Annotated in this window: 64 protein-coding genes, 1 pseudogene, 1 riboswitch and 1 other annotated feature (2 of these 67 cut by a window edge); of the genes and pseudogenes, 19 read left to right on the top strand and 46 right to left on the bottom strand. The window is 47.3% G+C overall.

The window, feature by feature from the left end; genetic code table 11:
• The 3 genes from galU to NSQ39_RS22495 all read left to right on the top strand — a co-directional run.
• Positions 1-466: the 3' portion of a UTP--glucose-1-phosphate uridylyltransferase GalU gene (gene galU, locus NSQ39_RS22505; RefSeq protein WP_302052214.1), read on the top strand. Its footprint begins 425 nt before the window's first position; the window shows 466 of its 891 coding nt (coding positions 426-891); its start codon lies off the left edge, out of view; it ends in the stop codon at positions 464-466.
• Positions 463-1,449: a UDP-glucose 4-epimerase GalE gene (galE, locus tag NSQ39_RS22500; protein WP_341017473.1), complete on the top strand. Its 987-nt coding sequence runs from the start codon at positions 463-465 to the stop codon at positions 1,447-1,449. The genes galU and galE overlap by 4 nt, the downstream gene beginning before the upstream one ends.
• A 94-nt stretch (positions 1,450-1,543) precedes the next feature.
• A complete protein-coding gene (locus NSQ39_RS22495; RefSeq protein WP_046131178.1) occupies positions 1,544-2,131 on the top strand; it encodes a DedA family protein in 588 nt (195 codons plus the stop codon).
• A gap of 49 nt (positions 2,132-2,180) precedes the next feature.
• Here the strand turns inward: NSQ39_RS22495 and NSQ39_RS22490 are convergent, their stop codons facing one another.
• Positions 2,181-2,438, bottom strand: a complete 258-nt coding sequence (locus tag NSQ39_RS22490) for a hypothetical protein (protein WP_046131179.1) — start codon at positions 2,436-2,438, stop codon at positions 2,181-2,183.
• Positions 2,439-2,555: 117 nt separating this feature from the next.
• Here NSQ39_RS22490 and NSQ39_RS22485 point away from each other — a divergent pair, with 117 nt between their 5' ends.
• Positions 2,556-4,835 carry an ATP-dependent helicase gene (locus NSQ39_RS22485; protein WP_341017470.1) on the top strand — a complete coding sequence of 760 codons (2,280 nt, stop codon included), beginning with the start codon at positions 2,556-2,558 and terminating at the stop codon, positions 4,833-4,835.
• A gap of 41 nt (positions 4,836-4,876) precedes the next feature.
• Here NSQ39_RS22485 and NSQ39_RS22480 read toward each other — a convergent pair whose 3' ends face one another.
• The 4 genes from NSQ39_RS22480 to NSQ39_RS22465 all read right to left on the bottom strand — a co-directional run bounded on the left by NSQ39_RS22480 (position 4,877) and on the right by NSQ39_RS22465 (position 6,352).
• Complete coding sequence (locus tag NSQ39_RS22480) at positions 4,877-5,134, bottom strand: stage VI sporulation protein F (RefSeq protein ID WP_046131181.1); 258 nt, start codon at positions 5,132-5,134, stop codon at positions 4,877-4,879.
• A gap of 130 nt (positions 5,135-5,264) precedes the next feature.
• Positions 5,265-5,414, bottom strand: a complete 150-nt coding sequence (locus tag NSQ39_RS22475; RefSeq protein WP_052948531.1) for a YjcZ family sporulation protein — start codon at positions 5,412-5,414, stop codon at positions 5,265-5,267.
• Positions 5,415-5,494: 80 nt separating this feature from the next.
• The gene (locus tag NSQ39_RS22470; protein WP_202049304.1) at positions 5,495-5,698 is read right to left on the bottom strand and encodes a hypothetical protein; all 204 of its coding nucleotides are present in this window, start codon (positions 5,696-5,698) and stop codon (positions 5,495-5,497) included.
• A 300-nt stretch (positions 5,699-5,998) separates the two neighbouring features.
• Positions 5,999-6,352 carry a DUF1360 domain-containing protein gene (locus tag NSQ39_RS22465; RefSeq protein WP_309245921.1) on the bottom strand — a complete coding sequence of 118 codons (354 nt, stop codon included), beginning with the start codon at positions 6,350-6,352 and terminating at the stop codon, positions 5,999-6,001.
• A gap of 174 nt (positions 6,353-6,526) precedes the next feature.
• Between NSQ39_RS22465 and NSQ39_RS22460 the strand changes: the two genes are divergently transcribed.
• From NSQ39_RS22460 to NSQ39_RS22440, 5 genes are all read left to right on the top strand, one after another.
• Positions 6,527-6,913, top strand: coding sequence for a spore coat protein (locus tag NSQ39_RS22460; RefSeq protein ID WP_046131184.1), 387 nt, complete (start codon positions 6,527-6,529; stop codon positions 6,911-6,913).
• Positions 6,914-6,960: 47 nt separating this feature from the next.
• Positions 6,961-7,317 carry a hypothetical protein gene (locus NSQ39_RS22455; protein WP_046131185.1) on the top strand — a complete coding sequence of 119 codons (357 nt, stop codon included), beginning with the start codon at positions 6,961-6,963 and terminating at the stop codon, positions 7,315-7,317.
• A gap of 67 nt (positions 7,318-7,384) precedes the next feature.
• The gene (locus NSQ39_RS22450; RefSeq protein ID WP_046131186.1) at positions 7,385-7,891 is read left to right on the top strand and encodes a spore coat protein; all 507 of its coding nucleotides are present in this window, start codon (positions 7,385-7,387) and stop codon (positions 7,889-7,891) included.
• 131 nt (positions 7,892-8,022) lie between these two features.
• Positions 8,023-8,505: a CotY/CotZ family spore coat protein gene (locus NSQ39_RS22445; RefSeq protein ID WP_046131187.1), complete on the top strand. Its 483-nt coding sequence runs from the start codon at positions 8,023-8,025 to the stop codon at positions 8,503-8,505.
• 161 nt (positions 8,506-8,666) lie between these two features.
• Positions 8,667-9,119 (top strand): CotY/CotZ family spore coat protein, encoded by a 453-nt coding sequence (locus tag NSQ39_RS22440; RefSeq protein ID WP_175076136.1) that lies wholly within the window; start codon positions 8,667-8,669, stop codon positions 9,117-9,119.
• 32 nt (positions 9,120-9,151) lie between these two features.
• Here the strand turns inward: NSQ39_RS22440 and NSQ39_RS22435 are convergent, their stop codons facing one another.
• The 10 genes from NSQ39_RS22435 to NSQ39_RS22390 form a co-directional block, all read right to left on the bottom strand.
• A complete protein-coding gene (locus NSQ39_RS22435; RefSeq protein WP_175076137.1) occupies positions 9,152-9,631 on the bottom strand; it encodes a CotO family spore coat protein in 480 nt (159 codons plus the stop codon).
• A gap of 106 nt (positions 9,632-9,737) precedes the next feature.
• On the bottom strand, positions 9,738-10,514 hold the full coding sequence (gene fabI, locus NSQ39_RS22430) for an enoyl-ACP reductase FabI (protein WP_175076138.1): 777 nt from the start codon (positions 10,512-10,514) through the stop codon (positions 9,738-9,740).
• A 157-nt stretch (positions 10,515-10,671) separates the two neighbouring features.
• On the bottom strand, positions 10,672-11,484 hold the full coding sequence (thiD, locus tag NSQ39_RS22425; RefSeq protein WP_175076139.1) for a bifunctional hydroxymethylpyrimidine kinase/phosphomethylpyrimidine kinase: 813 nt from the start codon (positions 11,482-11,484) through the stop codon (positions 10,672-10,674).
• Between the two features lie 26 nt (positions 11,485-11,510).
• Positions 11,511-12,521, bottom strand: a complete 1,011-nt coding sequence (locus NSQ39_RS22420; RefSeq protein ID WP_175076140.1) for a thiazole biosynthesis adenylyltransferase ThiF — start codon at positions 12,519-12,521, stop codon at positions 11,511-11,513.
• Positions 12,518-13,285, bottom strand: coding sequence for a thiazole synthase (locus NSQ39_RS22415; protein WP_006636858.1), 768 nt, complete (start codon positions 13,283-13,285; stop codon positions 12,518-12,520). The genes NSQ39_RS22420 and NSQ39_RS22415 overlap by 4 nt, the downstream gene beginning before the upstream one ends.
• Positions 13,286-13,288: 3 nt before the next feature.
• A complete protein-coding gene (gene thiS / locus NSQ39_RS22410) occupies positions 13,289-13,492 on the bottom strand; it encodes a sulfur carrier protein ThiS (protein WP_046131193.1) in 204 nt (67 codons plus the stop codon).
• Complete coding sequence (thiO, locus tag NSQ39_RS22405; RefSeq protein ID WP_175076141.1) at positions 13,489-14,601, bottom strand: glycine oxidase ThiO; 1,113 nt, start codon at positions 14,599-14,601, stop codon at positions 13,489-13,491. The genes thiS and thiO overlap by 4 nt, the downstream gene beginning before the upstream one ends.
• The gene (tenI, locus tag NSQ39_RS22400; protein WP_175076142.1) at positions 14,585-15,202 is read right to left on the bottom strand and encodes a thiazole tautomerase TenI; all 618 of its coding nucleotides are present in this window, start codon (positions 15,200-15,202) and stop codon (positions 14,585-14,587) included. The genes thiO and tenI overlap by 17 nt, the downstream gene beginning before the upstream one ends.
• Positions 15,180-15,878 (bottom strand): thiaminase II, encoded by a 699-nt coding sequence (gene tenA, locus NSQ39_RS22395; protein WP_175076143.1) that lies wholly within the window; start codon positions 15,876-15,878, stop codon positions 15,180-15,182. Before tenA ends, tenI begins: the two co-directional genes overlap by 23 nt.
• Positions 15,879-15,967: 89 nt before the next feature.
• A riboswitch (TPP riboswitch) is annotated at positions 15,968-16,076 on the bottom strand.
• A gap of 56 nt (positions 16,077-16,132) precedes the next feature.
• Positions 16,133-17,974, bottom strand: coding sequence for a monovalent cation:proton antiporter family protein (locus tag NSQ39_RS22390; protein WP_175076144.1), 1,842 nt, complete (start codon positions 17,972-17,974; stop codon positions 16,133-16,135).
• 298 nt (positions 17,975-18,272) lie between these two features.
• On the opposite strand from NSQ39_RS22390, the gene prpE reads away from it, so the two are divergent.
• Positions 18,273-19,013 carry a bis(5'-nucleosyl)-tetraphosphatase PrpE gene (gene prpE, locus NSQ39_RS22385; RefSeq protein WP_175076145.1) on the top strand — a complete coding sequence of 247 codons (741 nt, stop codon included), beginning with the start codon at positions 18,273-18,275 and terminating at the stop codon, positions 19,011-19,013.
• A gap of 16 nt (positions 19,014-19,029) precedes the next feature.
• On the opposite strand, the gene NSQ39_RS22380 is transcribed toward prpE, so the two are convergent.
• From NSQ39_RS22380 to NSQ39_RS22365, 4 genes are read right to left on the bottom strand one after another with little or no spacing between them, the layout of a single operon-like run.
• Complete coding sequence (locus NSQ39_RS22380; RefSeq protein ID WP_202049305.1) at positions 19,030-19,872, bottom strand: RluA family pseudouridine synthase; 843 nt, start codon at positions 19,870-19,872, stop codon at positions 19,030-19,032.
• Positions 19,873-19,932: 60 nt separating this feature from the next.
• Positions 19,933-20,733, bottom strand: a complete 801-nt coding sequence (locus tag NSQ39_RS22375) for an NAD kinase (RefSeq protein ID WP_175076147.1) — start codon at positions 20,731-20,733, stop codon at positions 19,933-19,935.
• A gap of 17 nt (positions 20,734-20,750) precedes the next feature.
• Complete coding sequence (locus NSQ39_RS22370) at positions 20,751-21,386, bottom strand: GTP pyrophosphokinase (RefSeq protein WP_175076148.1); 636 nt, start codon at positions 21,384-21,386, stop codon at positions 20,751-20,753.
• 31 nt (positions 21,387-21,417) lie between these two features.
• Positions 21,418-21,783 (bottom strand): UPF0738 family protein, encoded by a 366-nt coding sequence (locus NSQ39_RS22365; protein WP_175076149.1) that lies wholly within the window; start codon positions 21,781-21,783, stop codon positions 21,418-21,420.
• Positions 21,784-21,912: 129 nt separating this feature from the next.
• Here NSQ39_RS22365 and NSQ39_RS22360 point away from each other — a divergent pair, with 129 nt between their 5' ends.
• The 5 genes from NSQ39_RS22360 to NSQ39_RS22340 all read left to right on the top strand — a co-directional run bounded on the left by NSQ39_RS22360 (position 21,913) and on the right by NSQ39_RS22340 (position 25,310).
• Positions 21,913-22,485 carry a CYTH domain-containing protein gene (locus NSQ39_RS22360; protein WP_175076194.1) on the top strand — a complete coding sequence of 191 codons (573 nt, stop codon included), beginning with the start codon at positions 21,913-21,915 and terminating at the stop codon, positions 22,483-22,485.
• Between the two features lie 12 nt (positions 22,486-22,497).
• Positions 22,498-23,163 (top strand): lytic transglycosylase domain-containing protein, encoded by a 666-nt coding sequence (locus NSQ39_RS22355; RefSeq protein WP_175076150.1) that lies wholly within the window; start codon positions 22,498-22,500, stop codon positions 23,161-23,163.
• A gap of 283 nt (positions 23,164-23,446) precedes the next feature.
• Positions 23,447-23,845: a globin domain-containing protein gene (locus NSQ39_RS22350; RefSeq protein ID WP_046131205.1), complete on the top strand. Its 399-nt coding sequence runs from the start codon at positions 23,447-23,449 to the stop codon at positions 23,843-23,845.
• Positions 23,846-23,901: 56 nt separating this feature from the next.
• Positions 23,902-24,735 carry a ClpXP adapter SpxH family protein gene (locus tag NSQ39_RS22345; RefSeq protein ID WP_373688028.1) on the top strand — a complete coding sequence of 278 codons (834 nt, stop codon included), beginning with the start codon at positions 23,902-23,904 and terminating at the stop codon, positions 24,733-24,735.
• A gap of 407 nt (positions 24,736-25,142) precedes the next feature.
• A complete protein-coding gene (locus NSQ39_RS22340; protein WP_175076152.1) occupies positions 25,143-25,310 on the top strand; it encodes a hypothetical protein in 168 nt (55 codons plus the stop codon).
• 51 nt (positions 25,311-25,361) lie between these two features.
• On the opposite strand, the gene pepF is transcribed toward NSQ39_RS22340, so the two are convergent.
• The 4 genes and pseudogenes from pepF to NSQ39_RS22320 all read right to left on the bottom strand — a co-directional run bounded on the left by pepF (position 25,362) and on the right by NSQ39_RS22320 (position 29,406).
• Complete coding sequence (gene pepF, locus NSQ39_RS22335) at positions 25,362-27,179, bottom strand: oligoendopeptidase F (RefSeq protein WP_335496332.1); 1,818 nt, start codon at positions 27,177-27,179, stop codon at positions 25,362-25,364.
• 212 nt (positions 27,180-27,391) lie between these two features.
• Positions 27,392-28,540: a competence protein CoiA gene (locus tag NSQ39_RS22330; protein WP_175076154.1), complete on the bottom strand. Its 1,149-nt coding sequence runs from the start codon at positions 28,538-28,540 to the stop codon at positions 27,392-27,394.
• A 120-nt stretch (positions 28,541-28,660) separates the two neighbouring features.
• Positions 28,661-29,299: an adaptor protein MecA gene (mecA, locus tag NSQ39_RS22325; RefSeq protein WP_175076155.1), complete on the bottom strand. Its 639-nt coding sequence runs from the start codon at positions 29,297-29,299 to the stop codon at positions 28,661-28,663.
• Positions 29,281-29,406 (bottom strand): annotated as a pseudogene (locus NSQ39_RS22320) (hypothetical protein). The gene mecA and the pseudogene NSQ39_RS22320 overlap by 19 nt, the downstream one beginning before the upstream one ends.
• A gap of 151 nt (positions 29,407-29,557) precedes the next feature.
• On the opposite strand from NSQ39_RS22320, the gene NSQ39_RS22315 reads away from it, so the two are divergent.
• Positions 29,558-30,220: a TerC family protein gene (locus NSQ39_RS22315; protein ID WP_175076156.1), complete on the top strand. Its 663-nt coding sequence runs from the start codon at positions 29,558-29,560 to the stop codon at positions 30,218-30,220.
• 49 nt (positions 30,221-30,269) lie between these two features.
• Here NSQ39_RS22315 and spxA read toward each other — a convergent pair whose 3' ends face one another.
• The 7 genes from spxA to NSQ39_RS22280 form a co-directional block, all read right to left on the bottom strand.
• A complete protein-coding gene (gene spxA, locus NSQ39_RS22310; protein ID WP_046131212.1) occupies positions 30,270-30,665 on the bottom strand; it encodes a transcriptional regulator SpxA in 396 nt (131 codons plus the stop codon).
• Positions 30,666-30,841: 176 nt separating this feature from the next.
• Entirely contained in the window at positions 30,842-31,420 is a 579-nt protein-coding gene (locus tag NSQ39_RS22305) for a GNAT family N-acetyltransferase (RefSeq protein ID WP_175076157.1), read from the bottom strand.
• 192 nt (positions 31,421-31,612) lie between these two features.
• The gene (locus NSQ39_RS22300) at positions 31,613-32,536 is read right to left on the bottom strand and encodes an ABC transporter ATP-binding protein (protein ID WP_341017443.1); all 924 of its coding nucleotides are present in this window, start codon (positions 32,534-32,536) and stop codon (positions 31,613-31,615) included.
• Between the two features lies 1 nt (position 32,537).
• On the bottom strand, positions 32,538-33,605 hold the full coding sequence (locus NSQ39_RS22295) for an ABC transporter ATP-binding protein (RefSeq protein ID WP_202049302.1): 1,068 nt from the start codon (positions 33,603-33,605) through the stop codon (positions 32,538-32,540).
• A gap of 13 nt (positions 33,606-33,618) precedes the next feature.
• Positions 33,619-34,536 carry an ABC transporter permease gene (locus NSQ39_RS22290; RefSeq protein ID WP_046131216.1) on the bottom strand — a complete coding sequence of 306 codons (918 nt, stop codon included), beginning with the start codon at positions 34,534-34,536 and terminating at the stop codon, positions 33,619-33,621.
• A gap of 4 nt (positions 34,537-34,540) precedes the next feature.
• Complete coding sequence (locus NSQ39_RS22285) at positions 34,541-35,476, bottom strand: ABC transporter permease (protein ID WP_048355061.1); 936 nt, start codon at positions 35,474-35,476, stop codon at positions 34,541-34,543.
• Positions 35,477-35,578: 102 nt separating this feature from the next.
• Entirely contained in the window at positions 35,579-37,207 is a 1,629-nt protein-coding gene (locus NSQ39_RS22280; protein WP_175076160.1) for a peptide ABC transporter substrate-binding protein, read from the bottom strand.
• A gap of 459 nt (positions 37,208-37,666) precedes the next feature.
• Positions 37,667-37,889 (top strand) — a binding site (T-box leader).
• 49 nt (positions 37,890-37,938) lie between these two features.
• On the opposite strand from NSQ39_RS22280, the gene trpS reads away from it, so the two are divergent.
• Positions 37,939-38,928, top strand: a complete 990-nt coding sequence (trpS, locus tag NSQ39_RS22275; protein ID WP_046131219.1) for a tryptophan--tRNA ligase — start codon at positions 37,939-37,941, stop codon at positions 38,926-38,928.
• A 132-nt stretch (positions 38,929-39,060) separates the two neighbouring features.
• Here the strand turns inward: trpS and NSQ39_RS22270 are convergent, their stop codons facing one another.
• The 9 genes from NSQ39_RS22270 to NSQ39_RS22230 form a co-directional block, all read right to left on the bottom strand.
• Positions 39,061-39,813, bottom strand: coding sequence for a YjbA family protein (locus NSQ39_RS22270; RefSeq protein WP_046131220.1), 753 nt, complete (start codon positions 39,811-39,813; stop codon positions 39,061-39,063).
• 128 nt (positions 39,814-39,941) lie between these two features.
• Entirely contained in the window at positions 39,942-40,856 is a 915-nt protein-coding gene (opp4C, locus tag NSQ39_RS22265; RefSeq protein WP_175076161.1) for an oligopeptide ABC transporter permease, read from the bottom strand.
• Between the two features lie 19 nt (positions 40,857-40,875).
• Positions 40,876-41,826, bottom strand: a complete 951-nt coding sequence (locus NSQ39_RS22260) for an ABC transporter permease (protein WP_046131222.1) — start codon at positions 41,824-41,826, stop codon at positions 40,876-40,878.
• Positions 41,827-41,910: 84 nt separating this feature from the next.
• Positions 41,911-43,557, bottom strand: coding sequence for a peptide-binding protein (locus NSQ39_RS22255; protein WP_046131223.1), 1,647 nt, complete (start codon positions 43,555-43,557; stop codon positions 41,911-41,913).
• A 109-nt stretch (positions 43,558-43,666) separates the two neighbouring features.
• Positions 43,667-44,689: an ABC transporter ATP-binding protein gene (locus NSQ39_RS22250; protein ID WP_046131224.1), complete on the bottom strand. Its 1,023-nt coding sequence runs from the start codon at positions 44,687-44,689 to the stop codon at positions 43,667-43,669.
• A gap of 4 nt (positions 44,690-44,693) precedes the next feature.
• Positions 44,694-45,668 carry an ABC transporter ATP-binding protein gene (locus NSQ39_RS22245; protein WP_046131225.1) on the bottom strand — a complete coding sequence of 325 codons (975 nt, stop codon included), beginning with the start codon at positions 45,666-45,668 and terminating at the stop codon, positions 44,694-44,696.
• A gap of 180 nt (positions 45,669-45,848) precedes the next feature.
• Entirely contained in the window at positions 45,849-46,637 is a 789-nt protein-coding gene (locus NSQ39_RS22240; protein WP_046131226.1) for a DUF2268 domain-containing protein, read from the bottom strand.
• An 85-nt stretch (positions 46,638-46,722) separates the two neighbouring features.
• Entirely contained in the window at positions 46,723-47,961 is a 1,239-nt protein-coding gene (fabF, locus tag NSQ39_RS22235) for a beta-ketoacyl-ACP synthase II (RefSeq protein WP_046131227.1), read from the bottom strand.
• Positions 47,962-47,982: 21 nt separating this feature from the next.
• Complete coding sequence (locus NSQ39_RS22230) at positions 47,983-48,921, bottom strand: beta-ketoacyl-ACP synthase III (RefSeq protein WP_046131228.1); 939 nt, start codon at positions 48,919-48,921, stop codon at positions 47,983-47,985.
• 167 nt (positions 48,922-49,088) lie between these two features.
• Here NSQ39_RS22230 and NSQ39_RS22225 point away from each other — a divergent pair, with 167 nt between their 5' ends.
• Positions 49,089-49,346: a hypothetical protein gene (locus NSQ39_RS22225; RefSeq protein WP_046131229.1), complete on the top strand. Its 258-nt coding sequence runs from the start codon at positions 49,089-49,091 to the stop codon at positions 49,344-49,346.
• A gap of 44 nt (positions 49,347-49,390) precedes the next feature.
• Here NSQ39_RS22225 and NSQ39_RS22220 read toward each other — a convergent pair whose 3' ends face one another.
• From NSQ39_RS22220 to NSQ39_RS22205, 4 genes are all read right to left on the bottom strand, one after another.
• Positions 49,391-49,579: a ComZ family protein gene (locus NSQ39_RS22220; RefSeq protein WP_046131321.1), complete on the bottom strand. Its 189-nt coding sequence runs from the start codon at positions 49,577-49,579 to the stop codon at positions 49,391-49,393.
• A gap of 5 nt (positions 49,580-49,584) precedes the next feature.
• Positions 49,585-50,544: a BMP family ABC transporter substrate-binding protein gene (locus NSQ39_RS22215; RefSeq protein WP_046131230.1), complete on the bottom strand. Its 960-nt coding sequence runs from the start codon at positions 50,542-50,544 to the stop codon at positions 49,585-49,587.
• A gap of 87 nt (positions 50,545-50,631) precedes the next feature.
• Positions 50,632-51,201, bottom strand: a complete 570-nt coding sequence (locus NSQ39_RS22210) for a hypothetical protein (protein WP_175076162.1) — start codon at positions 51,199-51,201, stop codon at positions 50,632-50,634.
• A gap of 93 nt (positions 51,202-51,294) precedes the next feature.
• Positions 51,295-52,029 carry a hypothetical protein gene (locus NSQ39_RS22205; protein ID WP_046131232.1) on the bottom strand — a complete coding sequence of 245 codons (735 nt, stop codon included), beginning with the start codon at positions 52,027-52,029 and terminating at the stop codon, positions 51,295-51,297.
• A 236-nt stretch (positions 52,030-52,265) separates the two neighbouring features.
• Here NSQ39_RS22205 and NSQ39_RS22200 point away from each other — a divergent pair, with 236 nt between their 5' ends.
• Positions 52,266-52,451, top strand: coding sequence for a YjzD family protein (locus NSQ39_RS22200; RefSeq protein ID WP_046131233.1), 186 nt, complete (start codon positions 52,266-52,268; stop codon positions 52,449-52,451).
• A 33-nt stretch (positions 52,452-52,484) separates the two neighbouring features.
• Here NSQ39_RS22200 and NSQ39_RS22195 read toward each other — a convergent pair whose 3' ends face one another.
• The 3 genes from NSQ39_RS22195 to NSQ39_RS22185 all read right to left on the bottom strand — a co-directional run.
• Complete coding sequence (locus NSQ39_RS22195) at positions 52,485-52,664, bottom strand: YjzC family protein (RefSeq protein ID WP_046131234.1); 180 nt, start codon at positions 52,662-52,664, stop codon at positions 52,485-52,487.
• 103 nt (positions 52,665-52,767) lie between these two features.
• Positions 52,768-53,706 carry an ornithine carbamoyltransferase gene (gene argF / locus NSQ39_RS22190; protein ID WP_175076163.1) on the bottom strand — a complete coding sequence of 313 codons (939 nt, stop codon included), beginning with the start codon at positions 53,704-53,706 and terminating at the stop codon, positions 52,768-52,770.
• Positions 53,694-54,583, bottom strand: partial view of a carbamoyl phosphate synthase large subunit gene (locus tag NSQ39_RS22185; RefSeq protein ID WP_175076164.1) — the 3' end only. 2,209 nt of this gene lie beyond the right edge of the window; the window shows 890 of its 3,099 coding nt (coding positions 2,210-3,099); the start codon falls outside the window, past its right edge — the gene reads right to left on this strand; it ends in the stop codon at positions 53,694-53,696. Before NSQ39_RS22185 ends, argF begins: the two co-directional genes overlap by 13 nt.

Here is a 54,583-nt window from a genome sequence, read left to right as displayed (position 1 = left end):
GCAGCTGATCGACGTCTATCAGGAATACAAAACAACTGTCATCGGCGTTCAGACTGTCGACGCGGCCGATGTCTCGAAATACGGGATCATTCAGACATCCACCCAAAAAAATAAAGTATATGACATTGAAGATTTGGTGGAAAAACCGGATGTCCGGCAGGCGCCTTCGAATATCGCCGTCATGGGCCGCTATGTTTTAGAGCCTTCCATCTTCCGGGTCCTTGAGCGGACCCCAAAAGGCGCGGGAAATGAAATACAGCTGACAGACGCATTAAGGACGATTTGCCGGGAGCGGAGCATTTATGCCCGTCAATTGGAAGGCAGCAGATTCGATATCGGCGACAAACTCGGATGTTTTAAAGCAAGCATGGAAATCGGGCTCATGCAAAACGAACTGCGGCCAAAACTGTTAACTTATCTCGAGAATGTCCTTATGAAAGAAACGCAGAAAGGAGCTTTACAATGAAATCAGTGCTCGTGACCGGAGGAGCCGGATATATCGGAAGCCATACCGTCCTTGAATTGAAAAATCGCAACATCACGGCTGTCGTCCTCGATAACCTGTCCACGGGGCATCGGGAAGCCGTCCATACTCCTCACTTTTACGAGGGCGATATCAGCGACTGCGGCCTGGTCAAATCGATCATCCGAAAGCACAACATCGATGCCGTTATCCATTTTGCGGCGAAAAGCCTCGTATCTGAATCGATCGAAAAACCCGAACTCTACTTCAGGGAAAACACGATCAAATCTTGTTCATTCTTTGAAACGATCATACAGGAAGGCGTTAAACACATCGTGTTTTCATCGACAGCAGCCGTCTACGGCATCACAGGGGACAAGCCGATTCGGGAAACCGCCCTGCTTGAACCGGTTAACCCTTACGGCGAATCGAAGCTGATGATCGAAAAATATTTGCACTGGGTCGGAAAAAGGCATAATGTCAAGTGGGCGGCTCTCCGCTATTTCAATGCGGCCGGTGCAGCTCTGGACGGATTCATCGGCGAAGACCACGATCCAGAAAGCCACCTCATTCCTCTCATCCTGCAGACGGCATTGGGCCATAGGGAAAAAATCTCAATCTTTGGAGACGATTATCCGACGCCTGACGGAACATGCATCAGGGATTATATACACGTTCTCGATCTGGCCGCGGCTCATTTGTCGGCATTAGGTGCCCTGTATGAAGACAGACTGGTGCAAAATGTTTATAATGTAGGGACAGGGGCCGGACATTCCGTGAAAGAAATGATTGAAACATCTGAAACGATCACGGAACGAAACATACCAAAGCAAACGGACAAGCGCAGAGCGGGCGATCCGCCTGTGCTTGTGGCGGACAGCCGGGCGCTTCAGGAGCATACCGGATGGAAGCCGAAATACAGCGATTTACAAACCATTATTCAAAGCGCGTGGGAGTGGCATACGACGCATCCAAGCGGGTTTTGACATTCGCTTGTTTCCCGTCGCAAACGGCAGGAGTCCCTGCCGTTATTTCCAAAGTTCGGCTGATGAATCGTAAAGGCAGGGTGAAAAAACGAAAATGGGAAGCATAGTGAACGACATTTTAATGTGGCTGACCGATCTCGGCTACCTCGGGATAGCGATTGGTTTAATGATTGAAATCATCCCGAGCGAAATCGTGCTGGCATACGGGGGGTATATGGTATCAAACGGCTCCATCACATTTACCGGAGCCATCATCGCAGGCGTCATCGGCGGAACGATCGCCCAGATGTTTCTGTACTGGATCGGTTATTACGGCGGACGTCCGTTTTTATATAAATACGGAAAATACTTATTGATCCAAAAACATCATATCGAAACGGCGGAAAAATGGTTCGAGAAATACGGAGCCGGAGTTGTGTTTTCTGCCCGCTTTATCCCGGTGGTCCGCCATGCCATCTCCATTCCGGCGGGCATCGCCAAAATGCCGCTTTTGAAATTCGTCGGCTTGACCGTAATCGCGATCATCCCGTGGTCGATTTTATTTGTTTATCTCGGGATACAGCTTGGAAGCCGTTGGGATCATGTCGAAAATGTGGCCAAAACGTATACGACTCCGATCATGTTTGGCGCAGCAGCATTAATCATTTTATATTTCGGATTCAAAAAGCTGCGTAAAAAATAATGAAAACCCCGGCGGCGGCCGGGGTTTTCAGCTTTAAATCGAACATACATTAAACCGATTCATTTACATAACGGCCCCTCTTTTTCTTGTCTGCGATTCGGCGGTTCAACCCTTTTTTCCGTTTCTTTTCCTGCATGCTTCTTTCTGCAGAGGCCTCGTTTTCGACTCTTTTTTCCACTTCGCGGTAAGCCCTCTCGCTCGGCACCCGAGCCGTTTTTTGAATAGATGCATAATCGGCTTTCCGGCTGACGCTGCGGTTGGCGTACTGTGTATACTGATCATGATAAACCGGCGGCAGATAACCCATCTTATCTCCTCCCTGCGCTCCGATTCCCAAAAATCTACTGTTTTAAATGGTTTTCATTTGATATGATAGACGTTGTCTCACAAGAAGACAACTACCTATTACCGGAGGGACTTCTTTTTGAAATGCGCCCGATTGAATAACAAAGACATTCATATACATACATATTCGAGAGAACACCTTCAATTCCTTTTTGAAGAGGCAAAAAAAGATCAGATCACATGTAAAAATTGCGGTCTGCCGCTGCGCTTGAAATTGACGATTCATGAAGAACCGCATTTTTTTCACAGGGACAGCGGAGACTTTTCCAAATGCGAAGCGGCGTGCGGTGAGGAGCAGCCGAAACAAGAAGCGGACTACACAGAAAGCGGCGTGTTCCGCCTGCCGAAAGGAAAATCGATTGCCGGGAAAGTACGGGAAACGGCCGATGCTTGGATGCCTCCGCAGGAAGCGGCGGTTCACAAGCGCTTTTCTCCGCAAACGGAAACCGAACCTGAGCCGATTTTTCCGAATGTCCCTTTAAACGAAAAACAGTCTGAGGCCGTTTCCATACAAGAAGGCCCCCTTCTCGTGCTGGCCGGCGCAGGAAGCGGGAAGACACGCGTATTAACGGCAAGGGCCGCTTATATGATGTCACATTTCGACGTACCGCCGTCAGCTATCCTGCTCGTTACGTTTACCACAAAAGCGGTGAAGGAAATGAAGGAGCGGATGGCCTCGCAATACGGCTTGGCGCGGCAGACCGTAAGCCGCCTGGTAACGGGGACATTCCACAGCCTTTTTTATAAAATTCTTTATCACCACGACCCGGCGAAATGGAACGGGGAACACCTGCTGAAATGGGACTGGCAAAAAGAGCAGTACCTCAAAATGGCGCTTGCCGAAGAAGGTCTTGATGAAAAGGATTTTCCAATCGACCAGGCGCTTCAGCAGATCGGCTACTGGAAAAACGCCTATCTGCCCGGAGAGCGCATCCCGCTTGAGGACGAATGGGAAAAGCGCGTGCACCGGCTGTACCTGCATTATGAGCAGCAAAAGAAATCCCGCAGCCAATTCGATTTTGACGATATGGCATCAGCATGCTATGAGCTGTTCAAGGACCGACCTGATGTGCTGCAAATGTATCAAGCGCGGTTTCACGCGATTTTAATCGATGAGTTTCAGGATATCAATCCTGTCCAATACGAGATCATCAAGCTGCTTGCCAGCCCGGAGAACAACATCACCTGCGTCGGTGATGATGATCAGTCGATTTATGCGTTCAGGGGCAGTAGTCCGTCTTTTATTCTTGATTTTGAAAAGGATTTTACGGATGCTAAAACGGTTCACCTGACGACGAACTACAGGTCGAGCCACCCGATTGTCGCAAGCGCCGAGGCAGTCGTCGAAAGAAACAAACAACGCCGGCCCAAAAGGTTGGAAGCCGTAAAGGACGATGCCAAAAAACCGCTCTTATTTTATCCATATGATGAAGAAGAGGAAGCGATCATGGTCGTCTCCGACATCCAGGAGAAAATCAAGATGGGCGCAAAACCGGAGGATTTCGCGGTTCTATACCGGACAAACAGCGGCGGCCGCGCCATCTATGAACGCCTTCACCAGTCAGCGATTCCCTATACGGCGGAACAGGGCGTCCAGTCATTCTACAGCAGGAGAGTCGTCAGGCAGATCCTCAGCTATTTGTACTTAAGCCAGAATGAAGACGATCCGGAAGCGGTCAAACAGCTTTTGCCTGTTCTCTTTTTAAAGCAGTCGGCCTTAAATACGCTCAAGGCGCTCTCGATCACAGAGGATTGTACGATGGTTCAGGCGCTTGTAAAATTGACCGGCATCAAATCATTCCAGCTTGAAAAAATCAAAAAAATCGTTCCCTTTTTCCACGGTTTAAAAACGATGAAACCTGTTGAAGCGATCACGTTTGCCGAGGAAAAGATGGGTTTTTCCGAATATCTGAAAAAACGCGGCAACGAGGGAAACAAGCTTGAAAAAGGCTCAGATGACCTGCGCGATTTGAAAACAGCTGCAAAGCGATTCAAGACGATTCCGGAGTTTCTCGCACATGTTGACCATATGAGAGCAGCTGAAAAAAATAAACCTGACGGAAGCGGAGTTCAGCTTTTGACAATCCACCGTGCAAAAGGCCTTGAATTCAATACCGTCTACCTTTTAGGAGCGGCCGATGGTTCGCTTCCCCATGATTTCGCATTAGAAACGGCGAGAAAAGGAGACGAATCCGCTTTGGAAGAAGAAAGAAGGCTCCTTTATGTCGCGATGACCAGAGCTGAAGAAAACCTGTACATCAGCGTTCCATCGGTCAGGAGAGGCAGAACTGCATACCGTTCAAGGTTTTTACAGCCGATTCTGAAAAAACAGCAGCCGAAAGCCGCAATCCCCCGATAAAAAATAAACACCGTGCCCTCCTTGATTGGAAGGCGCGGTGTTTATTTTTTATTGTTCATCATTTTTGAGATCGTATTGAAATCCAATTTTTCTTTTCCGCTAACAATCGACTTGACAATCTTATCTTCCATTTCTTTTGGAACCCGTTTATTGGCTAATTGAGCGACGCGTTTAATGACGCCTCTGACCGTATTTTCGTCCTTGAAGTTGGCGTTTTGCAAAGAGTTTGCCAATTGCATCACGTCCGCCATTTTGACGCCCGTTTTCTTTTCAATGTTTTTGAAAAATTGATTGTCCATATTCCTTCCTCCTTTTGTGGAGTCATACGCTATCATATGCCCTCCGGAACCTCTCTGTGCCTATCCATTCATTGCTTTTGAAAGAAGAGAGCCGCGGGCGGTTCGCCCTTCACTCTCTTCTTTTCAAAAATTAGTACCTAAAAGAAGCCCCGACAATGATGAGAAGAATGAATAAAACGACGATTAAGACAAAGGTTGAGCCGTAACCGCCATAGCCTCCATAACCATAGCCGCCATAGCAGCTTCCAAAACCGAAGCAGCTTCCACATGAAAAACCCATCAAAAGCACCTCCTTTTCTTCCCTATACCATATGTTAGTTGATAGGTTTCGCTTGGATAGATGCATAGGGCTTGTGTGGATTATTTAAAAACGCCCGGTAACCGCCCGTCCTCTTCCATCCATGTTTCAGCATGCTCTGAAAACTGTTCGATTTGTTCTCCAAACTGTTCTGCATTGCGGTCAAAACGATTCAATTCCTTCTGCTGCTTCTTTATGATCCGATCATGTTCCGCCTGATATTGATCATGCTTGCGGTGAATCGATTCCATCAGCTGTTCAAACATATTCACTCAGGATTCTCCTCCTCATGATTATGTATGCGAAAAGAGAAAAATCGGAAACAAAAAAACCGGATCTTTTCCGGCTTTTTTTGAAAAACTTATTGGGCACTTCTCTTTTTGCCGCATCCGCAGCCTTTTTTCTTCACTTTTTTTGAGAAAGATTGATTGTTTTTGGAAGCACTCGTTGTCCGGCCTTGTTGCCGCCTTTTCACTTGTCTCATGTCCATTCCTTCCTTTCTCATTCGTATATCCGTATTATATGACTACTCTTTTTATAAGTTGCTGTGATAAACCCCCAATCAGCTAAAGCCACTTCGACACGAGCGTTTCAAGCACCCCGGCAAAGCCTGCGATGGCAAGGAGCAGGATCAGCCATTCGGCTGCGGTCGGGATGAGTGCATACAGAATGAGCAATATCGCTGTGCACCACACCCCCGTGCACCAATAGCAGCTTAACAGCTCGCCGATCCAGGCTCTAAAGCCCTTTCCTTTCATGACAATGTACGTTTCAATCTGCCCCGTTTTTTCGTCTTTTTCTTCAACCTCATCGTGAAAAAGGTTACGCAATGGAGCCATGATCGTGTCAAAAACGATAAGACGCGTCAGCCGAAACACCGCAAGTGAAAATAGAACAAATAAAAACCAGCTTTGTATCACCGGTCTCCCCCTCTTAAAAATCGTCTGATTTCCAATATATGCGATTCCCGGGGCGAACATGAATCACAAAGCGTCCCGCTGTGCAAATTTGGGTGCAGATTTGTATGTTTTCCTCATTCCGCTATGGAACTAATTTGCATTTAATAAAGTGTAGATAAGAAAGGAGTGAAAGTTATGTCGTTTCATGAAAAAGCCGAAGCGCTATATACGGAAACATTCGACGAAATTTCCAAGGATTATGAACAGCTCATTGAAATCGTAGATTCGGAACATGTTACGGTAAACACGACAAACATAACAGCCGCTCTCTCTCTGCAAGCAATTGTGATTACAATCATTGTGTTGGCGGTGCAGCTGGCAATCGAAGATCCGGAAACAGCCGCTCTCATCTCGGAACAACTTCTTGTCGTACACAAATTGCAAAACAGAAAAAAAACGGTCATTCAAGTCATTGGAAGCAAAAATATTGTCATTACCCTTTCTTCAGTGGAAATCGCAGTTTCTATCCAAATCTTGACCGACGTCCTGATCGCTCTTTTAACAGAACTTGACATACTTTAACCCCTTCTTTCTTTCTAATATTCTTTAGAAATTGAGGTGAGAATCAATTGTCAGATCTGGAAAAACTAAAGTCTGAAGTCAACCCGTTAATGAACACGCTGGTGTCAAATATCCTTAGAAAACACGGGGTCTCAAAAGATAATGTCCGGACGCTGTCTGAGGATGAAAAAGCCAACATTCTAAAAATGCTCGATGACTTAAAAGCGCAGTCCGAAGCCGTCGTTAAGCAGCAAAAGCAGAAAAATCAAAACAAGAGCCAGCCGGATGCCTCATCGCGTTCCGGAGACCGAGCAAATCGAAAAAGAAACCGTTCAAATAAAAATAAATTGCGAGAAAAGCTGAAACAAAGAAGACAGCAAGAAAATAAAGGCGAAAATGAAGAGAAAAATGGGGATTTGGAGTAGGGTATTTGCCATATACAAGTTCGAAGCTTCAAACATTTAATAATAGTAAATGGAAGGAGGAAAACAAATGGAAACAAGACCATATTCTTGGGTAGCGCTTGATCCTGAATGCGAGCATCCGGGAACCGAGTATTATCCGAGATTCCCTAAGAAGCAGATTTGTGATGACTATAATTGCAAATGCGGTAAAGACGAAGCTTTCATCAACCAGGAATTGGATCAGCTCAACCTGAACAAGCAGCTTTCAGATGAAACCATCATCATTAAAGATTCTTGCGACATCAGAGTCTCTACAGAGGATACTCAAGTCGTCACATCAGTGCTGACAGCGATTCAGACGGCGATCGTGACGGTCGTTCTCGCAATCATCGATGACTTTGAATTGGCAGAGCTTGTCTCACAAGATCTATTACAAGTAACAGCAAATAAACAGACGAACCGTCAAAAACTCGTGATCGACAATTCCCGCGATGTTACGGTATCAACAGAAGATACAGACGTCGCAACATTGGTCAGCACAGCAGTTCAAACACTTACAGTTATCATCGCAACGCTTATTGTCGGTATTCTCTAATATAAAAAGCAGAGCCAACCAGCTCTGCTTTTCTTCATTTATATAGACGATTACCCACACCAACAAGGGTACGGGTACATATCTTGTTAAAGACTAAAGTCAAATATCCTAATATAAAGGAGCTGAAATCCATGAGCTGCGGAAAAAACCATGGCCGGCATGAAAATTGTGTTTGTGAAGCGGTTGAGCAGATTATTGAAGAGCAGGAAGCAGTCGAAGAAACAGCGGCATGCTCGACAAGTTGCTTCGGCAACCTGCTGAATCCGACTGTTTCCGGAAAAGACACGATTCCGTTCCTTATTTATGACAAAAAAGGCGGGCTGTTTTCGACTTTTGGAAATGTCGGGGGATTTTCAGATGATATGCAGTGCTTTGAATCTATTTTCTTCCGGGCAGAAAGTTTAAAAGATTGCTGTGCAACTCTTTCAATCCTGAGGCCTGTGGACATAAACGGCGACACGTTAAGCGTTTGCCACCCTTGTGATCCTGACTTTTTCGGGCTTGAAAAAACGGACTTTTGCATCGAAGTTGACTTGACTTGTTTCTGCGCGATTCAGTGTCTGTCACCTGATCTAGTAGATCGCGCAGCAGAACAAAAAAACAATCACGGATAAACATTGCAAGAAGTGCACCGAAAGCCGCATGACCGGAAAGCGGCTTGGTGCAAACCCCTTTCACGAAAGCTGCCGGCTCTCGGCAGCTCCTTTTACCAATAGAAGAGTCCGGCCCGTTTTGAAACGAAATGAAAATTCCTGATATAGGAGGGATCTTAAACATGACGATCATTTCAGGCGAAAATTGCGTATTGGAGGCAGTTGAAAGCATTCATGAGCTGCAGAACGCCATTGAAGAGGAAGGAGGCTGCTCGACAAGCTGCTTCGGCAATCTGCTTTCTCCTACTCGCAATCTCGGCGACACCATTCCGTTTATTATATTTACGTCAAAGTCAAAGCCGTTCGTCGCTTTTGGAAACATTGGGGAACTTCAAGCAGGCCCTTGCTTTAGCACCATTTTTTTCAGAGTTGAAAACGTTCATGACGGCTGTGCGACCCTAAGGCTGTTGATCGCCTTTGACGAAAATCGGCGCATCCTCGATTTCACGGATGATAAAGACAAAATATGCGATGTGTTCCGTTTGGAAAAAACAAACTTCTGTATTGAAGTAGATCTGGAATGCTTCTGTGCAATCGAATGTTTAAATCCGAAATTAATCAACCGCACAACATAAAAGTCCCTAGAACGGGACTTTTTTTGTCGGCATTAAAAGCCGAGCGGGTGCAGCGAAGTGATGCTGTCGATCGCAAGTTCAGCCGGCTCGCCTTTGCTTGAAGTCCGGACGAAGACGGACTCGCCTTTTTTTGCGACGAGCGTTCCTCTGTATGTTTTTCCGTTTGCTTCAATAAGGCACAGCGTTTTCGGCATATTTACCGGGAGACTTGTTAAAAAATTGATTTTTTCGTTAATCGTCATTTTACTGAGCGGCTTCTTAATCGGCTTTATTCCTTTGGACGGTCTGTCCGCTTCCTTGTTACGAACTTCTTCAGGAATCTCTTTTTCCTGCTGGCTCTGCGCTTCCGGCTGTTCTTCCTTTTGCTTTGCCTTATCTTCAGAAGCGCGTGGTTTTAGCGTTTTTTTTCTTTTGATGAGGATGTCCTGCATGTTTGCTTCAGCCGCAGCATAATCGGGCTGTACAATATACATGAGCGGCTTTTGCTCCGCATCGTGTTTCTTATTAGGCATCTTTTATCCCTCCGATCCGTTCATGGTATATCTATATGACGGAGGAAGGAAAATCAGAAGAAAAGAAAAAGCAATCCTTGAAACGGATCGCTTTTTCATACGTTTTTTATCGGGCGATAATATGGTAGCCGGAATCAACATGCAGGTTCTCGCCTGTCATTCCGCGGGAAAGGTCGCTGAATAAGAATAAAGCTGTGTCGCCGACTTCCTCCGGAGTAGTCGTGCGGCGAAGCGGAGCGCGCTCCTCGATTTCTTTCAGGATCGAATTGAAATCGCTGATTCCTTTTGCAGACAGCGTCCGGATCGGTCCTGCAGAAATGCTGTTAACGCGGATTCCTTCCTTCCCGAGATCGCTTGCCAAGTATTTCACGCTCGCATCAAGGGAAGCTTTTGCGACGCCCATGACGTTGTAATTTGAAACGACGCGCTCTCCCCCAAGATACGTAAGCGTGACAATGCTTCCGCCTTCGGTCATAATGCCGCGCGCGGCTTTAGCGACCGCTGTCAGCGAATACGAACTGATATTGTGAGCGAGAAGGAAACCTTCACGATTTGTGTTCAAATATTCTCCTGTAAGCTCTTCTTTGTTCGCAAATGCGATGCAGTGTGCAATTCCATGAATCACTTGGACTTCGTCTTTGATTTTGGCAAAACACTCTTCGATTTCCTGATCGTTTGTGACATCGCAAGGCAGAACGATTGAGTCGTTCCGTTCCAAAGAATCGGCCAATTCCTTGACCGATTTTTCAAGCCGCTCTCCGGCGTATGTAAAAATCAGCCTTGCACCGGCATTGTGAAGAGATCGGGCGATTCCCCAAGCGATGCTTCGTTTATTCGCAACACCCATGACGACTATATTACGGCCTTCAAGTGATACATTCATATGTATAAATCCTCCTAATGATTAACAGTTTATTAGTACCTGATCATAATATATAGTATCACAATTTGCGTCAGGCTGACAATTTTCAGTCTAAAAAAAGCGGCGGCGTTCCCGGAATGGACGCCGCCGCTTTGCTAACGCACGGTGTGCAAAGGGATCAGCCCTCCCGCTTAGCGCGCTGTTTATACGCAAAATGATTCGTCGGCCCGTGTCCGGAGCCGATATTCAGACCGTTTGCCACCGCCATGTGCACGAATGATTCGGCGATTTCGAAAGCCTCGTGAATATCGCTTCCTTTGGCGATCTGCGCCGTCAAAGCGGCTGAAAACGTACAGCCTGTGCCATGAGTGTGCTTCGTTTCGATAAAAGGATTGGTGATTTCGATAAATGTTTCGCCGTCAAAGAGCAGGTCTGTCACTGTTTTCTTTTCCGGCAGGTGGCCTCCTTTAATGATCGGATAGCGAACGCCCAATTTGTGCAAATCCTCAGCCGCTTTTTTGCGGTCATCCATCGTCTGAATCCTTCTTCCAGTCAGCACCTCTGCCTCGGGAATATTCGGCGTCGCCGCAAAAGCCCGGGGCAACAGCCGCCGTTTCAGCGTTTCCACGGCTTCGTCATTCAACAGCGATGCTCCGCCTTTGGCAATCATGACGGGATCGACAATCACAACCTTGAGATCGTGCTCCTCAAGCTGCTGAACGATTTCTTCGATCATTTCCGCACTCCATAGCATCCCCGTTTTAATCGCGTCAGGCCTTAAATCAAGGGCTACCGCTTCGATCTGTTTGCCGAGCGCTTCCGGAGACATCGGAAAAACGCCGTGTACGCCTTGCGTATTTTGCGCGGTTACCGCCGTCAAAGCTGACATGCCGAACACGCCAAGCTCCTGAAACGTCTTAATATCAGCCTGGATGCCCGCACCTCCGCCTGAATCGGACCCGGCGATCGTCAATGCTTTTCGTATACTCATGTTGTCTGCACTCCTTTTTTCAGCCTTCAGCCAATCCATCTGTGGTATATCGTTTTTGCCCGTTTTACGTCATTTGTCCCATGAATGAAAGCCCGGCCGTCCCGAAAAATGACAAATCTGAAGTCTTCGGATTTGCATGACACCAAGTGCGGATTCCCTGTCACATCCAAGCCCGCTTCTTTAAAGCGGACGGCCAGCTCCTCAAGTTTTGGCGGCTGTTTGCCAGCAGGTCTGATTTGGACCGTTTGCCGCCCGCAAAGAACGGCCGCCTTTGTTTCGTTTTCCGGTGAAAGAAACGGAAATTCACGGGTGCCGCACGTCGGGCATGCTTGATCTTTAAGAGCGTCCGCGCGAACCTCGGACCTTTCATTTGTCCATATATCAAATGAGCGGAGCGTTCCAGAGGTTTCATGCCCCGTCAGCAGCTTAAGGGCATCTGTCACTTGATAAGCGGCGACCTGCTGAACGACCGGGCTGATGACGCCGGATGTGTCGCATGTCATCGTGTTCGCCGGCAGGTGTCCCAAAAGACAATGAAGACACGGCGTCTTATCAGGAATGACTGTATAGGTAATCCCGTAGCTTGCTACACACGCCCCATACAGAAAAGGGATTCCCGATTTGACGGCCGCATCGTTTACAACGAGCCGGGTCTCAAAGTTATCTGTGGCATCAATGATCAAGGATGCGCCTTCTGCAAGGCTGAGCGCTTTTTCCGCCGTGACATCGGTGACGATGCCGTTAACCCGGACAGAGCCGTTGATCAGGCGGAGCCTGTTTTCGGCAGCCGCCGCCTTCGGCATCTTGTCTTTCGCATCTTGTTCCGTGTATAGCTGCTGACGCTGGAGATTGCTCCATTCGACATAATCCCTGTCAACGATCGTAAGCGAACCGACTCCCGCTCTTACAAGCATTTCAGCGCTCGCCGATCCGAGAGCCCCGGCTCCGATGATCAGCACATGCGCGCTCTCTATCTTTTTCTGACCGCCTGGACCGATCGGCGAAAACAGCTCCTGTCTCGAATATCTGCCGTTCAAGTCGTCAGCATCCCTTCTTCAGGGCTGGAAGCGATGCCATAGTCTTTTTCAGGAATTCTTCCCGCGAGATATCCGAGCCTTCCTGATTCGACGGCAAGTTTCATGGCGAGCGCCATTTTGACCGGATCCTTTGCACCGGCTACAGCCGTGTTCAGCAAAACGCCGTCAGCCCCCAGCTCCATTGCGTATGCCGCGTCTTTGGGAGAACCGATTCCGGCGTCGACGATCACCGGAACTTCAGCCTGTTCGATGATAAATGAAAGATTGAGAGGATTGATAATCCCCTGTCCTGAGCCGATCGGCGAGGCGCCCGGCATAATCGCATGCACACCGAGCTCTTGAAGTTTTTTCGCCAGCACGACGTCATCCGATGTATACGGAAGGACGATAAAGCCTTCCTCAAGCAGGGCTTCGGATGCTTTTAATGTTTCAACAGGATCAGGCAGAAGCGAGCGGTCGCAGCCGATCACTTCGACTTTAATCATGTCGCAAAGGCCGGACGCTTTGGCAAGCTTTGCGATCCGCACCGCTTCCTCCGCCGTTTTTGCCCCTGCTGTATTCGGCAAAAGCGTATACCGGCTCAGATCAAGCTGTTCGAGAAAATTGGGCTGCGATTCTTCAAAAATATTCATCCGTCTGACGGCAAAGGTCAGAATCTCCGACTCTGATACGCGCACGGCCTCTTTTTGAATCTCAAATGACGGATACTTCCCGGTTCCGAGCAATAGTCTTGATGAAAACTGCTGATCAGCGATTTTTAACATGTTTTATCCCCCTCCGACAAAATGAACGATTTCGATAACATCGTTTTCTTCAAGTTTCACTTCTTGATAATTCTCTTTTCCGATAATCTCTCTGTTTCTTTCAACGATGACAACACGGTTTTCCAGCTGATAGGATGCAAGCAGGTCATAAATCGTTCCTCCGTCATTCTTCCAGTCTATCTTTCGTCCGTTTAGCTGAATCATCATTTGTGAACAGCCTCCTTCCGGTCAACCTTAAACGCTTCTTCCCAGGCGGGCTCGACCGGCCGGCTGAGAACCATATCTGTGATCATCTCCCCCGTCGCCGGCGCGAGAAGGATGCCGTTTCTGAAATGGCCGGCCGCAAACAAGATGCTGTCGTTTTCAGGATGTCTGCCGATATACGGATTGCCGTCCTCTGTTTCCGGTCTTAATCCGGCCCAGCATCTGTCGATTTTCAACCCGCCGATTCTCGGAAGCATCGTTTTCGCCTTTTTTATGACGGCTTCGATGCCGTCCAAATCAGGCTGCTCATTCCAGTCTCCGGCTTTCATCGTCGCGCCGATGACAAGCTTTCCGCTGTGGCGCGGAACAATATAGCAATGATCGTGATACAGCGTTCTCGTTAAAGGAATGCTGTCATTCCACACGGACAGACACTCCCCTTTCACCGGATAAAATCGCTTGTTTAAACCGAGCTGTTGAAAGAAAACGCCGCTCCAGACACCGCTCGCGATCACGGCATGATCCGCTTCTAGGGCGCCTGAAGCCGTCTGAATCCGGACGCCGCCTCCTGCCGCCGCTTCTATTGAGAAAACAGGCTCATACTCAAAGATGTCTGCGCCGAACAGTTTTGCTCCTTTGGCAAAAGCTCTGCAAACAGAGATCGGTTCGACATGAACGTCATCCCGGATAAAATTCGCACCGAGTATCCCCTTTGCTGCATGCGGCTCTTTTTCATACACCTCTTGAGGCGTCAGCCATTCGGCAGAATCGAGCGCGGCCATTTCCATAAGGCGCGCCCGGTCGCTTTCGGTAAATGCGAGTTTTAAAATACCGCCGTCATGCCGCCTGATATCAATGCCGCTTACGCTTTTTAGTTCAGCGGTCAGCCGCTTATATGCAGTCTGGCTTGCCCTCGCAAATTCGAAAAATGTTCCCGGTTTATCGCATTCGGCATGAGCGCCGAGCATACCGGCGGCCGCACGGGTCGCTTTCTTCCCGATCCCGCCGCTTTCAAAAACCGCCGTTTGTTTTCCCGCTTTTGCGAGATGATAGGCAATCGAGACACCGATGATGCCTCCGCCGATCACGATCGTTTCATAGCGCTTTTTCATACAGATCTCCTTTCACCAGGCGCAGAAGCCGTTTGCAAGCTTCGGCAGACCTGTCTTCAGAAAAAATCCCCGACATCACCGCGATGCCGTCAGGGGCGGCCAGCTTTACCTCAGGCAGCCGCTTTTCGGTAATCCCTCCGATGGCAATAACGGGAATATCGACGGCCTGTTTCACCTTCCACAGGCTTTCCGTCCCCCTTCCTGTCAGCCCTTTTTTGCTGTCTGTTTCAAAAATGTGGCCGAACAGCACGTAATCCGCTCCTTCTTTTGCAGCTTGAACCGCTTCTTCAGCGGAGTGGACAGACTTTCCGATTTTCAAATGCGGAAAACGGCGTCTTACACATTTGACGGAAAAGCCGTGGGAAGGCAGCTGAACACGGTGTATATTGTGGAACAAGGCGACATCCACCCTGTCGTTGATGATGAGCTTCCGCTTATCGACGCCGGCTGCCAGCAGGCGTTCGATTAATTCTGAAATCTCGCATACCGTTTTTGACCTCTCCCTGATATGGATAAAATCCGCTGCATCCTTGATCGATACGATTTTGGCGGCCAGCTCGTCAACGGAGTGCCGGTCATCAGTGATCGCGTGAAGCTTCAAGCTGTTCACCCCGCTCCTCGGACCAGCTTTCCTTCTTGTGCGCCATATTCCAAAATTGATATTCGTAGAAGCTGGAAATGATGAAGTTTTCTTTCATATTCGCTCTGACTTCAGCAGCGCTTTTTTCGGCCAGCTCGTCAAAACGGTCGACCTGTTCGGTCACGAGTTCTTTAAACCAGTCTCCTCCATATGTCGCAATCCATTCCTGATAAATGCCGTTCTCAGGCTTGCACGCTTTCAGCGTTTCCCCGACCTCGTAGTAAAGCCAATAACAAGGGAGCAAAGCGGCAAGAATTTCTGCAAAATTGCCGCTCATAACGGACCGGTACATGTGGGACGTATAGGCATACGCGGTCGGTGACGGCTTGAACGCTCTTTTTTCTTCCTCGGTAATGCCGAGCAGCTCGGAAAACTTCCGGTGCAGAGCCAGCTCTGCTTCATACGTTCCCTTTGCATGCTCAGCCATCCGGCTCGTTGTGTATAAATCTGCCGCATATGCCGCGGCAAAGGACTGAACCTTGGCAAAATGGCTCAAATAATAGGAGTCCTGAAGCACATAATATGTAAAGCAGTCAATCGGCAAAGATCCGTCACCGATTCCTTTAATAAACGGGTGCACAAAACTGCCCTCCCACCATTCTGCGGCGCTCTTCCGGCACTCTTCCGAAAACTTCATCTAAGTAGCCCTCCTTTAATGTTAGAAAATGAAAAAACCACTTTCCCCGCAGGAAAAGTGGTTTGGAATTTGCATATCACCATACATAGTCAAATACCTTGCCACTTCCCTACGCAGGTCTGAACCTGTTCAGGTTATGAGGGTCTAAAAGTCACACTTTTATCTCAGCCCTTATGAAGGACTCCCCTAGTGGAAAACATTTCATTCATTCAGTTATATTTTTATCTTAACACGAAATTTAAAATGGTCAAGCATCAGTCTTCCAGCGTTTTTTTCAATTCGGCGATATATTCGCGCGAGCCGGTGGCGATCAGCCTGTCGCCCAGTTGCAGCCTTGTATCGCCGTGAGGCACAAGGCTGTCGACGCCTCTGAAAATCCTCACAAAGATAACGTCCCCCATAAACGGAAATTCCCTTAACAGCACGCCGTCATAGCGCTCGTTGCTCATGTTGATTTCGTATAATGATGCATCCTGATTCGTCAACAGCTTCATGACGCCCGGAGCCTCAATCAGCGCGCGAAGCAGCGTTTTCGTCGACAGCAGGACGGAAATCGTATCGACGCCGTTTTCTTTCAATTTGGCTTCCGCTTGCGGCGAATCTGCGCTTGCGATAATCCTATCGACTTGTTTATCTTTTGCAAATAGGGCAATTCCGGTATTCCGCTCTTCATTCCCGGTCGCTACGACAAGAATATCTGTCTCAAAAACGCCGAATGATTCGAGTGTCCCGAATTCATAATCTGGCAGCACTTCCACGTCAAAAACCGGCTCTGACAGGTTTTCTTCTTTCTTTTCCTGATGCACATGCAGAACCCTGACTCGGTATTCCTCAGAAGGCAGCTCAAGCGTAACGGGCAGTGTCATTTGATTGGCGCCGATACAGGTGATCGTTTTTTGTTCCGTTTCGCTCTGTGCTTTCGGCATTAGCTTTTTGAAACCCGTCGGCGTAATAATGCACGTGATGACAGCGACAAGAATGAGCACGCCGGACATTTTCGCGTCGATGACGCCGATCCGTTCTCCGATTGTTGTGGCGGCAATGACGAGCGACAATGTCGACGTCAATAAAAGCCCTGAAGCCAGCACCGTTTTCATACCATACCACTTTTTCAGCATCAGCGCAGGAACGGCCTTGCTGATTAAAAGCGCCACAAACAGCAGCGGGATCATCATTAAAATTTTCGGGTCTTCAAACAAGGACCATATATCAAGCTTGACTCCCGTCATCACAAAAAAGATCGGAATCAAAAATCCATAGCCGAAAGAATCAAGCTGCTGGACCAGCTCTTTATTCGGAGAAAGCAGCGACACGAGAACCCCGGCTAAAAATGCGCCGAGTATGTTTTCCGCGCCGAGCGATTCCGAAAGCGCGACAAGCACGATGATCAGGGTAAAAATCGCCCTTGTGCCGATTTGAATCGTTCCTTTTGACATCACTTCAATATAAGAGCGGTTTTTAAACACCCTTCCGAAGAGATAAAGGACGACGCCTGCGGCAAACAGGATGATCAACAGCCACATATTGCTGCTTTCGTCTCCATAAATCGAGGCGAAGACAGCGAGCAGAATCATCGTCACAAGGTCGGCGATCACCGCCACAAGCAAAATAATCTGTCCGATGTTCGTTTTCATCAGGCGCTCTTCTTTCAGCGTCGGAACAACCACCCCGAGTGAAATCGTCGAAATGATCAGCGTCATTAAGAAGGCGTTGTCGATAAACCCGGCCAGGACAAAGCTGTAAGAAAGCCCGAGCGACAAAATGAAAATCGCGATAAATATAATGGCAGCCGTTTTAAACGTGTTTGGCGCAGTTTTTCCGTGTGGGAGCAGCTGCTTTTTCTTCCCTCTTTCAAACGCGGAAAAATCGATCTCCAGTCCGCTCAAAAACATTAAAAAGATAAACCCGAGCATCGATAGCGTCTCAAGCCACGCATCATGCACTTCAACAAGATTAAAACCGCTTTTCCCGATAACAAGCCCCATGATGATTTCCGCCACAACGACAGGTATGACAAGCCTTAAGCGGTTCAGCAGGATGGGGGTTAAAAATGCGACAATGACGACGACTAAAGATGAAACAGATGTATGCTCCATAGATGTTACCTCCTAAAAACCGGTTTCCTTAGTATATAGTGTCCCCTTCCACAGTCAAAAAGGACCATAATTACAATTCAACGAAAGAAAAGGCAGATGTTTCTCCTTTTCTCCCAAGTGTAAAAGTCGATTTTAACAATGCTCGCCGAGAAATAAAAGTGATATGCCTGATTTTCTCCGCAGGAAATGTTTGAAGGTGAAAATAGAACATAAACAAGGTATGATATCCAATAAACAAAGCCGGTGAAGGTTATCATAAATATAATTGCTGTTAGTTAACGTTTAGGAGATGAAAGACATGAAATACGATGTGATCGGAGATATTCACGGATGTTATGATGAAATGACCGCATTGCTTGAAAAGCTCGGCTATTCTCTCGATACAGGGCTGCCCGTCCACCCCGAAAAGAGAACCCCCGTCTTTCTCGGAGACTTGACAGACCGGGGGCCGAAATCTCTCGCGGTCGTTGAATTTGTGGCGAATGCCGTTGAAAAAGGCGCAGCACGCTACGTCCCGGGCAATCATTGCAACAAGCTCTACCGCTTTTTTAAAGGAAACCCGGTCAAGCTCATGCACGGCCTTGAAACGACAGCCGCCGAGTACAGACAGCTCCCTAAGCAAACACAAGACCATATCAGAGAGCTGTTTATGCGCCTGTATGAACGTGCCCCGCTTTATGAGATCCTGCATAACGGCGAGCTCGTCGTCGCCCATGCCGGGATAAAAGCCGAATATATCGGAAAGAAGCCCGTTGGCAAGGTAAAGCAATTTGTTTTGTATGGGGATATTACGGGGGAGACGCTTCCTGACGGAAGACCTGTCAGGCGGGACTGGGCCGCGCATTATAAAGGCGAGGCATGGGTCGTGTACGGCCACACTCCTGTCAGGGCTCCGCGGATGGTTCATCATACGATTAACATCGATACGGGATGCGTATTCGGCAATCGGCTGACCGCCTTCAGGTTTCCGGAACTCACAACAGAATCTGTCCCTTCCTCAATGCCTTTCGATGAAACGAGATTTCGAACAGAGCCATAAAAAAAGAGAGCTGTTTTCAGCTCTCCAATAACTTCCGGATATCAAGCGGAAGCGGCGCGTAAAACGCCAGCTCCTCCCTTGTCAGCGGATGAATAAACGTCAGCCTCTCGCTGTGAAGCGCCTGCCGATTGATGAGATCGCGCGTGCCCCCGTAAAGCGTGTCACCGCACAGCGGGTGTCCGATATGGCTCATGTGAACGCGGATTTGATGGGTTCTTCCCGTTTCAAGGCTCAGCGAAACGTCTGTTATCTGCCCGATTCGCATGTTCACTTTAAAGTGGGTGACCGCTGTTTGGCCATCTGGGACAACAGCCCGCTCAATAATGCTTGTCGCTTTTCTGCCGATCGGGGCGTCGACCGTTCCGCAGTCTTCCCTGATTTCGCCGTGAACAACGGCGCGGTACTGCCGTTTGACACGCCCCTCTTTTTGCAAATGTGATAAAAGGGAATGTGCAAAACGATGCTTGGCGACGAGCATGACCCCTGATGTGTCACGATCTAGCCTGCTCACAAGATGAACGGTCGCTTCACAGCCCGTCTGCTGATAATAATTAATAAGCCCGTTCGCAAGGCTTCCTGTCGGATGTTCCCGCGAAGGAATCGACGACAGGTAAGGCTGTTTATTAAGCACGAGGACATGGTCGTCTTCAAACAAGATGTCAAGCGGGATCGCTTCCGGCCGCAGAGATTCGCTAACCTTCTCCGGCGGGAACAAAATTGCGAGCTCGTCCCCTTCCTGAAGGATATACCTGACCGTGACATGCTCCCCATTAATGAGAAGGTCCCCGCCGCCGAATTTGATATCTGCAAGCATCCTCTTTGAAATGCCCATACGCTGCACATACTCTTTCAACAGCATACCGTCTTCTTTTGCTGTTATCGTTTGTCTCAAAGAAAAATCGCTCACGGCCAAACCTTCCTATTCTCCCTTTCCGATAAAGGATTCCTGCACCCTTTTCCAAAACGGAAACGGACGGAACCTCGCAAACCTGACATTCTCGCTTGCGACGCGGCATTGAATCGATTTGACGTCTTTATGCAGCAATGTTAAGTGATCAACCGCAACCTGGAAGGTCACATCGTTAAGGGGTTTGATTACGCACGTATGATGCTCAGGCAAAATGAGCGGCGAGCCGACCGTCCGAAACACGCGATTGTTGATAGACGCCATTTCAGCTAGCTGGACCGCCCTGATCGACGGGTGGATGATAGCCCCGCCGAGGGCCTTGTTGTACGCCGTGCTGCCTGAAGGCGTCGACAGGCAGAGCCCGTCGCCGCGAAACGTTTCAAACAGCTCCCCTTTTATCTCGACGTCTGTGACGAGCGTACCTTCGATGCTTTTAATCGTGCATTCATTCAGCGCCAGGTACCTTGCTTCCTTTCCGCCGTTATTGTAGCGGACGATCACTTCCAGGATCGGATATTCAACAATCTGAAACGGCGTTTTCGCAATCGCGATCACCAGTTTTTCAATCTCATCCGGAACCCAGTCTGCATAAAAGCCGAGGTGGCCGGTATGAACCCCGACAAATGCCGTTTTATCGAGACGGCTGCTGTACTTGTGAAACGCGTATAAAAGCGTTCCGTCCCCTCCGACGGAAATGACGATATCGGGCTCTTCTTCGTCGCACTCAAGGCCGAAGTCGAGCAGGTACGTTTGAATTCTGCTTTTCAATGTATCAGAGACCGGATTTCCTTTTGACGATACCGCAAATTTCATCTTTTTTCTCCTTTCCCCTAGCCGTCATCCTCGTCCTTTTTCTTTCGCGAGAAAGCCGCCTGGGCTTCCTGGATTTCACCCCTGATCTCAGACATCTCCTCATCGAGCCTTGAAGCTGCCTCAGATGCCCTTTGGAGCCTTAATTTCACTTTTTCCGGGATGTTGCCGCTGTATTTATAATTTAAAGAATGCTCAATCGTAGCCCAAAAATTCATGGCCAGCGTTCTGATTTGAATTTCAACCAAAATCTGCTTTTCCCCGTTTATCGTCTGCAGAGGATATAAAATCACGAGATGGTAGGAACGGTAGCCGCTCTCTTTATGTTCCGCAATATAATCGCGCGTATCCACGACCGTGAAATCCTTTCTCGCCAGAAGCATCTGCTTGACGATGTGGATATCCTCAAAGAATTGACACATAATCCTGAGTCCCGCAATATCCTGCATGCTTTCGATATCATCGAGCGGAATGTTTTTCCGTTTCGCCTTTTCCAAAATACTCGGAACAGGCTTCACCCTTCCCGTCACAAACTCTATGGGCGAATGCTCTTCTTCGTATTCGTAAAGCGCCCTGATCCCTTTCAGCTTTACTTTAAGCTCTTCAACAGCCTGCCTGTACGGCGCTAAAAAACGCTCCCATTGTTTTTCATCCATAAACCTTCCCCCAATTTCATCGCCTTTTTTTCTAGAGGAATGCCCGCTTCACTCTCTCTTCCATTTCTTCGCCATAATTTGCATTATCTTTAATATTATCGATCAGATACTGAAGCTCTGTATGAAACCCCTCAAGCTCCAGCTCTTCCTTTCCGATATTCAAAAACACGGGAATATGTCGATCAAGGGCCGATTTCATGTCGGGCCATATGCTTTCATTTAAAATGGCGTATTGAAAAGAATCGCCTTGTTCCAGTATGTATACAAATGCAAAATGATCAGAGTCCGCAAGCATGCGTCCGGCCGGTTTCCGCTTCTCTTCATCCTTGACTCCGCTGGTCAATACGAGCCGGTCATCCAAGAGATTTGCTTCTGTTATCTCAATTCTGTTCTGCATAATGTTCTCCTTTGCGATAAAAGTACAGATTTATTTTATCATATCAAGTTCAATATTGATAAACGTTCACGCCCAAGAGATAATAAGAAAAATGATTTTTTAGCGGCTGAGAGGATGAAAAACGAAAAGATGAGCCAGGAACTTGAAATAGAATTTAAAAACATGCTGACAAAAGAAGAATTCGAGCAATTAAAATCATATTATCAATTCACACAGGATCAATTTGTCGCACAGCACAATCATTATTATGATACAGCGGCTTTTTCGCTGAAGGAAAAGGGAGCCGCTTTAAGAATCCGCGAAAAGCAAGGCCGGCACGTGTTAACGCTGAAAGAGCCGGCGCCTGTTGGATTGACGGAAACCCACCAGACGCTGCCATCAAAACCGGACTTTGAGCATTTTCACATTCCGAAAGGACATGTATGGGACCGCCTCCAAGACCTCGGCATCGAACCGGGAGATCTGGAATATTTCGGGACGCTTGCGACAGACCGCGCAGAAAAAAAACTGCCTGAGGGCTTAATTGTTTTAGATCACAGCCGATACTTACAAGTAGAGGACTACGAAATTGAATTCGAAGTCGCAGACTATGAACAGGGAAAGCTTGATTTCGCAAAACTTTTGAAAACATTCGGCATCCCGACACGCGATACGAAAAACAAAATCGTCCGTTTTTATGAGCAAAAAGTGAAAAATAATTAAGGTGGGAACATAATGAACATCAACAATTTGACCGCCCTTTTGGAACTTCAGGCATTACGGTCGTTTTATCAAGCGTCTGACAGCGGTTCAGAAGATACAGGCTTTGATTTCGGTTCGATATTAAACCAATACTTAACGAATGCCGGAACTTTGCAGACAGGGACGGGAACGGTTCCGGCCGTACAGACGGAATCGATTCCTGCAGCTCAAATCGGGACTTCCCGGGCTTTGCCGTCGGACAATACCGGAAGCGAACCTTCGCCATCAGCAAGCACAAGTTCGGTGTCTTTCGGCGGACAAGGCAAAAATATCGATGACATCATCAAAAAAGCCGCTGAAAAATACGGCGTAGATGAAAAGCTGATTCACTCGGTCATTAAACAGGAATCCGGCTATCAGCAGAAGGCCGTCAGTCCGGCCGGCGCTATGGGATTGATGCAGCTGATGCCTTCAACCGCAAAATCGCTCGGGGTTACAAACGCCTTGGATCCCGTACAAAATGTTGAAGCCGGAACAAAATATTTAAAGCAAATGCTTGACCGCTACAGCGGAAACGTTTCTCTCGCACTGGCGGCGTACAACGCCGGTCCCGGAAGCGTCCAAAAGTACGGCGGCATTCCTCCATTCAAAGAAACGCAAAATTATGTAAAAAACATCACTGCAAATTACTACGCATAAGCCGGAAAGGATTCCTTTCCGGTTTTTTATATCTTCTTAAAACTTTCAAATTTATCCTCCCTGTTTAAAAAATACACATTTAACAAGCGGATATGATATGATATTTGGTACAAAAACTATGGTTCCCTCATGCATCCTGAGTCGGTTTGTTTGTAGAATGGGCTGAGGGTTGCTAAAATAAGTATATACAATCGTGAAATAATAAATGATGCACAACATAAATATTTTTTTGCAATAGGAACCGTCTTTTTTCCTATTAGCCATATTAAAAGGAGTAGTCAACATGGGACAATCGTTTAACGCACCTTATGAAGCGATTGGAGAAGAACTTCTATCGCAACTTGTTGATACTTTTTATGAGCGCGTGAGACGGCATCCGCTGTTACACCCCATATTTCCGGACGATTTAACGGAAACGGCGAGAAAACAAAAACAATTTTTAACGCAATATTTGGGCGGTCCGCCGCTTTATACGGAAGAGCACGGACATCCGATGCTGAGAGCCCGGCACCTTCCGTTTCCAATCACTCCGGAACGGGCGGATGCCTGGCTGTCGTGTATGAAAGAGGCAATGGATCATGTCGGTTTGCAGGGCGATATCAGGGACTTTCTTTTCGAGAGATTGACGTTGACAGCCAGGCATATGGTAAACCAGCCTAAAATGGAGGATGGTTCGCATTGACACTTAATCAACGTGACCAATTTTTCTCCCATTGCCATGGACATCCGCAAAAGCCGATGGAAATCTATATGTTTGTCGATCCTTTATCCCCGGAGTGCTGGGCTCTGGAGCCTGCTATCAAAAAATTAAAAATCCGCTACGGACGTTTTTTTACATTGCGCATCATCGCAGTTTGCAGCATTACGGCGTTAAATGTTCAGAAACGCAAAAAGCACCTTCTCGCAGAAGCATGGGAAAAGATCGCAAGCAAGTCGGGCATGTCCTGTGACGGAACCCTCTGGCTTGAAAACCCCCTTTCCGCCCCATATCTGGCGTCATTGGCGCTGAAAGCGGCGGAGCTTCAGGGAAGAAAAGCCGGATTGCAGTTTTTAAGAAGCATGCAGGAGCGCCTATTCCTCAGCAAACAGGATATTACCGATGAAGAGGTGCTGTTCAATATCGCCGAAAGCACGCAGCTCGATGCAGAGGAATTTAAAAAAGATCTTCATTCCCAAAGCGCGGTGAAAGCCTTGCAATGCGATATGAAAATCGCCGCTGAAATGGAAGTCACATCGGTTCCGACGCTCACCTTTTTCAACAGCCTTCGCGAAGGGGAAGGCTTGAAAGTAACCGGACATTATTCATATGACATTTACGAAGAAGTACTTTTTGAAATGCTTGGAGATGAGCCGAAGCCGTCACAAACCCCGCCGCTTGAATTATTTGTCGAATACTTTCAATTTGTCGCCGACAAAGAAATCGCCGTGGTTTACGATTGGACGCTCGAACAAGTGGAACGCGAAATGAAAAAACTCGCCTTCGCCGGAAAGGTCAAAAGGGTTGAGGCAAAGCACGGCATGTTTTGGCGTTTTGTAAACGGAGACGCCGGGGCCGGGCCGATCTGTAAATAATAAAAACAGCACGGGCTTGCCCGTGTTTATTTTATGGCCAAAACGCAAACATACGTTCTTTCAAAAGGCAGTAAGAAACCGCGCCGGGATAAGCGCGGTTTCTATTATGTCTTAACGACAACAAAGGGGATGGGAGAAATTTTTCACGGTCAAACAAAGGGGTAAATGTTTGTTTGTGATCAATTTCACATCTTTATAATATCAAATCATGTCGACTTTTGACAACTGATTTTATTACTTTTCACATTTTTGTCACAAAACATAAAAAGTAGATGTCCATCATATGATGAAAACGGGACCGTCCATATGTGAAAAATGGCGTCAGAATGCGGGTTTTCGCGATGTTTCGAACTGCTTTTTGCGTTTTTCTGTTTCTCAAAAATTTATCAGTCTATAGGAGGGTTTTTATGCTTCATATCGTGATAGGTGTAATATTGACTTTTATTTTTTTCTTATTGAATATTTTAGGCTTGATGCAGATGCTCCCTCTCTACATTACGTCTCCGCTGCTGTTTATATCGATCCTATACACGATCAGCCGCTTCAATCACCGCAAAACGTTTAAAGGGTTTTAGACGCCTTTTGGAAAAAGGCCGCCGGTTTTGGCGGCAGCCTTAATGTATTCGTTATTTCAACAGAAGCTCTTCCATTTCATTCAGCTGCTCTTCAAACTTCTTGCATGCAGCTTCAATCGGTTCTGAGGATGTCATGTCGACGCCCGCTTTTTTCAGTACTTCAATCGGATAATCGGAGCTTCCGGCTTTTAAAAATTCGATATAGCGGTCAACAGCCGGCTTCCCTTCTTTTAAAATCTGCTGGCTCAGAGCCTGTGCGGCACTGTAGCCTGTCGCATATTGATATACGTAATAATTGTAGTAGAAATGAGGAATCCTTGCCCATTCAAGACCGATTTCTTTATCGATTTCAATGTTTTCTCCGAAGTACTTTTTGTTCAAATCGTAATAGATGCTTGTCAGCAGCTCAGGAGTCAGCGGCTCGCCTTCCTGGGCTTTGACATGAATCGCATGTTCGAATTCGGCGAACATCGTCTGTCTGAAAACCGTTCCTTTAAAGCCTTCAAGCATATGGTTTAAAATATATAGCCGCTGCTTTTCGTCGTCGACTGTGTTCAGCAGGTAGTCCCCTAAAAGGGCTTCATTTGTCGTTGATGCGACTTCAGCGACGAAAATGCTGTAGTTCCCGTACGGATACGGCTGATGCTTCCTTGTGTAATAACTGTGGACGGAATGGCCGAATTCATGGACAAGCGTAAACAGGTTGTTGACGTTGTCCTGCCAGTTCATCAAAATGTACGGATTTGTTCCGTATGTTCCTGATGAGTAAGCTCCGCTCCGTTTTCCTTTGTTTTCGTAAACATCGACCCAGCGGTTGTTCAAGCCTTCCTTCAGGATGGACGAGTATTCCTCCCCTAAAGGAGCGAGCCCTTTCAGCATGTAATCTTTCGCTTGGTCATACGTCACTTTCATGCCGGCATCTTTCACAAGCGGCGTGTACAGGTCATACATGTGAACTTCATCCAGTTCGAGCGCTTTTTTTCTGAGCTCCACATAGCGGTGAAGAAGCGGCAAGTATTTATTAATCGTTTCGACGAGATTATCATAGACCTCTTCCGGAATGCTGTTGCGAGACAGCGCGGCTTCTCTCGCCGATTTATAGTGCTTTACTTTCGCATAAAAATTGTCTTTTTTGACAGCGCCGCTGAGGGTCGATGCAAGCGTGTTTTTAAAACGGCCGTACGTATCATATACCGCCTTGAAAGCTTCGCGGCGGACGTCGCGGTTCTCGCTTTCCAAAAAGGTAATGTAGTTCCCGTGAGTCAGCTGACGCTTTTCTCCGTTTTCATCGGTAATTTCCGGAAATTCCATATCGGCGTTATTGAGCATGCCGAATGTTGTGGACGGTGATGACAGAACATCCGATGCCTCGGCAAGCAGTCCTTCTTCCTCTTCGCTCAGCACATGAGGCCGTTCTTTGTTGATTTCTTCAAGCGCGTGCGAGTAGAGCTTCAGTTCCTCTTTTTCCAAAAGGAACTGCTGGAGCTTATCCTCCTGTATCGATAAAATTTCCGGCACAATGTAGGCTGTCGCACTGGCAGCCTGTGTATAAAGGTTGGACGCTTTGTCATTTAACCCTTGATAAAATGAATTGCCCGTGTCCTGATCATAGCGCATATGGGCGTAAGTATACAGCTTGCCGAGCCTTTCCATGACCTTATCCTGATATGTCAATGCTTCATATAGATCGTCGGCGGAATGACCGAGCTTTCCCTTGAATTCGGAAAGCTTAGGCAGCAGCTCTTTAACTGCTTGAAATTCCTCGTTCCAAGCTTCATCAGATGGAAAGATATCCTCAAGTCTCCACGTGTCTTCTTGCTTCACCTCATCTCTTGCAGGCAGTTTTTTCGTTTGATTTTCTTCAGCCACTGTAAATCCCCTCGCTTTCTTTGCTTCAAGTCCATTGGTGTACAATAAACTTGTGTTGTGTTTATCTTCTGTTTTTTCACCGCCTTTTGTCAAATCATTTGCGAAAAAAAACGTGCTGGATGCCGCAAACAAAAAACAAAACGCAAATCTTTTGATCCGAAACAGACCGGCCACCACCTTCCTTTCTTTAGATTGAACGAAAGGCTTGATGATCATTCGGAAAAATAGCGGGCATCCCTCTTCAGCAGCTCCTCAAGCCGCGGCTCAGCAGGCGCCGGCCTGCTCGGAAAAAACAAGTCTTTTTCTTTAATGAAAAAACCTTTTTCATGCAAAAACCGGACATATTCACTGACGGCGTCCGCCGCCTTCTCACTCTTATTCCATCTCAGCTTCAGGCGATTGCTCCGGATGAGCTGATTCGTATACATCACGGCGGATTGGATGCGAAAGGAAGGGCGCTTCATAAAAAACGCGTATAAATAGCCTTGCCACACATAAACCGGCTGGGCAAACATATAGCCTGAAGATACGGGGAGAAATACTTCTGACGGGAAAAACGGGAGCGGGATTTGAAATCTCTCATAAAACAGCTCCGCTATCTGTTTTGCTTCTTTTGACAAAAAACGCGGCGGCGTCATCCGGAAGCGCTGAACATTTCTTTTCCAGCCTTCAAGCTGCTTCTGAGAACGCGGGTAAGAAGCTCTTAAAGCGCGGAATCGCGTTTCGCGAAGGGGAAGCATGCGGGACGTGGCAGACGTCTTATTTGTCAGAAACGGAACTAAATGCTCGAGGATGAGAAATGCTTCTTGATCGGGGCAAAAAAATACGAGTCTTGGAGGCATCACATCTCCTTTGCTGAACTGCCAATGGAAACCGGATAGCTGAAAAAAACCGTTTGATAATCGCTTTAAACGATTCCCGCCGATAATCCAAAACGGGTCAATCCCAATTGACAGAAAGCCGGCCGATCGTTGCCGATACTCTGTATGATTAAGATTGGCGCACTGAAATTCCACGGCAATTTTACGCTCTCCTTCGTCCGCGAGCAAATCAGGCCTCTGTCTGATCCGCTTCAAATACGGTTCGACAACCGGTCTTAGCCCCTCCTTCTTAAACCATTCGTATAGAAGCCGTTTTCCTTTTAAATGATAACGGCTTTCCGGTTCATGCGGGACGGGGCACACCGAATCCGGCTTATGTGCAAAATGATGGAGCCTGATATCGCCGACTTTGAGGTCAAGCTGCTGACAGCAGGCCGGGCAATAAAATACATGTTCCTTTCTTAATCGTTTGAGTTCGTCAGCTTTGTATCCATCCGCCAAGCAAATCCGGCGGCCTCCTTCAATCATCGCGCTGAACACATTGTCTCTCTCCTTTCTGTCCCGTAACTATTCCACGAATTTTGCACCGTCTCCTTTTCCACTTGACAAGAAAGGATTTTATAAAACAAAAAAACCGATTTCGAAAAGAAATCGGCTTTTTTATGAAAAGTATTTGTTTATCGTATCAAGAGCATGATCCGCTGCAATCAGCGTTCCGTACTCCTTAAGCATGTGAATCGTCATCTTTGATTCAGATGCGTATTCAAGCAAAATGCTCAGCTGATTTTCAATCTCTTCATCAGGCATTTCGTTGAAATCCACGAATAAATAATAGCGGTTTTCGTGAGTATATAAAGACGTTTGACAGCCGCTGATGGTCACTTTTGATAATGAGATGACATCCTCAAAATCGTTAAACCTTAACACAAACTGGAGCTTCTGCTCCTCGGTTTGTTCTTCTTTATGAAAATCTTCCAGCAATGCGTCGAGCGTTTCCTCTGCTGGGTCATGCTTTTTATCTTCAGGAATCGGCAGTTCAAGCTTTTGGCCGTCTTTGGAAAGCTGAGCTTTCGTCACAATGATTTCCAATCCCTTGTCAAGGGCCTGCACTTGAATCCAAAGGGGGCCTTCAACGGCAAATTCTTCTTCTTCGTGCACTTCGTCCATCATTTCCCAAAACAGCTCTTCACTGCGTTCGCGATTGTACCAGATTTCTTCTCTGTCAAACCCCCGGTCTTCTATATCACCGTAGGAAATATAAAACTTAACCGTATGTTCATTTATTCTTTCGATTTCCATTTGCCAACCTTCCCTTCTTTGTAAGATGTTGAAGGGATAACTAAGCTCCCAATTAATTGTACTTTACTACACTTTACCCATTACGTCCACTTCTTAACCTTATGCAGGATCAATCTTTCATTTCTATTTTATGATAAAAAAGATGCAAAAGAAATAAAAACGCTTTGCTGCCGGGCTTAACATAATTTTGAATCAGCCTCATATATTAGCTGTACAAGCAGCAAATGACGCGAGGTGCAAAAAGCGAGGTGCCAGTTGATGGAACAAGAATTACTGATGCCGTTTATTGTCATCATCGGAATCGACCTTATTCTCGGCGGCGACAATGCGGTCGTCATTGCAATGGCGAGCCGGAATTTGCCTCCCCGGCAAAGGCAAAAAGCAATCATCATCGGCACGGGCATCGCCATTTTGATGAGGATCATGCTGACCACTCTGGCGGTTTATCTTCTTGCGGTTCCTTACCTGCAATTTATCGGAGGACTCTTCCTTCTGTATTTAGGATATCAGCTTCTGATCGAAAAAAAGGAAGCCCAGCATGTCAAAGGCGGGACATCTTTGTGGAAGGCGATTCGGATAATTGTGATCGCCGATTTATTCATGTCGCTTGATAATGTGATTGCAGTTGCAGGTGCATCACAGGGCCGCCTGCCGCTCGTCGTCATCGGCCTGGCGGTTTCGGTGCCGGTCATCATTTGGGGCAGCAGGCTCATCCAGGCCGCCCTTTCCAAATTTCCGCTTCTCATTTACGCAGGGAGCGGACTCCTTGCATACACTGGCGGTGAAATGATCGTCAGGGAGCAGGAACTGTCATCCTTTATGGCCAGACACAGCACGCTTGAAATGCTGTTCCCCGTCCTTGCGGTTATTTTTGTCATTTTGGCCAGCATTTATTACGAACAGACGATTGAAAAGCATTAAAAAGAAGGCTGAATGATTCAGCCTTCTTTCATTTCACCTTAGGCCGGCCTTAGTTTGCCAGACGCTGCGCTTCTCTTAATTGGAATGTACGGACTTTGCGCGGAAGGAAACGGCGGATTTCATCTTCGTTGTATCCGACTTGCAAGCGTTTTTCGTCGATGATAATCGGACGGCGCAAGAGTCCGGGATGTTCATTGATCAGCTGATACAGCTCTTGAAGCGGCATCGTTTCAAGGTTGACGTTCAGCTTTTGGAATACTTTGGAACGGGTTGAAATGATCTCATCTGTTCCGTCTTCCGTCATCCGCAAAATTTCTTTTATTTCATCAATTGATAATGGTTCTGAAAAAATATTTCTTTCTTGAAACGGAATATCGTGCTCTTCCAGCCATGCGCGCGCCTTTCTGCAAGACGTACAGCTTGGTGATGTATATAATGTAACCATAATTCTTCACTCCTTGGAAAGTAGAATGAAATCAGCTTATTCTTAAATTGAAATAACTCTAAAGAAGTAATCTTTATAGAGTATTATACTATAAAAAAGTAAGTGTGAACAGTATGCAATAGAAATTTTTTGACAATCCTGCGACATTTCTTTTTTTAGCCGGATTTCATTCTCATTTAGTTTAATTCATCGAAAATGTTTTTCTGCTTTTCCTCGTCAATGATCTTCAGGACATCATCCACGTGTTCGAACGATTCTCCATACCATTTTTCGTCTTTGTATGTATGGATCTTTTCGTACGTTTTTTTCATGGCTTCAAATACTTCTTCTTCTGTGTTCGATTTCGGAGACCAGTAGAGGATCTCCATTTTGTTTACTTTGCCGGTAGCCAAGGACCGGCGCCGGTAGCCGATTGACTCAGCGTGTTTAAAGTTTTCCTTTTGATAAAATTTGAGCCGCTTCGCCGTATCAGCATCATCTTCATCAACAGGTTCGACCTCAAGGAGGATCGGTTTGTTTTTCTTTTTAAGATCCTCTATCAGTTTTGAACCGAGCCCCTGGCCCCTTGCATCCTTTGAAACGAATAAATAGTCAATGAAAATAAAGGAATCAAACTCGGCATACATCAAGACGTGATGCCTGCCTTCTTCTTTATGGTATATGTCGTCTCGTTCCTTTAATAATGCTTCCATATGCTCTTTCGACTTCATTTCTTCAACGGGAAAATACTCGCTGAGCTTCTCATACCAGTTCATTCATTTACTCCTTATGGCTGTTCTTATATGATTCACACCTTAGATATACCCGCTTTCTCATAAAATTAAACAAACCTTCTGGAGCAAAGCAGCATGTTGCGCTTACATATACTAAGACGGATGTTCGGCCCGAAAGTTTCAGTTTTTTTTCGCAAAAAAGAAGACAGCCTGCCTCGGCTGTCTCATAAGCTTTTATTTGGACTGATACGCTGCAAATTCTTCCTCTGAACACATTACAAAATGCCCGGGCTTCACTTCGCGAAGCTCCATCTGTTCACCGTCTCTCAGCTTGTGAACCGACGGATCGTACGTTTTTCTCACCCGTGTGCGCTCATAATCCGGATCCGGAAGAGGAATCGCAGAAAGCAGCGACTGTGTATAAGGATGAAGCGGATTTTCGTATAATTCCTCGGCTGGCGCAAGTTCAACGAGCTTCCCGAAATACATGACGCCGATCCGGTCGCTGATGTATTTCACCATCGATAAATCGTGGGCGATGAATAAATATGTCAATCCTCTCTCCTTTTGCAGATCCTTCATCAAGTTGACGACCTGAGCCTGGATGGACACGTCAAGCGCGGAGATCGGCTCATCGGCAATGATGAATTCAGGTTCAACAGCAAGCGCTCTTGCGATGCCGATCCGCTGTCGCTGGCCGCCGGAAAATTCGTGCGGATAGCGGTTGGCGTGCTCTTCATTCAAGCCGACCAGCTTCAAAAGCTCGTGAACCCTTGCAAGGCGCTCCTGCTTCGTTTTTGCCAAGCCGTAAATGTCGATCCCTTCGGCGACGATATCGGCCACCGTCATCCGCGGATTTAATGAAGCGTACGGGTCCTGAAAGATCATTTGCATTTTCCGGTTGAACTCGAGAAGATCTTTGGCGGATTTTTTGCCGTGCACATTCTTTCCTTTAAACAGCACCTCACCCGAAGTCGCTTCATATAACCGGATGATCGTCCGTCCTGTCGTCGACTTTCCGCAGCCGGATTCTCCGACAAGGCCGAGCGTTTCCCCTTTGTAGATGTCAAACGTGACTCCGTCGACAGCCTTTACCGTTCCTTTAGGCGTTGAGAAGTGCTGTTTTAAGTTCTTGATTTCGAGCAGTTTTTCTGCCATATCATTCACCTTCTTTCACTTGAACCGGTTTTTCGTATTGATTTTTAAACTCACGCATTTTGCTTTTAACAGCCGCAGGCGGTTCAACCTTTGGTGCATCCGGATGCAGGAGCCACGATTTCACATAATGCGTATCAGATACTTTAAACATCGGCGGTTCCTGTTCAAAATCGATTTTCATCGCATACGGACTTCTTAATGCAAACGCGTCGCCTTTCGGCGGATTCGTCAGATCAGGCGGAGATCCCGGTATCGCCATCAATTCTTCACCCCCGTCATTGTCAAGGCTCGGCATTGAAGCTAAAAGCCCCCATGTGTAAGGATGCTTCGGATTGTAGAAAATTTCGTCAACCGTTCCAATCTCGACGATCTGTCCGGCATACATAACGGCTACCCGGTCGGCCACGTTGGCGACGACGCCGAGATCGTGGGTGATAAAAATGATCGATGTTTCGATCTTTTTCTGCAATTCTTTCATCAGTTCCAAAATTTGCGCCTGAATGGTCACATCAAGGGCGGTCGTCGGTTCGTCAGCGATCAGCAGCTTCGGGTTGGCGGCAAGCGCCATCGCGATGACGACCCGCTGCCTCATTCCCCCGCTGAATTCGTGCGGATATTGATTCACGCGGCGTTCAGGCATCGGAATTCCGACAAGGCTGAGCAGTTCTACCGCACGCTTATTCGCATCTTGCTTAGAAATATTCTCGTGTTTAAACAAAACCTCCGTAATCTGGCGGCCGACTTTCATCGTGGGATTCAACGATGTCATCGGATCTTGAAAGATCATGCCGATCTCTTTGCCGCGGATCGACTGCATGTCTTTTTCCGATTTCGCCACTAAATCCTGTCCGTCAAATAAAATCTGTCCGCTCTTAAAATAGCCCGGAGGCATCGGAATCAGCTTCATGATCGCCTGTGAAGTGACGCTTTTTCCAGATCCGGATTCCCCGACGATCGCAAGCGTCTCCCCTTTGTCAACGTGAAAGTTGACACCGCGGATGGCCTGGACTTCTCCGGCGTATGTTTTAAAAGAAATGGCTAAATCTTTCACCTCAAGTAAGTGTTTCATCTTTCTCACTCCTTTATTTACGCAGCTTCGGATCTAAAGCGTCGCGCAATCCGTCGCCGATAACGTTGAATGCAAACATGGTCAGGCAGATAAATGTAGCCGGGAAGAACAAACGCCAAGGATAATATTCCAGGCCCTGCACGCCGTCTGTCGCCATCGTTCCCCAGCTTGCCAGAGGCTGCGGGACGCCGAGGCCGAGATAGCTTAAGAACGCTTCATAGAAAATCGCCGTAGGGACGGTCAATGTCATCGTCACCAAAATCGGGCTCATAATGTTCGGAAGCAGGTGTTTCCTGATGATGCGCGAGTTTTTCGCACCTAATGTTCTTGAAGCGAGAACGAATTCCTGATTTTTAAGCTGGAGCACCTGTCCGCGCACGATTCTCGCCATATTGATCCATCCTGTAATGACCATTGCGAGGATCATCGTGATCAACCCTTTTCCCATGACGACGAGAAGAAGAATCGTCATCAATAAGGAAGGAATCGCCCATAAGATGTCCGCGATTCTCATCATGATTTCGTCAGTCCGTCCGCCTCTGATGCCTGAAATCGCACCCCAGATGACGCCGATCAAAACGTCGATAAGCGCGGCGGCAAGACCGATTGTCAGCGAGATGCGGGCTCCGACCCATGTGCGGACAAACACGTCCCTACCGAGGTCATCGGTGCCAAACCAGTGCTCTCCGCTCGGCGGTTTATTTGCATTGGTCAAATTCGTTTCATCATAGTGAAAGCTTGAAAACACCGGCGCAAAGATGGCCATCAGTGCGATGAGAATGAGAACGATAAGACCGCACATCGCAAGCTTGTTTTCTTTAAATCTCAAAAACACGTCCGTCCAAAAAGAAAGGTTTTTCTTGGAGATTTTCTCCGCTTCGCTATGATCGACAGCTGCAGGTTCAAACATGTCTTTAGGTATTTGCTGCATCCTTTTACTCCCCTTTCTTAGCGCCAAACAGTTTGATGCGCGGATCGATTAAGCCGTATAAAATATCAACTATGAGGACGCAAAGCAGTAAGATCGCGCCGAAAAACACGGTGACGCCCATGATAACCGTATAATCGCGGTTCGTGATGCTTGTGACGAAGTGCATGCCGAGTCCCGGTATGCCGAAGATTTTTTCAACGACAAACGTCCCCGTCAAAATAGATGCTGCCATCGGTCCCATATATGTAACAACCGGCATGATCGCGTTCCGTATCGCATGCTTGACGGTAATGGCTGCAGTGCTAAGACCTTTCGCCTTCGCCGTACGTATGTAATCGCTGCTAAGTACTTCGAGCATGCTGGAACGCGTCAGCCGAGCGATAAACGCCATCGGCATTGATGACACGGCGATCGCCGGCAGAACGGTATGGCCCCATGATTCCCATTGTGCGACAGGGAACCAGCCCAGCTTCATCGCCAGTACATACTGCAAAAGCGCGGCCATGATAAAGTTCGGCACAGAGATGCCGATGACAGCGATAATCATCGCTGTATAATCCTGCCATTGATTGCGCTTCAGCGCTGCGATAACGCCAAATAACACGCCGAAAGCAAGCGCAAGGCAAATCGCTTCCATTCCCAGTGTAAAAGAAATCGGGAAACCGGAGTTGATCAGTTCGTTCACGGTTTGTCCTTTGTATTTAAATGATGGCCCGAAATCCCACTTCATTACTGACACCAAATAGTCGAGATATTGTTTAAAGAGGGGCTGGTCTAAACCATAGTATGAATTGAGGCTGGCTTCGATTGCAGGAGGAAGCTTCTTCTCGCCTGAAAATGGTCCGCCAGGTATCGATCTCATCAGGAAGAAGGTAGCAGTGACAATCACCCATAGAGAAATCAGCATATAAACGAGACGACGGCCTAAAAATTTAATCATGTTTACACACCTCCGAATTTTCAGTCTATTAAACTCTTATCATAAATAAAAGTATATGGGGGAAAAATCCTTTAGAGCCCCCATATACTTTTTAATGCAGTTTTATTCAAAATACGCTGTTTTGAAATAGAGCTCTCCTGTACCTGTCAAAACAAAGCCTTTTAAGCTCTTATCGTGCAGGTAAGGCATCGTATAGAAGTAGATCGGAGCGATCGGCATTTCATCCATCAGGATGCCTTCGGCTTGTTTCATCAGCTCGACGCGCTTTTGATCATCCGTTTCGGTTGAAGCTTTTGAGAGAAGCTCTTTATATTTCGCATTTTCCCAGTTTGTATCGTTGTTTCCGCCTTCTTTATCCCGGTATGTTTCAAGGAAGTTCATGCCGTCGTTAAAGTCGGCGATCCAGCCCAATCGGCCGATTTGATAGTTGCCTGAATGAAGCTTATCGATATAAACGTTCCACTCTTCATTGCCCAATTCAACTTTAACGCCTAAATCCTTGTTCCACATTTCCTGGACGGCTTGAGCGATTTTTTGATGACCTTCATCCGTGTTGTAAGAAAGCGTGATTTCCGGCAGATCTGACGCTTTTTTGAGACCAAGCTCTTTTAAGCCTTTTTTCAGATATTCTTTTGCTTTCGCAACATCATGATCTTTGTAATACGGTTTGTTTGACTCAAATCCGGTGACCGCCGGAGGTACGAATCCGGTCGCAGGAATCTGCTCAGCCTGTGTGATGTTTTTGACGATCGCTTCGCGGTTGATCGCATATGTCAAGGCTTTGCGGATGTTGACGTTGTTCAGCGGAGCAGATTCTGTATTGAATTTATACATGTACACCCCTGCGTACGGATCAATGTTCAAGCCTTCTTTTTTAAGGCTTGGGATCGCATCCGTCGGAATCTCGTCAAGAGGCAGTCCTACAAAGTCAATCTCGCCTTTTTTATACATGTTCAGGCCTGTGTTAGGGTCGTTGACCATCGCCATGTTAATCTTTTTCAGTTTTACGGAATCTTTATCCCAGTACTGGTCGTTTTTCTCCAGTACGATGTTCCCGCTGTGCTTCCATGCCGTCATTTTGAAAGGTCCGTTTGAAACGTAATTTTCATCAGCCTTCGTATACCACTTCGGATGTTTCTCAGCGACTTTTTTATTTACCGGCATGTAAGTGTAAAACGCGGTAAGTTCCGTGAAATATGGTGTCGGTTTTTCAAGCTCGACTTTCAACGTCTTGTCATTCACCGCTTTAACGCCGACGTCATCAATCTTTCCTTTGCCTGTGTTAGCCGCTTCACCGCCTTTTAAGTAGTAAAGCTGATAGGAGTATTGCGATTCGTTTTTCGGGTTAAGCGCCCACTTCCAGGCATACTCAAAGTCCTCGGCTGTTACAGGATCTCCGTTTGACCATTTCGCATCTTTCCGGATTGTAAACGTATATGTTTTCTGGTCTTTGCTGACTTCGATTTTTTCTGCTGCCGCATTGACCGGCTTTCCGTCCTTGCCAATCGTTGTCAACCCTTCGAACGTCTGGCGAAGCACGTTTCCAGAAACCGAATCGTTTGCAAGGCCCGGATTCAATGAAAACGGTTCAGTTTTTATATTGACATTCAATGTATCTTTTCCTTTGCTGTCTTTCTTGCCGCCGTCTCCAGAGCTTGAGCTGAAACCGCAAGCGCTCAAAACGAGGGTGAACATAAGCAGTAAACTGATAAATGATAAACGCTTCTTCAAGAGAAACCCCCCTATGTTGATATTTTTTTAGTTCCTTACTCCTTAACATTCAGATTTATCATAAAAAAGTAATAGGCCCACTTGCCATACTTTTTCTTCTGTTTCGTCTTTTCTGAATATTTATTATGTAAAGAACCTGTAACACCGAAGTGAACAAATTCATTATAATTAATAGAATAATTTATTGCAATATTAATTTTCAATTATTTTTTTATTCAAACAATTCGCGTTTGTCAGCTTTTCTGCCAAAGTTCTTAAGACACTTCTCTGTTTTAAAGCATAACATCGTTAAAATCAAAAGCTGCTTAATCCTGACAGAATCGTTTTTTACATATAACAATCTCCACACACAATAAATAACGTCCGGCCATTAAGCAAACGTTTTTCATCGCTTTCATAAGATTCTTTATTTAACACTGGTGACTTTTATTTCAAATTTATATATAATAAAATTATGAATTAAATGCTTTGAAAAAGAAGAGTACACATTTCTCCCCATTTAAAGAGAGTCCGCGTTGCTGGGAGCGGATAATGGCGAATGTGGAATGGGCTTTGGAGCAGCTGACCGAACGGTTTTCAAGTAGGCTCAGACGGAGAAGGCTTCGTTAACAACGTCTAAAGTGATTTCATTTTGTCCATAATGAAATAATCAGGGTGGCACCGCGGTTCATTCGTCCCTTTTTTTAGGGAAGAGTGGGCCTTTTTATTTTGAAACGAAAAGAGGGATTCACATGAAAACGATATTTTCCGGAATTCAGCCGAGCGGCTCCGTTACGCTTGGCAACTACATCGGAGCGATGAAACAATTCGTCGAGCTGCAGGATGACTACAACTGCTATTTCTGCATCGTTGACCAGCATGCGATCACAGTTCCGCAGGACCGCCTCAAGCTGAGAAAAAACATCCGCAACCTGGCCGCTCTTTACTTGGCCATCGGCCTTGATCCAGAAAAGGCGACGCTGTTTATACAGTCTGAGGTGCCTGCGCACGCACAGGCCGGCTGGATGCTGCAGTGCGTCGCCTATATCGGCGAACTCGAGCGCATGACCCAGTTTAAAGACAAATCGGCGGGCAAAGAAGCCGTCGTTGCTGGGCTGTTGACATATCCCCCTTTAATGGCGGCCGATATCCTGCTGTACGGAACAGACGTCGTCCCTGTCGGCGAAGACCAAAAGCAGCATCTTGAACTGACGCGGAATCTGGCTGAGCGCTTCAACAAAAAATACAATGACATCTTTACGGTGCCTGAAGTAAAAATTCCGAAGGTCGGCGCCCGCATTATGTCGCTGGCCGATCCGCTCAAAAAAATGAGCAAGTCTGATCCGAATCAAAAGGCGTTCATCACATTGCTTGACGAGCCAAAACAGCTGGAGAAAAAAATCAAAAGCGCCGTCACCGATTCAGACGGAATCGTCAAATACGATAAGGAAAACAAGCCGGGAGTGTCCAACCTGCTGACGATCTATTCGATCCTTGGACAAGTCTCCATCGAAGAGCTCGAAGCAAAGTACGACGGCAAAGGCTACGGCGAATTTAAAACCGATCTTGCCGAAGTCGTGGTCAATGCGCTGTCACCGATTCAGGACCGGTACTACGAACTGATCGAATCAGAGGAATTGGACCGGATTCTCGACGAAGGCGCAGAGCGCGCAAACAAAGCGGCAAACAAAATGCTGAAAAAAATGGAGAACGCGATGGGCCTCGGCCGCAAAAAACGCTAACAACAAAACCACTTTCCCTTGCCATGGAAAGTGGTTTCTCGTTTATTCAAAAGCTTTTTCTTTTCTAATAAAATGTCGCTGAAACAAACGAAAAAGGCCATCGGCACGCTCGACAGCCTCTCTGCTTATGATTTAGTTGACTTTAGACTCATTTTCAATTTCCCACAGTTTTTCAAAAAACGGCTGCCCTTTTATCAAATTCTCGCAAAAGTCCCGGTGTTTATCAGACCAGCCGTCGATCGTTTCATTGAAAAGCATGTCCCAGATTTCTTCAAATGTCATCCGTTTAATCTGCTCATACATATACGGATTCCATTCCGTGTACCAGTAGGCAATCTCAGCGCGGTTTTTGAGGCCTTTCAGCTGATCAAGCGCCATGAACAAAAGCTGCTTGAGCTGGCGTTCCTTTCTTGTTAGTCCTCTGACATGCTCCGGTGATAATGATAGAATGTGGTATTCTTTGGAAGATTGCAGCTTTTCCTGCGAAAATTCGTATTCCTTCGCCTCGACGTCCTTTACCATTTCGTACACAAGCTGCTCTTGCCTTGGAATGAGGCGGCTTTTTCTGACCGGTATTGAATAGCCGGCCGTATCAACCGCGAGAATTCCGATGCCGTCCGTTACAACGAAGCAGTGGTCAAGCTGTGTCCGTTCGTGATTTTTGCGGATATACGCTTTTTGATGGACATCGTTTAACAATTCCGCCGGAAGCTCTGACAGGTCATTTTCTATGTAGTGAAACAGAACGGACGAAACCCTTAACAAAGGCACCTGGTCAAGCAGTTCAACACTGTCTTCCTTCCGCCATTCGTGAAAGTGGCAGACATTGTAGCCGTTTTCTTCTCCCTCAAACCAATTCACCCACACATCATGAAGAAATAACATTTCTAACCCCTCACTTTTATAAAAACTGTTGTCCACAGTATAGGCAAGGAGAAGAGAATTTATTCCATCAGGCAAAGATTATGGCAGAACGAATCAGCAAAAAACCGGGGTAAAATCCCCGGCTTCGTTCATTTGATATTCTTCGGATCAAGCGCATCGCGCAGTCCGTCGCCGACAAAGTTAAAGCATAATACAGTGAGTAAAATCATGAGTCCAGGGAACAGCGGATACCACCACGCCTGAATCATAATCGTGAAATTTTGCGCATCCTGGAGCATGTTTCCCCAGCTCGCCATCGGCGGCTGAACACCGAAGCCGAGGTAGCTGAGCGCCGACTCCGAAAGAATGACCGTTCCGACGGATAATGTGGCAGCAACGATAATCGGTCCCATCGCGTTCGGCAAGATATGGGAGAAAATGATCTTGTGGCTCCTTGTTCCGATCGTTTTTGCAGCGAGAACGAATTCCCTCGACCTCAAGGATAAAAATTCACCGCGGACGAGCCGCGCCGTCGTCGTCCACCTCGTCAAGGCGAAGATTAAAATCAGCTTGTCAATGCCCGGCTGAAAAATCGTCACCAGCGTAATCAAGAGGAAGATGTCGGGTATCGACAAAATGATGTCGACGAGCCGCATCATGATGGCATCAATGATTCCGCCGAAATAGCCGGCTACGGCGCCGACCACGGTGCCGATGGTAATGGAACCGAGCACAGAAGCGAAGCCGACGAGAAGCGATACTTGGGCGCCGTACAGCAAACGGCTGAAAATGTCGCGTCCGAACTTGTCCGTTCCCATCAGATGTTCAGCGCTCGGAGGTTTCAGCTTGTTCAGCAGATTCTGCTGCTCCGGCGGATACGGAGCGATCAGCGGCGCAAACAGAGCCGACAAGATTATGATGGATAATATAATTCCGCCGATCACCGCCAGCTTGTTTTTGAAAAACTTTTCAAAGAAGATTTTTGTCATCGTTTCCGGCTTCGGCGCGACATTTTCCTGAAGCCTGATCTCCGGTGAAGGCGCCGGTGAGTTTGGCTGTGTCATGACCTTAAGTCCCCCTCCTTTAATACTCAATTCGCGGATCGACGATTGCGTACAAAATATCGGCAATTAAATTTCCGATGACGACCAGCACGGCAGATATGACGGTCATGGCCATGATGACCGGATAATCTCTTTGGAAAGCGGAATCGACAAACAGCTTTCCGAGGCCCGGCCAGCTGAAAATCTGTTCGGTTACGACGGCTCCGCCGATAAAGGAAGGAATCATCAGTCCAAAAATCGTGATCACCGGCAGCAGTCCGTTTCGGAGTCCGTGCTTGTACACGACCCGGTTTTCTTTAAACCCTTTCGCTCTGGCCGTCCGCATGTAGTCCTGCCTGAGCACATCGAGCATGCTTGACCTCGTATAGCGCGTGAGTCCCGCCATATCAGCGGTTGCGAGTACGAAAGCGGGCAGAATCAAGTGATGAATGCGGTCCCACAAGCTGAAATCTGAATTGATCGTCATGACGCCGCCTGTCGGAAACCAGCCTAAATTGACGGCAAGAAACATAATCAGGATTAATCCAAGCCAAAAATTCGGGACGGCAAGTCCGATAAACGATGTAAATGTAATCCCGTAATCAAGCTTTGAGTACGGCCGCCTCGCTGAAAGCACCCCGAACGGAATCGAGATGAGAAGCGCGAGAATGGTCGAAACAAGCATCAATAAAAGCGTGTTCGGAAGCCTTGCAAGTATCAGTTCGGTAACAGGCATCCCTTTTCTGACGATTGAGGTGCCGAAATCCCCCTGAACCATGTTTCCGAGCCACTTCAAATATTGAATGTGCTCAGGCTCGTTCAAGCCGTATTTCTCGATGAATTTTTCCCGGTCTGCCGCACTGATCGTCGGGTCCATCATTAATGCCATCGGATCCCCCGGGGCGGCTTTCATAATGGCGAATGACAAAATGGTAATCCCAAGCAAGATCGGAATCGACATGAGCGTCCTGCGAATGATATATGTAACCATTTTTGATCCCCTTTTTGATTAATTTCTTAAAATGAAGGGGAAGGAAGCATCTTGAAAACCTCCCTCCCCTTAAGGGAATTTCCTTTATTTTTGATCCAGCCACCAGTTTTCGGCTTTATAGAAATCTTCCTTCGGATGGAAAACAAAGCCTTTCATGTTGGCCGGCATCGCTCTGTGGTAATTCGTGTAGTACAGGAACGTGTACGGCTGATCTTCCGCCAATATTTTGTAGATGTCTTCATACGCCTTTTTATAATCTTCACGGTCTTTCAGCGTTTTGGCCTTGTCGAGCAGCTTATCAAGCTCTTTATTTTGATACCACACATAGTTCAGCCCTTTTTCCGCTTCTTTCGAATGGAAAATATTGCTTTGGTCAGGGAATGTGGCTAAGCTCCAGCCCATGATCATCGCGTCAAAATCCCAATTCGGCGGATTCATCTGTTCGATCAACGCGCTCCACTCGACGATTTGCGGCTTTGCCTCAATGCCGATTTCCTTCAATTGCTGCTGAACGACAACCACGAGGTCTTCCCTCGTCTTATTGCCCTGGTTTGTTTTGAGGACGAAGGAGAATTTTTTGCCGTCTTTGTCTAAAATGCCGTCGCCGTCCGTATCAGACCAGCCGGCTTCCTTCAGCATTTTCTTCGCTTTTTCAGGGTCGTGGTTAAACGTTTTAATCCCTGCTTCATTGTCCGGATAATTCCATGACAGCGGGCTTTCAGGAATGTTGGCGATTTTTCCGTCTCCGTCAAGAACCTGGTCGACCATCGCCTGGCGGTCGAGGGCATATGTCAGCGCCTGGCGGACCTTCTTGTCTTTAAAGAGCTCGTTCTTTTCATTCCAGCCGATGTACGTATAGTTCAAGCCCAAATCTGTGTCGATTTTTACATTATTAAATTTTTCCGCGGTTTTATAGTCAGGTCCCGGCGTAATGACTAAATAATCGATATCTCCGGCTTGAAGCTGAGACAGCGCCGCATTGGAATCCGGGATGATTTTATACGTGATCGAGTCTAAATGCGCACGTCCCGCGAAATAATCGTCAAATGCTTCAACTTTGACATATTGCCCCTGTTTCCATTCTTTGAATTTAAACGGTCCGGTTCCGATCGGCTTTTTCCGGTTGAATTCATGCTCGCCGAGCTCGCTGATCGGGACGTCCTTCAAGATATGCTTCGGCAGGATGCCGTAGCTCGTCATCGTCACATTGTAAAAATAAGGGTCCGGATGCTTCAGCTTAAACTCGACTTCATATTTTCCTTTTTTCGTGACGGATTTGAGCACTTCAAAGTTTGAGCCGCGCTCCCCGACATAGTCTTTGCTCATCGGAATGCTGTACGTAAATACAACGTCATCGGCGGTCATTTCCTTGCCGTCATGGAACTTGACGCCTTTTTTGAGCTTGACGTCAAACGTCAGGCCGTCCTCGGACTCCTTCACATCCTCGGCAAGCTGTTTCTCGACTTCCAGCTTTTCATTGACATCCAATAAAGTATTATAGAGAAGCCTTTCAATATCAGAGCTGGCCGTATCTGTTGAATACAGCGAGTTAAACAGCGTCGGCTCCCCCGTTGATCCGGCGATCAGGTCTCCGCCCTGCTGCGGTTTGCCGTCAGATTTGCCTTCCTTCTGCTCCCCTCCGACTTCGCCGCTGTTGCAGGCCGAAAGAAAGACCGACAAGATCAGCAGCAGGCTTAAAATCGAAAATCCGGTTTTTTTGCGTATCTTCATTTTACGAATTCCCCCTTTTTAAACTGTTGTTTTTTCCGAGCCGAACGGGCCCCGTTTTTGAAGAAGGCATTCCCCCTCTCAAGGATTAAATATGTAACGGCCGTCCCCTTTATTCGTAAAGGTGGCATGCCACGAAATGGTTTGTTTTGACTTCCTTGAAAGCGGGCACCTTTTCCGCGCACTCCGGTTTTGCAGCCGGGCATCTCGTATGAAAGACGCAGCCGCGCGGCGGATTGGCCGGGTTCGGAAGCTCCCCTTTCAAAACGATCCGCTCCCGCTTTGCGCGCCCTTTCTTTCGCGTAACCGGAACGGCGGAGAGCAGCGCCTGTGTGTAAGGATGAAGCGGATTGTCATACAGCTCGTGCTTATCTGCCAGCTCCATCATTTTGCCGAGGTACATCACGCCGACTCTGTCGCTGATGTGGCGGACGACGCTCAAATCATGTGAGATAAACAGATAGGTCAGATTAAATTCTTCCTGAAGCTCTTCCATCAGGTTAATGACCTGGGCCTGGATCGACACGTCCAAAGCCGAAACCGGTTCATCCGCGATGATGAGCTCCGGATTGAGCGCAAGGGCCCGCGCGATGCCGATTCTCTGGCGCTGCCCGCCGGAAAACTCGTGCGGATAGCGGTTTGCAAAAGACGGGTGCAGCCCGACTTTTTCCAAAAGTTCTTCGACTCTTTCGTTGCGTTCTTTGAAGTTGTACATACGATGTGTGTTAAAAGGCTCTTTGATGATGGATCGCAATGTCTTTCTCGGATTCAGTGAAGCAAACGGGTCCTGAAACACCATTTGAATATTTTTGCGGATGCTTTTTCTTAAACTTTCTTCTGACAAATTTGAAATATCCCGGCCTTTGTAAAGGATTTGCCCTGCTGTCGGTTTATAGAGGCGGATCATCGTCCGGCCGGCTGTCGATTTCCCGCATCCCGATTCTCCGACGATCCCGAGCGTTTCGCCGCGCTTCAGCGAAAAGCTGAGCCCGTCAACCGCTTTGACATCGCCGATCTTTTTCTGGAATATCCCCGAGCGGATCGGAAAGTATTTTTTGACGTCTATGAGCTCTAAAAGGGATTCATCATGTTCCACATCCCTCGCCTGCTGCAGGTTTTCCGCTGTTGCAGTCATCTCCTCATTTCCCCTCCTCGTATAAGAAACATCTGACGGCCCGTCCGTCGGGCCGGGTTTTCAGATCCGGCTGCAAGCTCCAGCATTTATCCATTGCATTTGGACACCTCGGAGCAAAGCGGCAGCCTGCCGGGAGGTTGTCGGGCGTCGGCACATTCCCCTCGATGGCCGTCAGCTTTTCGATGGAGCCGTCAATGACCGGGATCGAATGCAGGAGCCCCTGTGTATACGGATGGAGAGGGTTGTCAAAAAGTTCGTCAACCGCGGCGTTTTCTACGACTTGTCCGCAATACATGACGATCACGCGGTCGGCGATTTCAGAAACGACGCCGAGATCATGGGTAATAAGCAGAATCGAAGTGCCGAATTTGTCGCACAAATCTTTCATCAGCTCGAGCACCTGAGCCTGGATCGTGACATCGAGCGCGGTCGTCGGTTCATCGGCGATGAGCAGCTTCGGATTGCAGCTGAGGGCGATCGCGATCATCACCCGCTGCCGCATCCCTCCTGACAAACGGTGCGGATAGTCCTTCATCAGCTGTTCGGCTCTCGAAAATCCGACCAGCTTCAGCAGTTCCACCGCCTTTTTGTCAGCTTCCTTTTTTGATAGTTTTTTATGATAGATGAGGACCTCCGTGATCTGCTCGCCGATCGTCAGCACAGGGTTCAGGGATGTCATCGGCTCCTGAAAAATCATGGAGATATCGTTTCCGCGAATCTTGCATAACTCATGTTCTTTGTATGTAACGAGATCCCGGCCTTCCAGCTTGATGGAACCGTTCATGATCTTTCCGCCGGAGCTCCCGACAAGTCCCATGATCGATAAAGAAGTGATGCTTTTTCCTGATCCAGATTCTCCGACCAGTGCAACGGTCTCCCCTTTTTCGATCGAAAAATCAACTCCGTCAACCGCAGGTATGGGCTGTTTTTTTCTGAAAAAGTAAGTTTTTAAGTCACTGACTTCCAGCAATGCGCTCATCCGGATTCCCCTTCCATAGACCAGAAGTTAAATATGATTGAAAACTAATATAAATTCCTTTCGATAAGACTGAATTATCTTAAAATTTTATAGTTGTATATTATTACATAATCATTACAAAATCAAGGAATTTTTAGATGTTTTGTCATAATATTAATTTATTGTCAATTTTTTAATGTATTAAAGCATTGGAACTATAAAGTCTTCGGCCGGCAGGGATAGCACATCGGCAACCTTTAATTTTTTGCTGGATAAATATTTTTTTACGATATTGTAGCCGACGGCATATCCAAGCATATCAGGATAATAACCTTTTCCAAATAAAATGTTGGGGAACAACCGGCCATCTTGCCGGCGCAGCCCGAAATAAGGCCGAATCAGTCGATTTTGAAAATGTTCGAGCTGTTTTTCCGAATAAAACGACGTCCACCCGGCTATCTCCGACTCTCCAAATCTTTCATAAACAGCGTTTTCCGCCAATCCTTCAAGAACGATTGTATCAAGAAGCGTCACATCTTTTTCCTCTTTCGGCATATTTTCTAACCGGCAAACGTGATTGTATTCGTGAGTCATGACCGCTGATATGGAGGAAGAAGAAATATGCGTCGAAAGAAACAAAAATAATTTATCGCGAAAAGCAAGCCCGGATTTGGAGCCGAATTCGGCCCTGATTTTCCGGTTTCTTTCGTCGACAGGGAGGATGATGATCGGAACGTCCGGGCCGTTCCAGCGTTTCTTTAACAGCCGCTCCTCCTTTTTCACATGCTGGAATACGCCTTTTTCCCTGAGCCCCTTCATCGTCTTCTGCCCGTCTGACCAATAGCGGAGCATGCCATGGGATTGAAGGTGGCTGATCAAGGACATGCTTTGGTTCGATTTCGCCCCTTTGAAATACGGAAGAAGACAAAGAGACAGTTCCCGCATGGATGAAGCTTTTTCATACCATTCATAAGTTTGTTCGACACTCATCCGGATCACTCCTTTCACCTGTATGGTATGCAGGCGAAAAAAAAACGGCTACCATTTGACATGGCAGCCGTTTTTGATACGGTTGTTATTCATATTTTTTAAAGATAAGCGTCGCGTTATGTCCGCCGAAGCCGAGCGAATTGCTGAGCACGACATCCACGTTCTGGCGGCGCGCTTTGTCCGGAACATAGTCCAGATCGCAGTCTTCATCAGGCGTTTCGATATTGATTGTCGGAGGGATGATTCCGTCTTTAATCGCAAGCACTGAGAAAATCGCTTCGATTCCTCCGGCAGCGCCGAGCAGGTGCCCTGTCATCGATTTCGTTGAGCTGACAGCAAGCTTGTACGCATGCTCTCCGAAAACTTCTTTGATCGCGATCGTTTCAAACTTGTCATTGTACGGCGTGCTTGTTCCGTGTGCATTGATGTAGTCAATCTGTTCAGGCGACATGCCGGCGTCTTTGATCGCTTCTTTCATCGCTCTGACGCCGCCTTCTCCGTTTGGCGCAGGAGCAGTGATGTGGTACGCGTCCCCTGTTGAACCGTAGCCGACGACTTCGGCGTAAATGTCCGCTCCCCTGCTTAATGCATGCTCAAGCTCTTCGAGAACGACGATTCCCGCTCCTTCTCCCATGACGAAACCGTCTCTGTTTTTGTCGAACGGACGGCTTGCCGTTTTCGGATCCGGATTCGTGGAAAGCGCTTTGTTTGCGGAAAAGCCCGCGAAGGACATTCTTGTAAGCGGCGCTTCCGTTCCCCCGGTGATCATGACATCCGCGTCACCGCGCTGGATGACTTTAAATGCATCACCGATCGAGTTCGTCCCTGTCGCGCACGCCGTAACCGTACACGAATTGACACCTTTTGCGCCGAGCGCGATGGAAACCTGGCCTGTCGCCATATCCGGGATCATCATCGGTACGAAAAACGGACTGACCCGTCTCGGCCCTTTTGTCAAAAACGTTTCAAACTGCTGTTCAAGCGTTTCAAGTCCGCCGATGCCGGAACCGATCCAGACACCGATTCTCGCAGCATTTTTGTCATTAATATCAAGCTTGGCGTCTTCGACCGCCATTTTTGAAGCAACAACGGCATATTGCGTGAACCGGTCCATTTTTCTTGCTTCTTTTTTATCCATATAATCTTCTATATTAAAATCTTTCAGCTCTGCGGCTACTTTTGCAGGGTACTCATCCGCGTCAACCCGCGTGATCGGGCCGACTCCGGAAACCCCGTTAACCGCGTTGTTCCAGCTCGTTTTGACGTCATTACCAAGAGGTGATAAAGCTCCTAATCCGGTAATGACTACTCTTTTCCTATTCATAAGTTGCACCTCACCTTTCTTCTAGCGGCCCCAGCGCATGGCGATGGCTCCCCATGTTAACCCTCCGCCAAAACCGACCATTACAATGACGTCTCCGTCTTTTATTTTACCAGCTTCAAGTTCTTCCACAAGAGAAATCGGAATCGAGGCAGCTGACGTGTTTCCGTATTTATGAACCGTTTTGGACATTTTTTCAACCGGAAGCTCCAGGCGTTCCCGAGCGGCTTCCATAATCCTGATGTTCGCCTGATGCGGGACAAGAAAGTCGACATCCTCTTTTGTTAATCCGGCTTTTTCAATGACGTTTACGCTCGATTCTCCCATTTGGCGGACGGCGAATTTGAACACTTCTCTGCCATTCATGATTGTATGATCTTTCTCGTCCAGGTACAAGTGCTTCCCGCCTCTTCCGTCAGCGCCGAGCTCAAACGACAGAATGCCTCTGTCATCGCTGACAGGTCCGACGACTGCAGCGCCTGCTCCGTCTCCGAATAAAACGCATGTGTTGCGGTCATCCCAGTCGGTGATGCCGGAAAGTTTTTCGGCGCCGATGACCAGAACGTGTTTATACGTTTCCGCTTCAATAAACTGTTTGGCTGTGACAAGACCGTACATGAATCCGGAGCATGCGGCGCTGATATCCATCGCACACGCGTTGAAAGCGCCGAGTTTTTCTTGAATCATGCAGGACACCGTCGGAAATGCCTGATCAGGAGTAACGGTAGCGACGAGAATCATATCAAGGTCTTCCGCCTTTATATTTGCATCCTCCATCGCTTTCTCTGCGGCGGCGACAGCCATGTCTGACGTCATCTCGTCTTCGGCTGCGATTCTTCTTTCTTCTATTCCAGTTCTTGTACGAATCCACTCGTCAGATGTTTCAACCATTTTTTCCAAGTCGGAATTCGTCAGCACCTTTTCAGGGATATACCGGCCAATTCCAATAATTCCAGCTTTCATAGGAAAGACTCCTTTATTCATGATTTTTTCCAACTAATGTTATGAGCAATTATTAGTATCTGGTACTAATCCTACCCTATTTTTTTTTAGTTGGCAATATATTCGTCTAATCTATCAGGCCGTTCCCTTCATATAGTAAAAATATAGAAAGAAAGGGGGCGTAACAGATGGCGGATGACGATTTTTTCACGAAAATGATGTTTGGCTCACATCCGCCGGGCAAACGTGAAGAACAGTCTGAAAAACATGAAGACGGAGAAGACGGGCCTGACGGGACGACGGAAGCGGCGGAAATGACCGAACCTGATTACATGCACATAATGAATCAGATTGGCCAGATCATGGATTCCATTGACGAGCTGAAGCCTGCCTTTAAAGAAATCGGGTCGATGGTAAGCGCCTTGAAAAATAAGATTTCCAAGTAAAAAGCCACTCGATATAAGTGGCTTTTTCGGTCATCTCATGTAGACTACTCGTCTGACCCTGCATCCGCTTTGCCGAGCTCGTATGCTTCTGCCATGACCTTTGTAAACAATGTCATAAACGGCTGAAGCATCTCTGGCGAAAGCTCGATTCCCGCTTTCTCCATCTCTTCTTTTGCTTCCGGTACGTATTTCATGGCAATTTGCAGAAATTCCATCGATTTTTCGTGCTGCACGTAGATCACCTCACGTTTTCATCCGGCAGTTTTCCCGTTTTTTTATATTGTTCAATAAGTCCTTTGATTTTTTTCTGGAAGGCTTGATCGACAACCGGGCTGAATTCGCCCATTTCGATGACGCCGTCCTGAATGTCAAAGACCCGCCGGCCTCCCTTGAGCGTTCCTTTATTGAATTCGCCGGCGATCAGTTCATAAGCTTCATCAACATGCTGGATGGTGCTCGTCAGGACGACGTTCTCCCCCAGCTCCGACTGGTCGCTTACATAGCCTATGGCGTATAGTCCGTCTTTTTTGATTTGTTCAATGACAGGGACATTATACCCATCTCCCGCCGGATATACAACATCGGCGCCCGCTTTTTTCATTTTTTCGTACTTTTGAACGGCCTTTTCGGAGTCATCCCACTGTCCCACATACTCTGTCATGACCGAAATGTCTGGATTCACATATTTGGCGCCTTCGATAAACCCTTTGACTTCAGGCTGCCAGCTATGCGTTGCAAGTATGCCGAGTTTTCCTGACTTTGATTGGTGTGCGGCGGTCATGCCGCCGAAAAAGCCCATCGCCCTTCCGTCAAAGTCGATGCTGGTCACATTTTTATGCTCGGCTTTGCTGTTAACCAAGACGAAATGAATGCCGGGATAGTCTCCGCTTATACGATTAAACACTTTTTCATATTCGCTTCCATGCCCGAAAATTAAATTGACGCCTTTTTTCTGAAAATCGTCTACGGCCATTTTGATAGCCGCTTCATTATCGATTCCTTCTTTATAATAGACATCGACACCGTAGACAGACTGTATTCTTAATAGTCCTTTATATCCTTTGGTTCCCCATACTTGATCGCTTATTGTATCAGGGACAAGCAACCCGACCTTTTCAATCTTCCCGTTCAGCGATGCTTGTCCGCAGCCGCACATCGCAAGGAGCATCAAAAAAATCACGACAAGCCTGTATACCATGCCCTGTTCAACTCCCTTTCAAAAAAAACCAGCAATTCAAATCTAACTTTATTGTATCCTTTCACGTACAACTAAGGAAGATCTTTCTTATTTTTTGTCGAAAATTGTAGTCATTTGTCTTTTCCATTCCTCGATTTTGGAGGCTGCTTCTTCTTCCGTGATCTGCCGTTTAAATTGCAGCGGTGAAGGGTCTTTTTCCATCATGTACACGGCAAGCTGTGATGCAACATCATCGACGAAAAAGCCGGACTCCCTGCTTTCTTCGTCCCCGGCGTTCCACGGGCCGTACATGTCCGGGAGAACGATCGTTTGAACGCCCTTCTCTTCAGCCTCTTTCTTGACGGCCTCATCTTCTTGATGTTCGTACAGCAATAGAAAAACAGGCGTGTCTTCTGGCAGCTCATCCCGCGCTCTTTCCGGCATCTTCTCAGGATATTGAATAAAAATCTTGTCATAGCCGCTGCCCGCGCCTTGTTCAATCACGCAGAAATGCTGATTTCTCACCAGCCACATCAGCCGTTCTTCAAGGTATAACCGCTTTTTTTCGTCACTTGCTTCTTGCAATTTGACGTCAATGCTGATGCCTTCCTCCATGAGTCGTTCGCAAAATGAAAGGCCGAAGAATTCGTCTGCTCCAATCACCAGTGCTGATTTCATCCTGAAAGACCACCTTTCGATTCAGCTTCTCCCGCCGTTTTGAAAACAGCGAAAAACAGCCCTGAAGACATCGGGCTGCTACTATTCTATTCTCTATAAAACTTTTTCATGCGTTTTGAAAAAGTTCGCGATCGCTGAATAAATGCGGTAGGGATGATCGAACAAATGCAGGGTCAGCCCTACGCGGTGCACGCCTTCCATCTGACGCTCCTCAAACGTTTTGGCGTGCAGCATGTACGGGTATGAAGAACCGTTCAGCTTTTGCCAAATGTGAACAGGCACAAGATTGTGATAAGGTGAAATCGTTTTAAACGGGTAATCTGCAGCTTCCCTTTCTGATATGCCGTAACTGTCTGCAACTTCTTTAATAAACTGCTTGTAAAAAAATTTATTTTCCTTTTCCCTTTTATTATGAGCCTGAAGATCAAGGCAAGGATTCAGCATCGCAGCAGAGCGGATTTGCCCCGGAATCGAGCGGAGGAGTTCGTCAGCCACCAGCGCGCCTGTTCCTTCTGCAAGCAGATGAATTTTTTCGTTTAAAATTTCCTGTTTGAATACATAGTGAATCAGCTGCTTTGCGTATGCAACGGCTTTTTCCGATCCCCAGTGCCTGCCGAACAGATTGCTGTTCACAAGGGTGTACCCCTTGTTTCGCAAACTCGTAAGAAGCTGGTTTCTGCCGTAATGCTGGAGCCAGAAGCTCGATTCTTCCGTGACGAAATGGTTCCGGTCGCCGAAAATAAAGACCGCGAAACCGTTTGGCCTGTAAGGAAGATGAATCACGTTCCATTCTGTATCGAGTTTGAAAAAACGTTCCGTTATTTTCATCACTTGCCTGCCTCCTTCCTGCCGTAATCTGCTCCATTATTTTATGTGGAGCATGCAGCAAACGTATAAGGAAAAGCCCCAGTCTAAATGATGAAAAATAGATTTCGCAACGGAGTGTCTAATATTTCTGAAAAGTGATGTCTTACTCTGCCCTGTTCACTAAAATGCCCTTTCTCGTTTACTTTATGTGTGGTATGATATGCTTTAGAATCGATTGAGAAGGACGAGGTGGAAACGTGAGATTTATCGCAGCTTTTTTTTGGACGTTCCTTTTGACACAAATGGCTTGTTATATTGTCGGAGCCATGAGCGGTGCTGCATACGACTTTAAGCTAAGCTCGACGATGGGTGTCATCATCACCGTTATCGTCATTATACTTGGAGAAATTATGCCTGTTGAAAAGGATGCAGGTCAACATTAAAACCCCGCCTTCAAGGCAGGGTTTTTGCGTTTTTTACGGCTTTCTTTTATATGTCCAAAGGCGGTTGTGGTTGGATGTTTCAGGAAAAAATTCACCGGCTTTCAGCTTGATCTGCTGCGGATTTTTGACCATGCTGCCGGTCTCGCCAATCTCCACGTAAACGCCGTTGTTGGGCGCTTTGTGACCCGGGCGAAATTGATGCTGCTGTCCCATATTGCTTCACCCCTTTTTAGAAATATAGTCTGCCCGGTTTTCGCCTTTACATCCGCCTGGTCAAAAAAACTGCTGATCTCATGTGAGATCAGCAGTTTTTTGTTCAGGACAAGAGTGCCTTTAGCAACGCTTTTTGTACATGAAGACGGTTTTCTGCCTGGTCGAAGACGGCTGAATTCGGTCCGTCGATGACCTCTGCTGCGACTTCTTCGCCGCGGTGCGCAGGAAGGCAGTGCAGAAAGATGTAGTCGGCTTTGGCGCGGGAGACGAGCCGGCTGTTCACTTGGTACTGGGAAAAGATACTCAGGCGTTCTTTCGTTTCCGCTTCCTGGCCCATGCTTGTAAACACGTCTGAATAAACGACATCTGCATCCTGAACGGCTAAAGCCGCGTCATTTGTAATCGTTATGCCAGCGCCCGACTCTTCGGCAAATGCCTTGGCCAGCGCGACAACCTCCTGATTCGGCTCATATCCTTCAGGGGATGCGACCGTAATGTCGCAGCCGACCTTGGCACAGCCGATTAACAGGGAATGTGCGACATTGTTTCCGTCCCCGATATAGGCGGCTTTCAGCCCTTTAAACGTGCCTTTGACTTCCTGAATCGTCAGAAGATCGGCAAGGGCCTGGCATGGATGGAACAGGTCGGTCAAACCGTTGATGACCGGAATATCCGCATGTTCGGCAAGCTCCTCGACTGTTTCGTGTTCAAAGGTGCGGATCATGATCGCGTCCACATATCTCGAGAGCACTTTCGCCGTGTCGGCGATCGTCTCCCCCCGGCCGAGCTGCATGTCTTTGCTGCTTAAAAACAAGGCGTTTCCGCCGAGCTGCGCCATGCCCGCTTCAAAAGAAACCCGCGTTCTCGTCGACGATTTCTCAAAGATCATCGCCAATGTTTTCCCTTGAAAGATGTGCTGGATTTTGTTGTTTTTCATGTCGGCCGCTTCCTGAAGGAGATACAAAATCTCTTCCTTTGAGAAGTCGTTCAGGCTTAAAAAGTCCTTGCCGGACAAATTGATGTTGCTCGTTACAGTAGACATGATTCCACTTCCTTTTTGTATAAGTCCTTAAGCGAGACGGGTGAAGCCGTCCCTGATCCGCTTCCTAAAAAGGCGCGCACCGTCTCTTCTTCCGTCATGACAAAAACGCCGTGTGTGATGGCTTCCATCCGCTCGCGTTTTGCTTCTTTTGAATCCGTCAAATTGATGTGAAGCGCTTTGTCCGACCGCTTGATCCAGTCTTGGAAGCCATCTGTCTGTACAGTGAAGCCCGCTTGTTCGGCAGCGGTTTTCAGCTCATCGCCCGCTTTTAGATAGATGGAGCCTTTTTCTTTCCAGACGCCGGCAAAAATTTTCTTCATCGCGCTTTCCGGATTATATCCGACATACATGCCTTCGCCCGTCGATTTCATTTCAGGCCCGAGCTTCAGATCGACATCCTGGATGGCATGCGACGAAAAGACCGGAAATTTCACGGCGACGCCGTGATGGTTTTGCTTGACGGGAGCGAGCTCCTTTAAGCTCGCCCCGGCAATGAGCTTTGCAGCAAGGGGTATCAGCGGCACGCCCATCACTTTGCTGACGACAGGGACGGTTCGGCTCGCCCTAGGGTTGACTTCAAGGATAAGCAATTCATCCGGGGCACCCGGATCAGCGATAAATTGAATATTCATAATCCCTTTAAAGCCGAGCCTGCGGACGATTTTCCCTGCCGCTTCCCGTGCGGCGCGCTTCATACGCGAGGTAACGGAAGGGCCGGGCAAAATCGCATAGCTGTCGCCCGAATGAACGCCGGCTTTTTCGATGTGCTCGATATAGGACGGGATATAAATGTCCTGTCCGTCGCTTACAAGGTCAACTTCAAATTCTTTTCCCGGAATATATTGATCGATCAAAATCGGGTACGGCATTGCAGATG

Origin of the sequence: Bacillus sp. FSL W8-0848 (genome assembly GCF_038007805.1) — a bacterium.
Lineage (GTDB): Bacteria > Bacillota > Bacilli > Bacillales > Bacillaceae > Bacillus > Bacillus glycinifermentans.
This window is presented reverse-complemented; position numbering and strand designations above follow the sequence as displayed.

Excerpts from the sequence above, each read along its gene's own strand:
- galE (WP_341017473.1), top strand. The coding sequence starts at position 463 with ATGAAATCAGTGCTCGTGACCGGAGGAGCCGGATATATCGGAAGCCAT.
- NSQ39_RS22195 (WP_046131234.1), bottom strand. The coding sequence starts at position 52,664 with ATGGGACAGCAGCATCAATTTCGCCCGGGTCACAAAGCGCCCAACAAC.
- mecA (WP_175076155.1), bottom strand. The coding sequence starts at position 29,299 with ATGGAAATCGAAAGAATAAATGAACATACGGTTAAGTTTTATATTTCC.
- NSQ39_RS22240 (WP_046131226.1), bottom strand. The coding sequence starts at position 46,637 with ATGAGTGTCGAACAAACTTATGAATGGTATGAAAAAGCTTCATCCATG.
- NSQ39_RS22390 (WP_175076144.1), bottom strand. The coding sequence starts at position 17,974 with ATGGAGCATACATCTGTTTCATCTTTAGTCGTCGTCATTGTCGCATTT.
- NSQ39_RS22415 (WP_006636858.1), bottom strand. The coding sequence starts at position 13,285 with ATGTTAAAAATCGCTGATCAGCAGTTTTCATCAAGACTATTGCTCGGA.
- NSQ39_RS22475 (WP_052948531.1), bottom strand. The coding sequence starts at position 5,414 with ATGGGTTTTTCATGTGGAAGCTGCTTCGGTTTTGGAAGCTGCTATGGC.
- NSQ39_RS22365 (WP_175076149.1), bottom strand. The coding sequence starts at position 21,783 with ATGCAGAACAGAATTGAGATAACAGAAGCAAATCTCTTGGATGACCGG.
- NSQ39_RS22370 (WP_175076148.1), bottom strand. The coding sequence starts at position 21,386 with ATGGATGAAAAACAATGGGAGCGTTTTTTAGCGCCGTACAGGCAGGCT.
- NSQ39_RS22210 (WP_175076162.1), bottom strand. The coding sequence starts at position 51,201 with ATGAAATCAGCACTGGTGATTGGAGCAGACGAATTCTTCGGCCTTTCA.
- prpE (WP_175076145.1), top strand. The coding sequence starts at position 18,273 with ATGAAATACGATGTGATCGGAGATATTCACGGATGTTATGATGAAATG.
- NSQ39_RS22470 (WP_202049304.1), bottom strand. The coding sequence starts at position 5,698 with ATGTTTGAACAGCTGATGGAATCGATTCACCGCAAGCATGATCAATAT.
- NSQ39_RS22300 (WP_341017443.1), bottom strand. The coding sequence starts at position 32,536 with ATGGCAGAAAAACTGCTCGAAATCAAGAACTTAAAACAGCACTTCTCA.
- NSQ39_RS22250 (WP_046131224.1), bottom strand. The coding sequence starts at position 44,689 with ATGACTGCAACAGCGGAAAACCTGCAGCAGGCGAGGGATGTGGAACAT.
- fabF (WP_046131227.1), bottom strand. The coding sequence starts at position 47,961 with ATGAATAGGAAAAGAGTAGTCATTACCGGATTAGGAGCTTTATCACCT.
- NSQ39_RS22285 (WP_048355061.1), bottom strand. The coding sequence starts at position 35,476 with ATGATTAAATTTTTAGGCCGTCGTCTCGTTTATATGCTGATTTCTCTA.
- NSQ39_RS22225 (WP_046131229.1), top strand. The coding sequence starts at position 49,089 with ATGGCGGATGACGATTTTTTCACGAAAATGATGTTTGGCTCACATCCG.
- NSQ39_RS22490 (WP_046131179.1), bottom strand. The coding sequence starts at position 2,438 with ATGGGTTATCTGCCGCCGGTTTATCATGATCAGTATACACAGTACGCC.
- tenA (WP_175076143.1), bottom strand. The coding sequence starts at position 15,878 with ATGAAGTTTTCGGAAGAGTGCCGGAAGAGCGCCGCAGAATGGTGGGAG.
- NSQ39_RS22305 (WP_175076157.1), bottom strand. The coding sequence starts at position 31,420 with ATGAACTGGTATGAGAAGCTCAGCGAGTATTTTCCCGTTGAAGAAATG.
- NSQ39_RS22345 (WP_373688028.1), top strand. The coding sequence starts at position 23,902 with ATGGAAATCTATATGTTTGTCGATCCTTTATCCCCGGAGTGCTGGGCT.
- NSQ39_RS22445 (WP_046131187.1), top strand. The coding sequence starts at position 8,023 with ATGAGCTGCGGAAAAAACCATGGCCGGCATGAAAATTGTGTTTGTGAA.
- fabI (WP_175076138.1), bottom strand. The coding sequence starts at position 10,514 with ATGAATGTATCACTTGAAGGCCGTAATATAGTCGTCATGGGTGTTGCG.
- NSQ39_RS22205 (WP_046131232.1), bottom strand. The coding sequence starts at position 52,029 with ATGAAAATAACGGAACGTTTTTTCAAACTCGATACAGAATGGAACGTG.
- thiS (WP_046131193.1), bottom strand. The coding sequence starts at position 13,492 with ATGATGATTCAGCTAAACGGACGAAAGATAGACTGGAAGAATGACGGA.
- NSQ39_RS22460 (WP_046131184.1), top strand. The coding sequence starts at position 6,527 with ATGTCGTTTCATGAAAAAGCCGAAGCGCTATATACGGAAACATTCGAC.
- NSQ39_RS22480 (WP_046131181.1), bottom strand. The coding sequence starts at position 5,134 with ATGGACAATCAATTTTTCAAAAACATTGAAAAGAAAACGGGCGTCAAA.
- NSQ39_RS22315 (WP_175076156.1), top strand. The coding sequence starts at position 29,558 with ATGGAACAAGAATTACTGATGCCGTTTATTGTCATCATCGGAATCGAC.
- NSQ39_RS22355 (WP_175076150.1), top strand. The coding sequence starts at position 22,498 with ATGAACATCAACAATTTGACCGCCCTTTTGGAACTTCAGGCATTACGG.
- NSQ39_RS22295 (WP_202049302.1), bottom strand. The coding sequence starts at position 33,605 with ATGAAACACTTACTTGAGGTGAAAGATTTAGCCATTTCTTTTAAAACA.
- NSQ39_RS22215 (WP_046131230.1), bottom strand. The coding sequence starts at position 50,544 with ATGGTATACAGGCTTGTCGTGATTTTTTTGATGCTCCTTGCGATGTGC.
- NSQ39_RS22375 (WP_175076147.1), bottom strand. The coding sequence starts at position 20,733 with ATGAAATTTGCGGTATCGTCAAAAGGAAATCCGGTCTCTGATACATTG.
- thiD (WP_175076139.1), bottom strand. The coding sequence starts at position 11,484 with ATGAGTATACGAAAAGCATTGACGATCGCCGGGTCCGATTCAGGCGGA.
- thiO (WP_175076141.1), bottom strand. The coding sequence starts at position 14,601 with ATGAAAAAGCGCTATGAAACGATCGTGATCGGCGGAGGCATCATCGGT.
- NSQ39_RS22380 (WP_202049305.1), bottom strand. The coding sequence starts at position 19,872 with ATGCTGTTGAAAGAGTATGTGCAGCGTATGGGCATTTCAAAGAGGATG.
- NSQ39_RS22450 (WP_046131186.1), top strand. The coding sequence starts at position 7,385 with ATGGAAACAAGACCATATTCTTGGGTAGCGCTTGATCCTGAATGCGAG.
- NSQ39_RS22440 (WP_175076136.1), top strand. The coding sequence starts at position 8,667 with ATGACGATCATTTCAGGCGAAAATTGCGTATTGGAGGCAGTTGAAAGC.
- NSQ39_RS22245 (WP_046131225.1), bottom strand. The coding sequence starts at position 45,668 with ATGAGCGCATTGCTGGAAGTCAGTGACTTAAAAACTTACTTTTTCAGA.
- NSQ39_RS22435 (WP_175076137.1), bottom strand. The coding sequence starts at position 9,631 with ATGCCTAATAAGAAACACGATGCGGAGCAAAAGCCGCTCATGTATATT.
- NSQ39_RS22290 (WP_046131216.1), bottom strand. The coding sequence starts at position 34,536 with ATGCAGCAAATACCTAAAGACATGTTTGAACCTGCAGCTGTCGATCAT.
- NSQ39_RS22270 (WP_046131220.1), bottom strand. The coding sequence starts at position 39,813 with ATGTTATTTCTTCATGATGTGTGGGTGAATTGGTTTGAGGGAGAAGAA.
- NSQ39_RS22230 (WP_046131228.1), bottom strand. The coding sequence starts at position 48,921 with ATGAAAGCTGGAATTATTGGAATTGGCCGGTATATCCCTGAAAAGGTG.
- spxA (WP_046131212.1), bottom strand. The coding sequence starts at position 30,665 with ATGGTTACATTATATACATCACCAAGCTGTACGTCTTGCAGAAAGGCG.
- NSQ39_RS22360 (WP_175076194.1), top strand. The coding sequence starts at position 21,913 with ATGAGCCAGGAACTTGAAATAGAATTTAAAAACATGCTGACAAAAGAA.
- trpS (WP_046131219.1), top strand. The coding sequence starts at position 37,939 with ATGAAAACGATATTTTCCGGAATTCAGCCGAGCGGCTCCGTTACGCTT.
- argF (WP_175076163.1), bottom strand. The coding sequence starts at position 53,706 with ATGTCTACTGTAACGAGCAACATCAATTTGTCCGGCAAGGACTTTTTA.
- NSQ39_RS22255 (WP_046131223.1), bottom strand. The coding sequence starts at position 43,557 with ATGAAGATACGCAAAAAAACCGGATTTTCGATTTTAAGCCTGCTGCTG.
- NSQ39_RS22495 (WP_046131178.1), top strand. The coding sequence starts at position 1,544 with ATGGGAAGCATAGTGAACGACATTTTAATGTGGCTGACCGATCTCGGC.
- NSQ39_RS22350 (WP_046131205.1), top strand. The coding sequence starts at position 23,447 with ATGGGACAATCGTTTAACGCACCTTATGAAGCGATTGGAGAAGAACTT.
- NSQ39_RS22260 (WP_046131222.1), bottom strand. The coding sequence starts at position 41,826 with ATGGTTACATATATCATTCGCAGGACGCTCATGTCGATTCCGATCTTG.
- opp4C (WP_175076161.1), bottom strand. The coding sequence starts at position 40,856 with ATGACACAGCCAAACTCACCGGCGCCTTCACCGGAGATCAGGCTTCAG.
- NSQ39_RS22340 (WP_175076152.1), top strand. The coding sequence starts at position 25,143 with ATGCTTCATATCGTGATAGGTGTAATATTGACTTTTATTTTTTTCTTA.